This window comes from uncultured Holdemanella sp. (genome assembly GCF_958348295.1).
In the GTDB taxonomy this organism is placed as follows: domain Bacteria; phylum Bacillota_I; class Bacilli_A; order Erysipelotrichales; family Erysipelotrichaceae; genus Holdemanella.
In genome coordinates this window covers 1-57,671 of record NZ_CATVYQ010000003.1, presented here as the reverse complement: position 1 = coordinate 57,671, position 57,671 = coordinate 1, and the positions used below count along the sequence as shown (strand labels likewise).

Genomic DNA, 57,671 nt, shown 5'->3' with positions numbered 1-57,671 from the left:
GACAAATTCATCGTTTAATATGATTTTATTATTTTTATTTTCTGACTGTTTTAATGTTTCACGTGAAACATCAGAAATTTCAGATTTCTCTAAAGCCCCATTATTATCATCTTTTTGAGTGCTTTTCTCAATTATATCTGAGTCATCAGAAGTATCGTCATATGATGTTTCATAGTTTTCTTCTTCCTCTACCTCTTTAAAATCATTCTGATCTGAATCAATAATATGTGTTTTCGATTCATATGAATAACTTGAAATTTTTAATAAAGAGGCTTCTAAGTAGTCTAATGCGTTAGATGCGTATGTATATTTATTAAATGTATCCATTAATTCTTCCATGCATTTAATTCTGAAATTAATAGGTGCTAATTTAAAATATTTCCTAATCATATCTTTGTTCATATCCGATACTAGAGTTGAATTCTCAGAATAATCTAAAATCAGACTGTCCTTCAACATGTGAATAAAATCTGCAGTCAATCTTTTAATATCCATTCCCATATCTGAATATTTCTGAATATCTTTGACAAAACTATCTACATCTTTTTTATATACCGAATAAAATAAATGACCAATATCTTCAGATGTTACGACACCATAAATTTTACGAATATCATTCACATCAATATGAGATGAACAGTATGCAACACATTGATCCAATATTGACAGTGCATCACGCATACCTCCATCAGCTAATTGAGCAATCAAAGTTAATCCATTCTCATCAATTTCAATTCCTTCATTTTTACAAACAATAGATAATCTATATTTAATGTCATGCATACTCACTTTGTTGAAATCAAATCTTTGACAACGAGAAATAATCGTTGGTAAAACTTTATTTGGTTCTGTAGTTGCAAAAATAAAAATTACATGAGCAGGAGGTTCCTCGATTGTTTTTAATAATGCATTGAATGCTCCAGAAGTCATCATATGAACTTCATCAATAATATAAATTTTATATTTTCCCTGCATTGGAGCATACTTCACTTTATCAATCAGATTTCTTACTTCATCTACACCATTGTTGCTGGCAGCATCAATTTCAATAATATCTGGATGACTTCCATTTGCAGCCATTTTGCAGTTCTCACAAACTCCACAAGGAGCATCTTGGCTATTCGTACAATTTAATGTTTTAGCAAATATTTTTGCGATTGAAGTTTTACCTGTTCCTCTAGGACCACAGAATAAATAAGCATGAGCAATACGATTTTGTATGATCGCATTTTTCAATGTCTGAATTATATGTGTTTGACCAACAACTTCATCAAAATTTGTTGGTCTATATTTTCTATATAATGCTTGATATGCCATTCGTAAAATCCTTTCTATATGTTTTCCTGTATCTTATTTTATCATAGTTTTACTCATTTTATTTGATTGAAATAGGGAAGTACAATATATATGAAAAGCAGAAATCATTCCTACTTATGATTTCTGCTTCTTTTTCATATCTCTTTTCTTTTTAAAAAATTGTTTTAACAAATCTGAACATTCAGATTCAAGAATTCCTTTTCTATATTCAGGATGATGATTGAATTCAGATACTTCAAATAAATTTGTACACGTCCCCACACAGCCGCCTTTAGGATCTGATGCTCCATATACAACTTCTTTGATTCTAGATTGTATAATCGCACCTGCACACATAGGACACGGTTCTAAAGTTACATATAATATGCAATCCTCTAATCTCCATGTGTTTAATTTCTTACACGCTTTTTTAATTGCCATAATTTCTGCGTGCGCAATACTTTGTTGCAAAATCTCACGCTTGTTATATCCACGAGCTATGATTTTATCATCTTTTACAATCACACAACCAATAGGAACTTCATCATAACTTTCTGCTTTCTTAGCCTGTTTGATAGCTTCCTTCATCCATTTTACATCATCCATAAATTCTATTCCTTCCCATGTATATTATTATATATATAATTATAATGATTAAATTGTACAGGAAAGACTTTTTCTTTGAAAAAGTCACATGTCTAAATGACGTGCCCGGTTCGTTTCCAGTCGTCCAGTAACATTTCAATATCTACTCCACCTTTCTGAATCATTCGGTATCCCGATCCATTCAGTCTTTATCGATGGAGTTTTTATTGTATGCTTTGTTTATAAATACTTCAGAATTTCATCCATGATCTATGTACCTATCTTCCAGTAAGATATCATAAACTTCTGGTTCTGATTATTTATCTTATTTAATCCACAAATCCCATGCCTCTAGGATTGATGACATAGGCTGCACAATAATGTACACTCATTCCTTTAATCTTTGTATACTTTTCTTTTCCAATCTTACTCGTATTCTTTGGATCTACTTTGATTACATCCACTTCATTCATCAAACATTTTCTTTCTACTTTTTCTAATATCTTTTTATACGCAAAACTCGATAATGTTTTATTTTCCTTCTTTGGTCGATAGAGCATCCTTGTCTTCAACTACCAGACTCTTCTTCTCCGAAACCAATTTCTTAATATAAAAAAAACTACTACACATGATGGAGCTTACTTAAGGCTGCTTCGTTCCCGACCTGACCTGATTCATAAGATATCATTGTAGTAGCCAGTTAATTATATCAAATCCATTTTCAATTCGCAATAGAAAAAGCTGTCAAAGACAGCTTTTAAGATTAACCAATTTTCTTTTTACCACCCATGTAAGGTTGTAATACTTCTGGAATCAAGATTGATCCATCAGCTTGTAAATTATTTTCTAAGAATGCAATCAACATTCTAGGTGGAGCTACACAAGTGTTGTTTAATGTGTGTGCAAAATACTTCTCACCATTTTCACCCTTAACACGAATCTTTAAACGACGTGCTTGAGCATCTGTTAAGTTAGAGCAACTTCCAACTTCGAAGTATTTCTTTTGACGTGGAGACCACGCTTCAACATCCACTGATTTACATTTTAAATCTGCCAAATCACCTGAACAGCATTCCAATGTACGTACTGGAATATCCAACGTTCTGAAGAATTCTACAGTATTCATATACAATTTTTTAAACCATTCCATACTATCTTCTGGTTTACAAACAACAATCATTTCTTGTTTTTCAAATTGGTGAATACGATATACACCACGTTCTTCAATACCATGAGCACCTTTTTCTTTACGGAAACAAGGTGAGTATGAAGTGTAAGTATATGGAAGATTTTTTTCTTCAAGAATTGTATCTTTAAACTTACCAATCATAGAGTGTTCACTTGTACCAATCAAATACAAATCTTCACCCTCGATTTTATACATCATACCTTCCATTTCTGCAAATGACATTACTCCATCCACAACTGAACTACGAATCATATATGGTGGAATTACATAAGTAAATCCTTTTTTATCAATCATGAAATCACGAGCGTAATTTAAGATTGCTGAATGTAGACGAGCAATATCACCCATTAAATAATAGAATCCATTACCTGCTACACGACGTGCTGCATCTAAATCAATTCCACTTAAACGTTCCATAATTTCAGTGTGATAAGGAATTTCAAAATCAGGAACAACAGGTTCACCAAATTTTTCTAATTCAACGTTTTCACTATCGTCTTTTCCAATAGGAACACTATCGTCAATAATGTTTGGAATCTGCATCATTTTTTCTGTTACAGACTCTCTTAATTTAATTTCTTTTTCTTCTAAAGCTGTTAACTCATGAGCAATCTCTGCCATTTGTTGCTTAATTTCTTCAGCTTCTTCTTTTTTACCTTGCCCCATCAACTTACCGATTTCTTTAGAAATCTTTTTACGATTAGCACGTAAATCATCCGCATGTTGCTGTGTTTGACGAAGTTCTTTATCCTCCATCAATACTTCATTTACTAAAGGCAATTTGTAGTCTTGGAACTTTTTCTTAATGTTCTCTTTGACAATGTCCGGGTTTTCACGGACAAATTTCATATCTAACATGATATCCTCCTCTGCAAAAAAAAAGAGACACTCGCACCCATAAAGGGACGATGTCTCGCGTTGCCACCCTTTTTACCATATATATACATATATGATCTCTTAACATGATAACGGTATGTACCGGATCAAACTACTCTATTTCATTCAATCACTCAAAGGTGCTGTTCAATCAATCATACCAGTATTTTCACCAACCATACTGTCTCTAATTCATATATGAAATAATCTACTTATCCTTATCTTTGTTTTCACCACATTTATACCATTAAAACAAAGACAAAGTCAACCGCTTATTCTGTAAAATAGCCTCATCAAATCGGATTTATCATATGATTCTATTTATCTACAAATCATATTCAATATCACAATTATATATAGTATTAAAATATAAGAAATCCATCTATAATCCATTCCCATGAATATTAAAAACTGAATAAACAAAAGTAACCCTAATAGAGAAAAGAAGGCATAAATTCGTTTTGTTGAATTATCATAATACAAATAATATAAGCCAATTACTGCCATTGCAAAAATAGCGCCAATACATAAAGATCCTATAATGCTTCCATGACCAGAAATATAAACACATGCCGCAACAAAGATCATACATACCAAGGAAATTTTATCTGCTTTTCTATCTTGTCTAAAACTTTCCATTTTGTATACATCTAAATTGTGAATAATATTTGTGACTTCTTCATTCGAATAATTCAAACTCTTTTTACATGATATCAATTCAGCCACAGAAACGTGCAAAGATTCAGATAGGGCAGGTAACAATTGAATGTCTGGATATCCTATTCCACGTTCCCATCGGCTAACAGCTTTATCTGTGACATGCAGCTGTTGAGCTAATTCCATTTGCGTCATATTGTTTTCTTTTCTTAACTTACAGATAAACATTCCCATATCTTTTGCGTTCACATATATCACTTCTTTCTATAATAATTTATATTTATTCTATCAAATTGGCAATCAACGCGTCGTTTATATAATGTATTCGGGTTATTTTTATCTGATTTATCATATGAAAAAGGAGCAAAATCATAATTCTACTCCTTACATGCATTATTCTTCTGTATTTTCTTCGGATTCTACTTCAGGCTCTTCATGATCTACCAATGTCATACGCGTTACTTTCGCATCTCCATTTAAGTTGATCAATCTTACACCTTGTGTATTTCTTCCATAGATACCCACATTCTCTAAAGCTACACGAATCATAATACCATCACTGGCAACAATCATCGCATCTTCTTTACCAGTAACAGCGCGCATACACATTAGCTTACCAGTCTTTTCTGTGATATTAATTGTACTAACACCTTTTTTACCACGAGAAGTCAAACGATAGTCTTCAAACTTACTACGCTTACCATAACCATTTTCAGAAACAACAAGAACTGTATCTCCTTCACTTGATAGTGCAGCACCTACAACTTCACTGCCATCACAATTGAATCCTAATACACCACTTGCGCTACGTCCCATAATACGAACTTGATCTTCATTAAATCGAACAGCTTTACCATTTGATCCAGAAATGATTACTTCATCTTGTCCTGTAGTTAATTTCACAAAACGCAATTCATCATCTGGTTTCAAACTAATCGCAATCTTACCATTACGATTGATATTTTCAAATTCAGATACGGATGTACGTTTCACAATACCATTCTTTGTAACAAATAATAATGTTTCACTTTCATCATCTTTAGGAACTGCAACAAGAACGTTTACTTTTTCACCTTTTTCCAAAGTCATTAAATTAACAATTGGAATTCCCTTAGATGTTCTAGATCCACTAGGAACATTGTATCCTTTTAATCGATATACACGACCTTTATCTGTAAACAACAATAAGAAGTCATGTGTCGACATTGAAATCATTGTATCAATAGAATCCTCTTCATTTAACGTTAATGATTTGATTCCACGACCACCACGATTCTGAGCACGATATGTATCTACAAGCTGACGCTTAATATACCCTGACTCTGTTAATGTGATAATCACATCTTCTACTGGGATTAAATCTTCATCTTCCATATCAACAGAAGCATCACTAATTTCAGTTCTTCTCTCATCGCCATATTTCTGATCAATTTCATTTAGATCATCACGAATGATTTGAAGAACACGATCATGATTTGCTAAGATATCCTTCAAATCTTCAATCGTCAATAATAATTGTTGATATTCATTTTCAATCTTATCTCGTTCCAATCCAGATAATCTTCTTAACTGCATAGCTAAGATAGCTTTAGCTTGAATCATACTCAATCCAAACGCATCACATAAGTCTTGAGATAAGCCTGCTTCATCCTTTTTAGAACTACGAATCATATGAATAACTTCATCAATATGATCCATCGCAATACGCAAACCTTCTAAAATATGTGCACGATCTTGTGCTTTCTTTAACTCAAACTGTGTTTTTCTTACAACTACATCAACCTGATGATCAATATAATCATGAATAATATCTTTTAAAGGCAATTGTTTAGGACGACCATTTTCAAGTGCCAACATATTGATACCAAATGAAGTTTGAAGTGGTGTTAATCTAAACAACTGATTTAAGATTACTTCTTCCTGTGCATCCTTCTTTAACTCCATTACAATACGTATACCTTCACGGTTACTTTCATCATTTAAATAAGTAACACCTTGGATAGCTTTATCACGAATCAAAGAAGCCATCTTAGTAATTAAGTTTGCCTTATTGACTTGATAAGGAATTTCATAGAAAATGATTTGTTTCTTTCCATTTGATAATTCTTCAACACGATACTTCGAACGAATCATAATTGATCCTCGACCTGTTTCAAATGCTTGACGAATACCTTTACGGCCTAAAATGATGCCTCCAGTAGGGAAATCTGGTCCTTTAATTACTTCCATCAATTGAGGAACTGTAATATCTGGATCATCCATTACTGCAAAAATGGCTTGAATTGTTTCTGATAAGTTGTGAGGTGGAATATTTGTTGCCATACCAACCGCAATACCCACAGCACCATTGATTAATAAGTTGGGAATACGGCTAGGAAGCACAACCGGCTCATTTTCTTCACCATCATAGTTTGGAATAAAATCAACCGTATCCTTTTGAATATCTCGCATCATTTCCATAGAAATTTTAGACATACGAGCTTCCGTATAACGCATTGCCGCAGCTCCATCTCCATCTAGAGAACCAAAGTTTCCATGTCCATCCACTAGTGGATATCGATACGAGAAATCTTGGGCCATACGTACCATCGCATCATATACAGCCGTATCACCATGAGGGTGATACTTACCAATAACTTCACCAACAATACGAGCACTCTTCTTATGTGCTACACCAGAAGTAATTCCCAATTGATTCATCGCATGTAAAATACGACGATGAACAGGTTTCATACCATCACGAACATCTGGCAATGCACGTGAAACAATAACGGACATTGAATAATCTAGAAAGGCTGTACGCATTTCTTTGGATATTTCAACATCTTCTACATAGTCATATCGCTTATTTTCTTCTTCCATAAGGACCTCCTACTAGTAATCCAAATTAGCGTATACAGCATTTTCCTGAATATATTCACGACGAGGCTCTACATCCTCACCCATTAACATATCAAATACACTGTCCGCTTCCATCGCATCATCAATTGTGACACGTTTCAATACTCTATGATGTGGATCCATAGTTGTTTCCCACAACTGTTCTGCATCCATTTCACCTAAACCTTTATAACGCTGAACTTTATATCCATCTTTAAATTCTTCACGCAACTGATCCATTTCCTGTTCCTTATATGCATAGGCAATCTTCTTACCTTTTTGCACCTTGTATAAAGGCGGTTGAGCAATATATACATATCCACCTTCAATAACAGGCTTCATAAAACGATACAAGAAAGTCAACATCAATGTACAAATATGACTACCATCGACATCGGCATCGGTCATAATAACAATCTTGTGATAACGTAATTTTGATACATCTACATCTTCTTGAATGCCACATCCAAAAGCAGTGATCATACTACGAATTTCCTGGTTTTCAAAAATACGATGCGTTCTAGCTTTTTCAACATTTAAAATCTTACCACGCAAAGGTAAAATAGCTTGTGTTTTCGCGTCACGACCTTGTTTCGCGCTGCCTCCGGCAGAATCACCTTCGACGATATAGATTTCGCATTCACTTGCATCTTTACTTGAGCAATCTGTTAATTTTCCCGGTAAAGAACTAATACCATCCAACGCAGATTTACGACGTGTTAATTCACGAGCCTTTTTAGCTGCAATTCTAGCCTTACTTGCGATTTCAGCTTTTTCCACAATAGCCTTAGCTACATCTGGATTTTCTAAGAAGAAACGATTGATTTGTTCTCCCGCAATATTAGAAACAATCTTACGAACTTCACTATTTCCTAATTTTGTCTTCGTCTGTCCTTCATATTGAGGATCTGGATGCTTCACTGAAATAATCGCAACTAAACCTTCTTTAACATCATCCTGAGATAAAGTCTCATCCTTTTTGATCATATTATTGTTTTTCGCATATGTGTTGATACAACGAGTCAAAGCCATTCTAAAACCGTCTTCGTGATATCCACCTTCATGCGTATGAATATTGTTACAGAATGAATAAATACTTGATTGATATCCATCATTATATTGCAAGGCTACTTCTGCAAGAATTCCATCTTGCAATCCTTCTACATAAATAACTTTATCGCTTATTGTACTCTTATTCTTATTTAAGAATTGAACGTACTCAATAATTCCACCCTCATACTTATAGTCATTACTTTGACCATCCGGAGTTCTTTTATCTGTTAAAGTTAAACGAATATCTTTATTTAAGAATGCAAGCTGTCGCAAACGAGAATTTAATGTTTCATAATCATAAATAGTTGTATCTTTAAAAATCTGGGGATCTGCTTTAAAACGAACCAAAGTTCCTGTTTCTGTTGTTTCTCCAATGACTTTTAAGGGTTCAACCGCATGTCCACCATTTTCAAAACGAATAAAATAAATTTTACCATCTTGAAATACAGTAACCTCTAACCATTCACTCAACGCATTAACAACACTAGCACCAACACCATGCAAACCTCCAGAAACCTTATATGCGCCTCCACCAAACTTACCACCAGCATGTAAAACTGTCATAATGGTTTCAACTGCACTGATTCCTGTCTTTTCATGAATTCCAACTGGCATACCACGACCATTATCACGTACCGCAATAATGTTATCCGGTTCAATTGTTACATCGATTCGGTCCGCAAATCCAGCTAATGCCTCATCAATACCATTATCTACGATTTCCCAAACCAAATGGTGAAGTCCACGAGCCGAAGTCGAACCAATATACATTCCTGGTCTCAAACGAACCGCTTCTAACCCTTCCAACACTTGAATATCATCCGCAGTATACGAATGTTCTACTTGTGTAGCTTGTGATTCTAATTCTTCAAATTCAAGAATTTCTTTTTGTAATTCATCCTGACTCATTTGTAGACCTCCTTAATTCTCCCTTGTTCTATATCATAGAATCGTACTTCACGATTCCAATGCATATTCAATCGTTCTGTTGTTGTTATAAAAATCTGCATATCTCTTGGAAGCTTCTCAATTAATTGTCGCTTTCTGAGATCATCTAATTCACTAAAGACATCATCCAATAATAAAATTGGATATTGTCCACTTTTTTCATAAATAATTTGAGCTAACCCTAATTTTAATGCTAAAACAAAACTTCTTTTTTGTCCCTGACTTGCAACTTCACATACAGGCTTTCCGTTTAATTCAAACAAAATATCATCCCTATGAATTCCAATTAATGTTTGATGATACTTTTTTTCTTTTTCAAAAGCTTTTTCATATGCTTCTTTCATATGAACTTTCATATCTCCATCTAAAGAAATAAAAGTCATATATTTTGCTTCAATTTCTTCTTTTTCATTTGAAAAAAAGGGATACAATTCTCTCGCTTTTTTCATTAAAGAATGTATAAATTCATTTCTTTGTTTGATAATCACACTTTGAACATCAATCATCTGATCCAAATAAATATGAATCAAGCACTCATCTACTTTATTTTGTTTTAAAGCTTGATTTCTTTGTTTTAAAAGTTTTTGATAAGAAGATAAAGTAGATGTATAAGTTTTTGATAGTTTCATTAATTCCATATCAATAAATCGTCTTCGATTTTTTGGTGATGATGTAAATAATGACAAATCATCTGGACAAAACAAAATGGCATTTTCAATCCCAATAAAATCTGAATATTTTTTTACCGAATTTTGAAAACGAAACAAATGTTTTTTTTGATGATCTACAACAACTTTTAATTCTTCTTTTCTGTTGTTAGATTCTACTATTGCCTGTACACAAAATTCATTGCATCCATGCATAATCATACTATCCATTTGATTTGTGCGAAACGAACGCAAATGGCTTAAAAAATAAATTGCTTCAATTAAGTTTGTCTTTCCTTGTGCATTTTTTCCATATAAAAAATGAATGCATTTTGGTGTAAAAGAAAAAGACATGGTTTCATAATTACGGAAATGAAAACATGTCAGTTTTTCAACATTCATTTCACTTCTATCCTTATTCCATCAGTTTCCACAATATCCCCATGGTAGATTTTTTTTCCACGACGATTCTCATTCTCGCCGTTTACTAATACTTCCATGCTTGCTAAATATTCCTTGGCCTGTCCGCCACTATAGACAACATCACAAGCTTTTAGCAATTGTGCTAATGTAATATACTCATCCTTTAGTTCAAATTCCATGAAAATACCTCTTTTCGCACTTAAATTATATCATAAAACCACACAAATATCTATGCGTACAGATATACCGATATAAAAAGAAACCGTTTAAAACGAGTTTAAACGGCATTTTCTTTAATCATAACTACGAATTGGAACTAAAATCATTAAAACTGAAGCATCTTCTGGATTAGATACCTTGATTGGTTTCATAAATCCAGAAAATTCAATTAATACTTTCTCGCAACCCAATGCTTTGATTGCATCCAACATATATGTACCATTACATGTTAATGAAATTTCTTCTCCTTCATATTCACATTTTGTCAATACTTCATCTGAATTTCCAATTTCACTAGAATACGTTTTAATATGTGTTTCTGCAGAAGAACATTCTAATTTAATTAAATGTACTTTATCATTACGAATAAAGTTTGTACGATCAATCGTACCCGCAATTTCATATGAGTCAACCAACATTTTAGAAACACAACTCGTTGGAATAATTCTTTGTACATCTGGGAAGGTACCATCAATTAAACGAGTTTGAATAATTGTTTTACCAAATACAAATTGGGCTTTTTTAGAGTCTGCAAAAATATCAATAGTATCATCATCAGAAACTGAACGAACAACCTCAGTTAAAGATTTACTAGGAATAGTGATATTAAAATCCTGGCTTGAATTTAATTCGATTGTTTTTCTTGCTAAACGATAAGAATCTGTGCCAGAACAATACAACATATTACCTTGAGAATTGAAATTAACACCTGTTAGAACAGGACGTTGATCTTTATCACTGCACGCAAATGCAGTTTGAGAAACAATAGATTTTAAATCTGTTGCCTTTAATACAAAATGATGATTAGGCTGAGTAAAGTCAATATCAGGATATTCATTAGAACGAATACCATTTAAATTGAATTGACCATTATCACTTGAAATACGAACTAAAGAATAATCAATAACTTCGATTTCAATGTTTTTACAATCTAATTTTCGAACAATCTCTAATAAATACTTAGAATCAATAATAATAGATCCTTCTTCTTCAATATCTAAATTATTTAATTCTCCAGGTACAATAACTGTGCGAATTGATATATTTGAATCACTACCAGTTAAAATCATAGATCCATCTTTTAAATCTATACAAATACCTGATAATGCAGGTAATGGAGAAAAAACACTAATAGCTCTAGAAACTATAGATAGTTTGTCATAAAAATATTTTCGATCAATTAAAAAATGCATAAAATCCTCCTTTTATTAATATATATATATAAATTATAATATAAGGACCTGTATAAATGTGTAAAAATTGCACAGACCCTTTAAAATACATATTTTCCTTTATTTTTTTGTATGTGGATTCCATGAGGAATACAGTGTATAAATTAAGAATCTAAAGTACTACGTATTTTTTCGACTGCTGTTTTAAAAGCTTCATCTTTTTGAATTAGTTTTTTTGCACGTTCATAAGAACTAGAGATTGTAGTATGATCTCGACCACCTAATTCTTGACCAATAGATACATAAGATTTATGAAGCAAGTCTCTGGATAAATAAACACAAATATGACGTGCATTTGCGATAAATTTTTGACGACATTTTCCCTCTAAATCTTTATAAGAAAGGCCATAGAAGCGAGTAACAGCTTTTTTAATCTTTTTAATCGTTAATTCATCCGATTGCGATACAATAGGCTCTTTAATAAGCACTTTACGTGCAAAATCCATGTCAATTACATCTGGATTGAATAAAGTTGCATTAAAAATTAAGCGATTTAAAGTACCTTCTAGATTTCTGACGTCATTTGAATATTTACCAGCCAAATAATCAATAACATCTTCACTCATGTTTACACTTTCTTCACGTCCCTCGATTTTTTTCTTTAAAATTGCTTTACTTGTTTCAAATTCTGGTTTAGAAATACTGATTGTTAATCCGGAGACAAAGCGTGAAATTAAACGAGACTGAAGCCCACTGATTTCACTAGGATGCATATCACTCGTAATAATAATCTGTGTATTTTTTTGAATCAATTGGTTATACACAGTAAAAAAGATTTCTTGACTACTCGAGTGTTGTTGTAAGTTTTGAATATCATCAATCAAAAAATAATCACAATCTAAAAGCTGTTCTTTTACTCTTTCAACTGTATTGCCATGAATATTCTTTGTTTTCATAGCCTCAATCAATAAGGAAACTAAATCACCACTATACATGTAGATGACTTTACATTCTGGATGTTCCTTAGCTAAATAATTTCCCATCGCATGTAGTAAATGTGTTTTACCTAAGCCAGAATTACCATATAACATAAGTGGATTAAAAAGATGTGAAGTCGTTTGTGTACAACAAGCCAAGCATGCAGCATAAGCTTCAGCATTTGAATTTCCTTCAACAAAGTTTTCAAATGTATAAGAAGGATTAAATTTGTTTTCTAGTAAAACATTTGTTCTTTGTTTAACAACTTCCTCAGGCATCATCTTTTCCATTTCTTTTTGATGAATAAATTGAATTGTTAATGTATCGCCCCAAACCTCACTAAGTGTGGATTCAAAAAGTTCTTTTTCCTTTTGCTTCTTTAAAATACTAAAAGTAATAGTAGAACGATAAGCTACATAAGCTATATTATCCTCTATTTTAAATAGAGTGGTTTTAGATATCCATGAATTAAATGTATGACTATCAAAATAGTTGGATTCTTGAATTTTTTGTAAAGTTTCATTCCATATCGATGCATAAGACATGGTAGACATAGTAAAACCTCCTTGCAGTATTACTATTATACACGATTTTTACACTTATCCCCATTTATTATTTGTGGATATAAAATATCCCAATGTGGATAAATGTGCAAAAAAAATAAATAAAATTGGGATAACTCATGTTATATTCATATTATATACATATCAAATAGTTGTAAAATAAAGGCCATGGATGACTTTTCCATAGTTATACAATGTATAAAATAAGCTTGGTTTTATTCACTGTATAACTCGACACTTTATACTCATTTATAGATAAATAAGTATATACAATGAATATTACCAAATGTATGTATACAATTGATATGTGGAAAAATTAAGAAGATGCTATAATATAAAATACATGAGTTAATTAATCATGGAAAAAATGATTAAATATAATTGGATGATATTTAAAATATCTTGGAGGATAGAAAAAATATGCAGTATGAATTTAGAACAAACTTAAAACAAGAAGAATTTGATGGATTTGTAGAAAAGCATGAATATTGTAATTTACTACAAAGCTATAACTGGGCAAAAGTAAAAAATAACTGGGATCATCTTTATACAGGGGTGTATAAAAATAATGAATTAGTTGCAACCGGTTTAGTTTTGATAAAAAGATTGCCATTATCATTTTGTATGTATTATTTACCTAGAGGTCCTATTATGGATTATAAAGATAAAGAGCTTGTTCAATATTATTTTGACCAATTGAAAAAGGTAGCAAAAAAAGATCATTGCATCTTCATTAAATTTGATCCAGCTATTCACGTGAATGATTATGATTCAAAATCATATAATACAAATAGATATGAGGATACAGAAACATATTTAGATATATTTAAAAGTTGTAAAGCTATTCATCATGGATATACGATGAGCATAGCAGATACAGTACAACCACGTTTTCAATCCAATGTGTATGCATGTGAAAATGTAGAAGAAACTTTGCCAAAACACACAAAACGTTTAATTAAAGATGCAGATCGAAGAAATGTACAAATTATTCATGGGAATGTTGAATTATTAGACGAATTTAGTCGCTTGGTTGAGCTAACTGAGTCAAGAAAAGGGGTTGCGTTAAGAGATAAAGAATATTTTAAGACATTGTTAGAAAATTATCCTGAAGGGGGCGTTATATTCTTAGCTACATGTAATGTATATAAATTAAATGAAGATGCAAAAACAAAAAAATTGCAATTAGAAAAAGAAATTGCAGAAATACCAGAAAATGCGAAAAAGAAATTGCATCGTTTAGAAGATCAATTACGAAGTGTAGATAAAGATACAAAGGAATATAAAGAAATTTTTGATGAATTTGGTCAAGAAGATAAAGAAATTGCGATTGCAGGTATTTTAAGTATTCAATTTGGAAATACTTGTGAAATGTTGTATGCAGGAATGGATGAAAGATTCAAAAAATTTATGCCTCAATATAAAGAATATGTTGAAAACTTTAAATGGGCATTTGATAGAGGATGTTTATGGAGTAATATGGGTGGTGTAGAAGGATCTTTAGATGATGGATTGACAAAATTTAAAGATAACTTTAATCCAACTATAAATGAAATGATAGGAGAATTTGATATACCGGTTTATCCATTTATGTATCGTTTAACTCAAAAAGCGTATGAAATACTTAAAAGTAAGCATAAGTAATAATAATTTTATTGACAATCATTTTAATTTATGTTTATAATGTTTGAGCAATCTTATTTGAAAATTTAGAAGAAGAAAAAGACTGAGGGGTGTAATCAAGATGAAAAGAACATATCAGCCAAGTAAGAGAAAACACCAAAAAGTTCATGGCTTCCGTGCTCGTATGGCAACTGTTGGTGGACGTAACGTTCTTTCTAGAAGAAGAGCGAAAGGCAGAAAGGTTTTATCCGCATAGAAATCACCTGCTAGGTGATTTTTTTGTCTGGATAGGGAAATAACATGAAAAAAGAGTTTCGTGTATTAAAAAACTATGAGTTTTCTTCCATCATCCAGAATCGACAATTTGTTAAGTCGTCGTCATTCGTTTGTTATTTTCAAAAACGAAAATTAAATCACGCAAGAATTGGAATCAGTGTTGGTAAAAAATTAGGAAATGCGGTTTGCCGAAATAAAGTTAAAAGGCAGCTACGCAGTATTATTGATGAGATTTTTACTTTTGAAGAGGGATATGATCTTATTATTATAGTACGACCAGCCTATGTAAATAAATCGTTTGAAGAAAATAAAAATGAAATGAAAGAAAATCAAAATCGGATAAATAAAAGATTTTTGAAAAAGTAGAGGAATAAAAAATGAAACAATTTTTGCAGAAAAAAGCAAAATTGGTCTTTCTATGTATGTTGGTATTATTAACATGTACGGCTTGTGCAAATCCAAGAGGTAGAGATGGAAAAACATTAGCAGACCAAATTATTGCAAGTGAAGAAACAACAATTGATGCAAGTCAAATCAATTACAAAGACATTTCTGATAAAGAATTAAAGAAAGAAATTAAAAAGAATATTAAAGATGGACAATATACAATTCAACCAACAACTTTTAAAGAATCTATGTCAAAAGGATGGTTCGAAGGTTTAATTGTTTGGCCAATTGCACAAATTATCAACTTAATTTCAGCAAAAACAGATGCCGGTGTAGGTATTATTTTAACAACATTGTTAATTCAGATGCTTGTATTTTTATTTACACGTAAATCACAAATGTCTACACAAAGAATGCAGGAAATTCAACCTGAAATTCAAAAAATTCAAGATAAATATAAAGATAAAACAGATGAGCGTTCTAAAATGCAAATGGCTCAGGAAATGCAAAATCTTTACCAAAAATATGATATTCATCCATTTGGTTCAATGTTGATTACGTTTATCCAATTACCAATCATGATGGGTATGTATTATGCTACAATGCGTTCTGTAAGTGTTGTTAGTGGTAGCTTTATAGGTATTTCTTTAGCAGGAACTCCACTTGATGGATTTAAAGCATTTGATATCGCATATATTGCTATTTATGTATTGATGGTTATCTTCTATATTATTTCAATGAAATTACCTCAGTGGTTAAAGAAATGGCAAGATAAGAAAGATCACGTTAAAGTTAAAAAATATGCACAACCAGAAACGAATCCTATGGCTAATAGTATGAACATGTCAATATACTTCATGACAGCTATGATTTGTATTATGTATATTTCATGGCCAATGGCGATGTCATTTTACTGGTTAGTATCAAGTGTAATTCGTGTATGTCAATCATTGATTCTACACCAAGTTATGAACAAAAAGTAGGTAAAACATATGGAATTCACTAAATTTACTGGAAAGACTTTAGATGAAGCTTTAGCTGCTGCAAGCAGTGCTAAAGGATGTACAAAAGAAGAAATTCATTATGAAGTAACAGAAGAAAAAAATGGTTTTTTAGGAATTGGAAAAACAATTGAAATTGAGGCATATTGCCCAAAAGATATTGAAGATTTCATTAAATCATATATTCAAACATATTTTGATAACGCAGAATTAGATGGAACAGTAGAAATTGAAAATGATCATGGATTCTATCGTATTACTGTAAATACAAAGAATAATGCGATTATGATTGGTAAAGCAGGTAAGTCTTTACAAGCATTTAATCGTTTGGTAAAAGCTGCAGTAAGCGCAGCATTTAAAAAACGTATCGGACTTTTAATTGATGTGAATGGTTATAAAGAAGAAAGATACGAAAAGATTTGTAAAATGGCGGTACGTGTCGCAAAAGATGTACGTCGTACAAAAGTAGATGCCGTATTAGATCCAATGCCAGCCGATGAAAGAAAAGCAATTCACAATGCATTGGCAGGAATGAATGATATTTCTACTAAGAGTGAAGGTGAAGGCGAAGGACGTCGTTTACACATTTTATATACACCAGGAAAAGATGAAGAATAACGGGATTATCCCGTTATTTTTTGTAAAAAGGAGATTTTTATGAAAATTATTATCGGATTAGGGAATATTGGAAGAGAATACGAAAATACACGTCATAATGCTGGCTTTATGGCGATTGATATATTGGCAAAAATGCTAGAAATGGATTTTAATCAGGAAAAGTTTTCTGCTTATTTTGCAAAAAAGAAAATTGATGGAGAAGATATTATCTTATTAAAACCAACGACATATATGAATAATAGCGGTATCGCTCTAAGACAATGCATGGATTTCTATAAAGTGCCTTCTGAAGATATTCTTGTATTATATGATGATATGGATATGCCAGTAGGAAAGCTTCGCTTGCGCCAAAAAGGCAGTGCCGGAGGCCATAATGGAATCAAAAGTATAATTTCTCATATTGGTACGCAAGAATTTGATCGTATTCGCATAGGTATTGGAAAAGATAAAATGATTCCCGTTGTAGATTGGGTACTAGGCAAATTTCCTCAAGAACAACAAGACGATTTAAATCATGCTTTAGAACAAGCCGCAAAAGCAGCTAAATTTTCTATTAAACATTCTTTTAGTGACACAATGAATAGGTATAATAAAAAGTAGGTGATATTCTTGAAAGAGACAATATTAAATAAACTACAAGCTAATCCAGTTACTCAACAAATGGTTCAATTTGGAAATAATATAGGAAACTTATTACCAAATGAAGAAGCTTTATGTATGGCTAGTGCTTTTATGCAGGATAAACAAACACGAATTGTAGTCAAGAAAAATCGCTATGAAGCTCAACAACTTTATCAAAGATTGAAACCATTAATTGATGATACATTATTATTTGTGATGGAAGAATCTTTACGTGTACAAGCCATTGCTTCAAGTCCAGAAGATAAACAAGAACAACTCTATGTATTAACGCAGCTTGTGAAAGAAGATAAGCCACGTATTATTATATGTAATACGGCGGCCTTTTTGCGTTATTTACCAGATATTGAATTATTTAAAAGTCTTTGTTTCAAATTTGAAGTGGATCAAGAAATTACGATGGCTGAATTGAAACAAAAACTAAATCGTGCTGGTTATACAAAAGTCAATTATGTCGATCGCCCATGTACATATGCGAGTCGTGGAGGTATTGTAGATGTATATTGTCTAGAATATGAACATCCGATTCGTATTGAATTTTTTGATACTGTGATTGAATCTATTCGTTTATTTCATGAAGAAACGCAACGAACAATTGAAACTGTGGATTCAGTATTGATTAATCCAGCTACAGATTTATTATTTACAGATGATCAGATTGAATATCTACAAAAAGAAATTGATTCTGAATTAGAAAAACAACACGAAAAACTTATTCAAGATGATTATGATTTCTTATTGGATTATATTGAAAAAGATAAGATTTCCATAGAAAATTATGATATTGATCCACATTTATATATTTATTTTAGTTATTTAAAAGCGAATAAATTAACAGACTATGTAAAAGGACATATTATCTTTTCGAGTCAGGAAGAAGTAGAAAACGGATATAAAAAATTGAATGAAGAAACTATTTCTTTTATTCAAGAAATGGTAGAATCTCATCAATACTTACCTAAATATAGTATGTATCATGATTTATTCACATTCAAAAATGAATACAATATTCAGATGTTCCATGATTTTTTGGATTTTAAAAATCCAATTTTTTCAAAAATAGAGACATTAGAAAAATCAGATCAGCCATTGATTCAAATTTTAGAAAATCTAAAAGGAGAAAATATCTATATTTCTTTGGATGAAGAGCATACTAAAAAGGTGGAAGAAGCTTTAAAAGCGTATTCGATTCATAAAAATATCACATTTATAGAAGATAATTTTTATGAAGGATTTACATATGAAGATATTTCCGTTTATACACAACAGGAATTATTCCATCGTCCTAGTCAAATCAAGCGTTATCAGAAAACATTTAAACAAGGTCTGATCTTACAGAATATTCTTGAATTAGAACCAAACGATTATGTTGTGCATGAACAATATGGTATTGGTCAATATGTAGGAATCACAACGCGAAAAGTAAATGGAAAAACCTTAGATTATTTACATGTTTTATACAATGGAGGCGACGAATTATTTGTTCCATTATCACAGTTTCAGCTTGTAAGAAAATACGTGTCCAAAGAGGGTGTGGGCATTAAGCTATCTCAATTAGGATCAAATAAATGGAAAAAGACTAAGGAAAAGGTTTCTAAGAAGGTTGAAGAAATTGCAGTTCGATTAGTTGAGTTATATGCGAAGAGAAACGAAGATATTGGATTTGCGTTTAGTAAAGATGATGATCTACAAAAAGAATTTGAAGATGCCTTTGAATATGAGGCAACACCAGATCAAATAAGAGCAACCGAAGAAATCAAACGCGAAATGGAAAAACCAAAACCAATGGATCATCTACTTTGTGGAGATGTGGGATTTGGTAAGACAGAAGTAGCTATGCGTGCAGCATTCAAGGCGATTTCAAACAATAAACAAGTAGCTTTACTATGCCCAACTACAATTTTATCTATGCAACATTATCAGACATTTATGAAGCGCTTTGAAAATGTGGGAGCTAACATCAAAGTTGTGAATCGTTTTGTGTCAACAAAAGAAATTAGTCAGATTAAAAAAGAATTGGCGGAAGGGCAAGTTGACATTATTATTGGTACTCATAAATTATTGAATAAATCTTTCCAATATAAAAATTTAGGTTTATTAATTATTGATGAGGAACAGCGATTTGGGGTTGAACATAAAGAAAGAATTAAAGAAATGAAAAACGCAATCGACGTTCTATCTTTAAGTGCAACACCAATTCCTAGAACTTTACAGATGTCTTTGATTGGAGTGCGTACAATTTCACAATTAAATACACCACCATTGCATCGTCATCCGATTCAAACGTATGTAATGGAAAATCGAAAAAGTGTAGTGAAAGAAATTATACAAAGAGAATTATCACGTGGAGGACAAGTATTCTATTTATACAATCATGTTTCAAATATCTATTCTGTAGCTAAAAATATTCAAAATATGTTTCCTGATGCCAAAGTAGCCGTGGCACATGGGCGTATGGAAAAAAATGATATTGAACAAACTATGATTGATTTTGAACAAGAGAAATATCAAATTTTAGTATGTACGACAATTATTGAAACAGGACTTGATATTGCGAATGCGAATACGATGATCATTGATGATGCAGACCGCTTTGGATTATCCCAACTCTATCAGATTCGAGGGCGTGTGGGACGTCGTGAAAAAATCGCATATTGTTATTTATTGGTGCATCCACAAAAAGAATTAACGGAACAAGCACATAAAAGATTAAAAGCCATTAAAGAATTTACATCATTAGGCAGCGGCTATAAGGTAGCTATGCGAGATTTAACTATTCGTGGAGCCGGAGATATGTTAGGTCCTCAACAAGCAGGATTTATTGATGATGTTGGTTTGGATCTATATCTTGAAATGTTAGCAAATGCTATTAAGGAAAAACAAGGGAAACCAATCGAAGATAAGAAGAATGACAAAATAGCTCAAGTGCAGTTATCTGGATATATTCCTAAAAAATTCACAGATAATGATGGAGATAAACTAGAAATTTATCAACATATTAAGAAAACAGAAAATTTATCTGATTTGATTGAATATGAAAAGCGTATTGAAGATTTATTTGGACATATTCCTAATGAAGTGAAACAATTGTTTGAACAGAAAAAATTAGATTTCTTTGTGAATCGAGAAGGTGTAGAGTCTTTAAAAGAAACGGATGATGTTATTACCATCACAATGAGTGCAGAATGGTCAAAAAATTGTGATGGAGTTAAATTATTTGGAACCATTAATGAAATTAGTCGAAAAATCAATTTGAAATTAGAAAATGGAAAAATTAAAATTATGATTTCAAAACGAATAAAGAAACATATTGAATTAATGATGCAAGTTATTGAGAAATTAGAAGGAGAATTTTGATGCGATTAGATAAATATTTAAAAACAGCGCGTATTTTAAAAAGAAGAGAAGCAGCTAAAGAACTGGCATTACAAGGCCGTATCTGGGTCAATAATCGTGTAGCTAAACCAAGTACAGAATTAAAAATTGGTGATACAATTCGTATTCGCTTTGGTGCAAGACTTCTTGAGATTCGTGTATTAGATATTCAAAAACAAGTTTCTAAACAAAATGCTCAATTGTTGTTTGAAATTATTCATGAAGAAAGAATTGAAGATGAACAAGCTTAACGTCGTTTGTGGAGCCCTTATCATTGATGGAAAAGTCATGATTGCACAAAGAAACTATGGTTCTAGTAAAGGATTCTTCGAATTTCCTGGTGGAAAAGTGGAAGAAAATGAGACAAAAGAAAATGCTTTGATACGTGAATGGAAAGAAGAGTGTGGTATTGATATTTACAATGTTCAATATTTAGCTAACAGTATTGATTATCAAGATGGATATGAAATTTATTTGACTTGTTTTACATGTACTTCTGATGAAAAACCAATAAAATTAAGTGTGCATTCAGAATATATTTGGACTACTCCAGATCATATATATGACTATAACTTCTTTAAATCTGATAAAATGCTAGTAGAAGCATTAAAGGAGGTGTGGCCATGTTTAATAAAACAAATGAAACCAAAGTATTAAGAGATCCAGTTCATGGATATATTCATGTGAAATATCAAGTGATATGGGATTGTATCAATGCAAAAGAATTTCAAAGATTACATCGTATTCATCAGTTGGGTGGAGATTTTCAAATCTATCATACGGCAGAGCACTCGCGTTTTTCACATAGTCTAGGGGTATATGAAATCACAAGAAGAATGTGTGAAGAAGTGGATTCAATTACAGCTTCTTTAAGCGAATATGAAAAGGTTCAAGTTTTATGTGCTGCCTTGTTGCATGACTTAGGCCATGGTCCTTTTTCACATTTTTTTGAAAAACTTCATAAGAAGCACCATGAACAAATGACTTGTGATTTGATTTTAGATTCAGAAACGGAAATTCATAAGGCATTAATTAAAGAGGATGAATCTTTGCCACAAAACATTGTATCGATTTTAACGCATAAACACTCGAAATCTATGATGTATCAAATGATTAGTTCACAATTGGACGCGGATCGAATGGATTATCTTTTAAGAGATGCTTATGAAACAGGAACAAGTTATGGTAATTTTGATTTAGAAAGAATTTTGCGCACTTTACGAGTTAAAAATGATTCTTTATGTGTAAAAATGAGTGGTATGCATAGCATTGAAGATTACATTATGGCAAGATATCATATGTATTGGCAAGTTTACTTACATCCAGATGCCAAATCATATGAAATTATGATTCAGCAATTTTTCAAACGCTACGCAAAAATAAGAAATATCGATGTATTTGAACCATTAATGAATGGAGAACTATCTAACGATGATTTTTATTTAATGGATGAACATCGTATGTTCTATGGTTTTCAACAAGCTTTAAAGAGTGAAGATAAGATTTTAAAAGATTTTGCGAATCGCATTTTAAATCGCCATTTATTCGAATGGGTTGAAGATCCAGACCACCAACAAATTCAAGATATTAAATATAAACTTATAGAATATGGATATGATTTAGAATATTACTATTATGAAGCAATATCTCATTCGAAGGCTTATTTACCTTATACAGAAAATGATGAAAATCAAATCATTTGGATGTTAGATTTTAAAAATGAATTGGTGCCTTTATCTGATTGTTCACAGATTGTTAAGGCGTTATTAAAAATGAAAAATCAAACAAATAAGCAAATTTATTTTCCAAAAGAAATACTTTAAAAACTACGGTAACACATCACGTGTTACCGTTTTCACTTGTGAAAAAAGGGCTGAATTGTTAAAAAAACAGATGTTATTTAATTTAAAATGTAATATTTTAATTAAAAACTTATGTTTTTTAATGAATTTTCTTGCAAAAAAATCAGAGTGTGATATTATGCACTAGCTATGACAAATCAGGTACATTTATTTGATAAAATTTCGAATCAAACATTATATAAAGGAGAAGCCACAATAGACTTTTGTGCTAACGAAGGACTTCTAGTTTCCTTTAATAATGAAACACATCGATTTGAGTGGAAAATATGGAAAAAAGGATTGGTTATTCGCAGTGAATCGGAGGTAATTGTGAATTTGACACTTCGATTAGATAACCATACAAAAGGACATATTGAAACAGAGTTTGGACAGATAGATTTGGATTGTCATACGAGTCATTATAATGTAGATGAAAATCGTGTAGAAGTAAAATACAGTCTTATACAAGGAAATGAAGAACAAAAATTTCACTTTGTACTATATATAAATAAGGAGGAAACATATGCAGTCAATTGAAGTTGAATTAAAACAAGCCATTCAAAATGCAGTCAAAAAGTCATTTGATTTAGATTTAGATGTACAAAACATTGTTGTTGAAACACCAAAAAATAAAGATCATGGTGATTTTTCAAGTAATGTTGCGATGCAGTTAACTCGCCAATTACATCAAAATCCAAGAATGATTGCGCAAAGTCTTTTAGATTCATTTTCGTTAGAAATGGTTTCTAATGTTGAAATTGCAGGACCTGGTTTTTTGAACTTTACTTTATCTAAGGATCGTTTTAGTACAGTTATTTCAGATGTATTAGCACAAAAAGAAAATTATGGACAACAACCAGCTAATGGCATCAAAGTGGATTTGGAATATGTTAGTGCCAACCCAACAGGATCATTACACTTAGGACATGCTCGAGGAGCTGCTTGGGGAGATAGTTGTGCACGTATCATGAAAAAAGCAGGATATGATGTAACTCGTGAATATTATGTGAATGATGCAGGTAACCAGATTACAAACTTAGCATTATCCTTAAATGCTCGTTATCGTCAGGCCCAAGGAATTCCAACAGAAATTGGTCAAGATGGTTACATGGGTAAAGATGTTGAAGAAAAAGGATATGAATTGGCGAAAGAATATCCTGAAACATACTTAGAACCTACAGAAGAAAATTTGAAATTCTTTAAAAAAGAAGGAATCAAGTTTGAACTAGATAAAATTAGAAAAGATTTAGATCGCTATCGTGTACATTTTGATGTTTGGTCAAGTGAACAAAGTATTCGTGATGCAGGAAAGGTTGAAGCTGCAATCAATGAGTTAAACGAAAAAGGTTACGTATATGAAAAAGATGGGGCTTTATGGTTTGAAACAACAAAATTTGGAGATGATAAAGATCGTGTTTTAAGAAAACAAGATGGTTCATTAACTTATTTAGTTCCAGATATTGCTTATCATAATGATAAATGTCAACGTGGATTTGATATGTTAGTTGACTTCTTTGGAGCTGATCACCACGGATATATTCCTCGTTTAAAAGCAAGTATGACAGCTTTAGGAAATGATGCAGATAAACTACATGTTGATATTATTCAGATGGTTCGTTTAGTATCAAATGGTGAAGAAATGAAGATGTCAAAACGTTTAGGAAATGCGACAACAATTAATGAGTTATGTGACAAAGTTGGTGTCGATGCAGCTCGTTATTTCTTCGTTCAACGTGCATTAGATTCTCATTTGGATTTTGATATTGAATTAGCAACTAAAAAATCAAATGAAAATCCAGTCTACTATGCCCAATATGCACATGCACGTATGTGTTCTATTCAAAAACAAGCACAGGATATTGAATTGGCAACAACATTTGAGGATTTAACAAATGAAAAAGAAATTGAATTGATGAAATCTTTACAAGAATTCAATAAGGTTATTGTTGAAACAGCTCAATCTCGTCAAGTTCATAAAATGTGTCACTATATTCAAAATTTAGCTAGTAAATTCCACAGTTTCTATAATGTATGTAAAGTTGTAGATCGTGATAATTTGGAATTAAGTTCACAACGTCTTGCTCTAGTAAAGGCAACACAAATTGTTTTAGTTAATGCATTAGATTGTATTGGTGTTGAAGCAGTTGAATCAATGTAAGTATTAAGAGGAGTTTTATTGTATTATGAAAAAGTCTATGATTGAAGTAGCATATCAAGTATTGACCAACAACAAGGGAGCTATGCCTTTTGTTGATCTTTGGAAAGATGTAAGTCAGGAAATGGGTTTTACTCAAACACAATTTGAAGATAATATCGCTCAATTCTATACAGATTTATCTTTAGATGGACGTTTCTTAAATATGTCACAAAATACTTGGGATTTACGTTCACGTCATACGTATTCAGAAAGTGTTATGGATACAGATTCTATCGCAATCGATGAAGACGATGAAGATGAAGATGATTCAGAATTGATTGAAGATGAATTAGACGAAGTCGAAAAAGAAATGGAAGAAAACGAATAAAATGCACCCTTTTCATAATAAATTCACATTGAATTGTTAAAATTAAAATGGAAAGGAGAAGGAATGCAAGAAAATCTGCATCATGCAGATTTTTTTTCTATGAAAAATATGATAACCTAAAGGTTGTTAAGGAGAAGTTTATATGTTTAAAAGCATTTCATATGTTATAAAAGAGAATTTTTCAAACTTTTATCGTATTTTCTGTATTGCCAAATATGAATTATTATCAGATATGCGAGATTCTAAATTTGGTATTTTTTGGAATTTTGCCTCTCCAGCTATCCAAGTATTCACATATTGGCTAGTTTTTGGTATTGCATGGGGGCGAAAAGCTCAGACATACAGAGGTATTACGGTAGAGTATTTACCATGGCTAGTTGTAGCATTTAGTGTGTGGTGGTATATCCGTCCATGTATTGTAGATGGTTGTTCTGCCGTATTTTCTAAGACAAATGTCATCACAAGAATGAAATTCCCTGTTTCTGTTTTGCCGGCAACAGTTTGCTTAAAAGAATTGTTTAATCACTTTGTGATGTTGATTATCACATTTGTTACATTGATTTTAAGTGGATGGTATCCAAATCTAAATTGGTTATGGATTATTTATTATATGTTCTGTGCATTTATGCTTGGAGAAGCTATTTCACTCGTATTATCTGTACTTACAATGTTATGGCGTGATGTTAAGAAATTTATTTCTTCTATCATGCGTATGTTGATGTACTTTTCTCCTATTTTATGGGATTGTCATTTTAAACCGGATGTTCCATTCGCAAGTATTTTAAATAAGCTTGTAAAGGTAAATCCAATCTATTATATTATTCAAGGTTATAGAGATGCGGTGTTCTATGGAAGAAATGTTTTTGACCACCCTGCAATTACACTTTATTTCTGGTGTCTAGTCTTTTTGATTTTTGCACTAGGATGCTTTTTGATGTATACCTTCAAAAAGAAATTCATTGATATGATTTAAGGAGATTTATATGTCTAAAGAAGAATATGCTGTTGAAGTCGAAAATATTTCAAAAATTTATACTTTGAGAAATAAAAACAATCAATATAAAACAGATAAGAAAGAATTTTATGCATTAAAAGACGTATCGTTTAAAGTTAAAAAAGGAGATGTTGTCGGCATTTTAGGAACGAATGGTTCTGGTAAATCTACACTATCTTTATTATTGTCTGGAATTTCTGAAATCAATAGTGGTACGATGAAAATTAATGGAGAACAAGCATTAATTGCTATTAATACAGGGTTGAATCAACAATTGACAGGACTTGAAAATATTAACGTCAAAGGCGCATTGATGGGGCTTAGAAAAAAGAGAATTCAAGAAATCACAAATGATGTTATTGATTTTGCAGAGTTAGGAGATTTCTTATATCAGCCCGTAAAAAAATATTCATCAGGTATGAAATCTCGTTTAGGATTTTCTATCTCACTAGCATTAAATCCAGATATTTTTATTGTTGATGAAGCATTAAGTGTGGGTGATAAAGGATTTGCAAAAAAATGCATGAAGCGTATGATGAAACTAAGAGATGAAGAAGGAAAAACAATCTTCTTTATTTCCCATTCATTAAGTCAGGTTCGTGAATTCTGCAAGACAGGAATGTGGATCGAAGGTGGTCAGCTTGTTGAAATGGGAGACATTAATAAAGTTTGTGATGATTATTCGATTTATGTAGATAAGCTAGAGGCAATGAGTAAAAAAGAAAAGAAAAAATTCTTGGATGAGAAATTTGAAAAGCGATTATTACCTAAAAAAGAAAAGAAAGGTATCGCAAAATTATTCGGTTAATAAAGGAGTTTATGGACTCCTTTTCAATTTATCAAAAATAGTTTACAATTACAGTGTTTATATAGGGAGGTTTATACTCATGAAAACAGTAATAACATATGGAACTTTTGATTTATTTCATGTAGGTCATTTAAATTTATTACGCCGTGCAAAAGAATTAGGGGATTATTTGATTGTTGCGGTAAGTAGTGATGAGTTTAATTTGGGTAAAAATAAAGTGTGTAAAATTAAAGACACAGATCGTATGAAAATTGTAGAAGCAATTAAATATGTAGACAAGGTGATTCCAGAAACTAGTTGGGAACAAAAAATTGAAGATGTAAAGAAATACAATGTAGATGTGTTTGTTATGGGCGATGATTGGAAGGGAAAATTTGATTTCTTAAAGGATTATTGTGAAGTTGTATATTTACCGAGAACGGAAGGTATTAGTACAACACAATTAAAAGAGGAATTGAAGGGTTAATATGCATACTATTAGTATTATCCTTCCTTTTTTTAAGTACAAACATTATTTTAAAGAATGTCTACAAAATTTAGCACAAAGCACATTTAAAGATTTTGAATTGATTGTCGTTTTAGATCATCCAACTGAAGACATCGATGATTTATTAGAACAATATAATTCTATTTTTGATATGGAAGTATACACATTACCTGAAGGAGTAACAGGAGTAGCGACATGTCGAAATGTTGGTATTCAAGAAGCTAAAGGAGCTTATCTTTACTTTTTAGATAGTGATGACTATGTTTTAGAAGATACTTTACAAAATATGATTAAAGCAATTGATCATGATGTAGATATGGTTTATGGAACAATCAATCATACTTGGAATAACAAGGCAAATTATCTTCATAAGATAGAAAATAAAGAAGTGGATGAAGAAGATTTGGAAGAAAAAGAACAAAAATGCTTAAATCGACTTTCAGATTTTATTTCATTTGCATCATATGAAAAAGATACACAACAAGCTCAAGCTATTTTTTATACAATGGACAATCGAAAAGGAATTCGTACATTTACTGTTTTAGGTAATTTATATAACCGTGATTTTGTTGTTCGTAATAACTTAAAGTTTAATGAGAACTTTAGATACTATTGCGATATGACATTCATGTGTCCATTATTAGAAAAACTTTCATCAGCATTACAAGTAGAAGATGCTATCTATGTTAAACGTAAACATAATGATCCTATCAATGAACCTGCATTGAGTCAGGAAGAAAATGAGAATCGTTTTAACGAAAGATGTGAAGCAATTGAATATACTCGTACACTTCTAAGAGAAGATGGCGTTGTGCGTTACTGTTTAGATCGTAAGATTGTATCTTACTTTGTATCTAAAATGTCTAAACGAATCCGTCGCAGCCAAGATGATCTATGGCGTACTGAATATTTCGAACGAATCGCAAAAACTATCGATGGTATTCGTCCAGAAGTTATGAATCGATATAAGCGTAATTCTAAAAAAATGGTAGCTTTTCTTCAAAATCGTGATTTAAAAGGTGTCCAAAGTTGTGTTCGAAGAAAATTAGGAATTAAAAAGTTTTTTAGAATCTTTAAAAATAAGAATGTTTTATTTAAACTTGCTTACTATCATGTTTATTCTAAGAAACCAATTCAAGAAAACACAATTTTATTTGAAACATTTATGGCTAAAAATTACTCAGACAGCCCTAAATATATATATGAATATATTGCCAAGAATTATCCAGGCAAATATAAATGTGTATGGGCATTGAATGATGGGCATGAAGTTCCTTATGGGGCAGAAGTTGTAAAGCGTTTCTCTTTTAAATATGCGTATTATTTAGCTGTTAGTAAATATTTTGTATTTAATGTTAGACAACCATTATGGTATCGCAAAAGAGAAGGACAAGTATTTGTTGAAACTTGGCATGGTACACCATTAAAACGCCTTGTATTCGATCAAGAAGAAGTAACTTCGGCATCTCCAAAATATAAGCAGCAATTCTATCGACAAAGACAAGAATGGGACTATTTAGTAAGTGCCAATCCGTTTAGTACGAAAACATTTAGAAGCTGTTTTATGTATGAAGGTAAGATGCTTGAATATGGATATCCAAGAAATGACATTTTATATTGGCCAAACAAAGATCAAATTGCCAAAGACTTAAGAAAAAAACTTGGTATTCCAGAAGATAAGAAAACGATTTTATATGCTCCGACATGGCGTGATGATGAGCATTATGGAAAAGGGGAATATAAATTCACATTGGCTCTAGATTTAAAGTTAATGATGGAAAAATTATCGGATGAATATGTTGTTTTATTAAGAACACACCACTATATCGCAGATAACATTGATACAACAGGTCTTGAAGGCTTTGTATATAATTTAAGCAAATATGATGATATCAGTGAAATCTATTTGATTAGTGATATTTGTATCACGGATTACTCAAGTGTATTCTTTGACTTTGCGAACTTGAAACGACCAGTGCTTTTCTATACATATGATATTGAAAAATATAAGAACCAGTTACGCGGATTCTATATTGATATGAATACAGAAGTACCAGGTCCACTATTATATACAAGTGAAGAAGTTGTGAACGCAATTTTAAATATTAATCAAATCAATGAAGAATATAAGGAACGTTATGAAGAATTCTATAAACGTTTCTGTTGTTATGACGATGGAAATGCATCAAAGCATATTGTAGAAGAAGTATTTAAATAAAAAAAGGAGGGGGTAGCCATGCTTATAAAACTTTTAAGACCGATTAAAAAGTTTGCAGGAAAGTGTATTCGTTTGGCATATAAATTAACGTATCGACTATTTAAAGTGGATGAAAAACTTGTTATATTTATATCTTTTCATGGTCGTGGCTATTCAGATAATCCTAAAGCTATTTATGAACAGATGAAACAAGATCCAAGATTTGATGGATATCGTTTTATTTGGTTTATCAAGAATCACAAAGACAAAAAATTGCATATTGAGGGAGCTGAAATAAAAGAATATTTCAGCATTCCTTATTTCTATTATTTATCGAAGGCAAAATTATGGGTAGTGAACTGCAAATTACCTACATATATTTTTAAAAAGGAAAATCAAGTTTATTTACAGACTTGGCATGGAACACCATTAAAACGATTAGCTCATGATATTGATGTGAGTGAAGATACTACATTTTATCGTTCAGGTGTTAGTTATGAGCAGATGTGTCATTCATACGATGTAGATGTCGCAAGATACAATTATATGATTAGTCCAAATGCATTTTGTACTCGTGTGTTTCAAACATCTTTTCAAATCAATAGAGAAAGATTGATTGAAACAGGATATCCTAGAAATGATTTTATTTCAAATGCCACAAAAGAAGAATGCAATGCGATAAAAAATAAATATCAGTTGCCTATGGATAAAAAAATTGTATTGTATGCACCGACATGGAGAGATAATTCCTATGTTTCTGCAGGATATACTTTTGAATTAAAGGCAAACTTTAGAAAATGGAAAGAAGTTTTAGGTAAAGATACAATCGTTGTATTTAAACCACACTATTTAATTATTAATACATTTAAAGACAATCCAGAATTAGATGGATTCTTGTATTCCATTCCTGCTCAAGCAGAAATCAATGAATTGTATGTGATTAGTGATGTATTGATTACGGATTATTCAAGTGTATTCTTTGATTATGCAATATTGAAAAGACCTATCTATTTCTATATGTATGATTTAAAAGAATATGCGACAGATTTAAGAGGATTCTATTTAGATATTCACAAGGATATTCCTGGTGAAATTTATATGGATGAAGAATCCATGTTGCATGATATTAAAAATGAAGTGTATGACTATTCTAAATTGAATGAGTTTAATCAATATTTTAATAATCATGAAGATGGAAATGCATCTAAAAGAGTAGTAGATATCTTATATAAGGCGGTGCAATAAAATGGGATTCAGTAAGATAATCTTAAATATCGCTTTGAAAATCGTAGATATTTTAACTTTTTATATTTACCCAAAAAAGAATCGAATTACTTTCATTAGTTTAACTCAAAGTGTATTGTTAGGTGATTTTCAACTCATCGATAAGCAATTACGTCACGAGAATAAGTATGATATTCATTATATATTATTAAAGTTTGAAAAAAATCTATGGGGTGATTTTAAATATTTCTTGAATTGTTTAAAACAGTTAGTTGAAATAAAAAAATCAAGTCTTGTGATTTTAAACGACAACAACTATGTGATTAGTCATATGAAACCAACCAATGTCAAAGTACTACAAGTTTGGCATGCGTGTGGAGCCGTGAAAAAATTTGGTAATCAAATCAAAAGGCAATATCCTATACGAAATTATGACTATGTTTTATGTGGCGCGGAATATTGGAAAGAACCTTATTCCAAAGCTTTTAATGTAGAAAAAGATCAAGTTTTAGTAACGGGAATGCCAAGAATTGATACTTTATTAAATAGAAATGAAAGAGATGAGTTCTTTTTGAAATATCCAGAATTGAAGGATAAAAAGCTATGTTTATATGCACCTACTTTTAGAGGAAATATCATTGATGGTTTTAAAATCCAGTCTTTTGATTTCACAAAAATAAAGGATTATGTTGTTCTATATAAATTTCATCCATTACTTGGAGATATTCAGTGCAAGGGTGGAATCAATATGAATAAGGAAGATTTATATACATTGATGCAAGTTAGTGATTGTTTGATATCAGATTATTCGAGTGTAATATTCGATTACTCTTTGTTAAATAAACCAATGATCAGCTATATTCCGGATATTGATGAATACAAACAAAATATAGGATTGAACATAGACTTTAATGATTTTCCTGGTCCGATATGTACAGATGAGAATCAATTGATAGAAGCCTTGAAATTTGAAGATTATGATTATGATAAATTATCTTATTTTCAAATGAAGTATATGGTATATACAGATGGTAAAAATACAAGTCGAGTTGTAGAAACTATTGATCGAATTATGAAAGAGGTATAACGCCTCTTTTTATTTACAATTTAAATGTAAATAATTTACAAAAATACTTGAAACAAAATGTAAATTATAGTATTATGTTGCCAACGCATTGATATGGAAGAGTAATTCACTACGTTTTAGCCTAGAGAGATATTGTTTGGTGGAAAATATCGTAAAGCTAGAGAATGAAAATCACCATGGAGTGGCTATAGCGATAATGTAGTTATAGACGTGAGTCTTACGATATAAAGACTAGATGTGATGGCATCGATGAGGGCATTCATTAGAATGAATTAGAGTGGTACCGCGGAAGAATAAGATTATTACCTTTCGTCTCTGAAGTTGATTATAAGGCAACAAGAGACGGAAGGTTTTTTGTTGCAGAAAGAGGAGAATTTGATTATGAAGAAGAATGAAAACACAAAAATGAATCGTTCCTGGATGGCAGCATTTTCAGTGGCAACCACTGCATTTGCAGCACACGCAGGCGGAGGATTTGCGACAGGAAATCAGGAAAACACATGGTTTGTTAGTTTAGGGTGGCCAGCTATTGTTGGGGTTGCCGTTGCAATGTTACTTTTAGCTATGACAATTCGTGAAGGTCAGATTATGATGAATTCACGAGGATTAAAAACGTATAAGGAATTATTTGAATGTTTATATCATCCGTTTGATAAAGTAGAACTGTTATTTGAGTTGTTCTTTAATATCATGGTTTTAATGGTTGTCGCATCATGTATTTCTGGAGCAGCCAGTGCATTAACACAATACTTTGGATTGAATTATTATCTAGGAACATTTGTGATTGGATTAGTGGTATTATTCTTAACAATTTTTGGAGTCGACTTAATTCGTAGAGCAAGTACATATATGGGTATTGTCATTTTAGTATTAGCTGTTTCTATCTATACAGTTGGTTTATTAAATGGACATAACCTATTAGATGTTATGCGTGTTGATTTTTCAGTACATGGATGGACTCAACTTCCAAAAGCAGTTTGGAACGGTGTTACTTATTCAGCTTTCCAATGGGTTACAGTACCTGCTATCTTAGTTTGTGGAACAAGTGTATTAAAGACAAAACAAGATTGTGATCGTTCAATGGCATTAACATTCACATTGAATATGTTAGGATTAGGTCTTGCGGTATTGATGTTACTTTGTTGGCAACACTATTATCTAACACAGCCAAACGGAACAACTCTACCAACATTAACAACATTAAAATCATTTGGAGCAAACTGGCTTGTAGCACTATATGGATTGGTATTATTCTTATGTTTGATTTCAAGTGCAGTTTGTGTCATCTTTGGATTTGTGAATCGTTTTGAAAATGTGAAATTCCTTCAAAATGTAGAAAATGTACCAGTTCGAAGAGCTTTAGTTTCTGCTTTTATCATGGTCGTTTCTATGGGAATTTCTTTTGTTGGACTAACTAATGTTGTTAAATACGGATATGGATATTGTGGATATCTAGGTATCGCCATCATCATCGTTCCATTGTTGACAGTAGGATTCTATAAGAATCGTAAATTCATGAAAGAAAATTCTCAAGACGCAAAAGTATCTTTTGAAGAAGTATATGAAGAAAATTAGACGGGAAGTTAATTTCCCGTCTTTATTTCTTCCATTTTCTCATCAAGTGTCTTACAAATCTTAGCACACTCTAATAATTCTTTATCAATTTCATCTAAACGTTCTTTTGATAAGTTTTTCTTATAGCGAATCTTGTGTTCTAGACTTGCCCAAAAATCCATCGCAATTGTCCTAAATTGCACTTCTACCTTGACCCACTTTTTCTCATCCGATAAAAAGATGGGGATTTCTACAATTAAATGAAGACTTCGGTACCCATTTTCTTTAGGACTTTCAATATAATCCTTTTTTTCAATCAAGCGCACATCATCTTGGCTAAGAAAAGAGTTGGCTAAAGAATAAATATCTTCTGTAAAAGAGCATACAACTCGAACACCGGCAATATCGAACAGATTCTTTTCAATGTTTGGAATCGTAAGTGATAAATTTTTCTTTTGAAGTTTTTTAAGAATACTAGATTGCGATTTGATACGCGTATGAATCGATTCAATGGGATTACGATCATAGAATAGGGAGAATTGTTCATTAAGAACTTTAAATTTAGTTTCCACTTCCATTAACGCGCAATTATAATAGGTCATCATTTGACGATAGGGAAGAGTACTTTCTTCTACAAAATCTGTGAATGCATCAACTAATTTTAAATTTGGCATAATTACTCCTTAAATGTTACTTCGATATTATAATCATCTGTATCTGGGATAATGGAAATAATCTGTTTAATACTTTTCTTTGTATTTTCTTGAGCCGTTTTCATTAATCCCTTTTTCTTGGCTTCAGATAAAGCCTTCTCTTTTTGTTCAACCGCAAAAGCTTTATAGTCACTCACACTGATTGGATTAAATATATTTTTTGTTTCATCATAAACTTCAATACTTGATTCATCAATTGAATTTGAAATAACAGTAGGTTTATTGACAGTCACATGAATTGTAGAGTCACTGATTTCTATATTTGCCTTAGATAAATCTGTACCCAATTGAATTTCTCCTTCAAATGTTAGTATGAAGTATTTGTTTGTCAAAGGGATAGACCATCCATTTAGATTTAATGAATTTTCGAATTTTCCTACTTTCGTATAATGATATTTTGTCGTTACCAAATCACTCGCCTGCTCAATTCGATTCTGAATCAATGTCGATGTGATTTCTGGTTCTGTTTGTTTATTCGCAAAGAATATACCACTAATAAAGGCAATTAAGATAAATATAAGAATGAATAAAATCTTTTTAAAGTTTTTCATAAGTGACCTCCTCTTTAAAATTGTATCATAAATGAATAAAGTAAATAAACCGACATGCATAGTGTCAAATTATTGCGTATAGTAAAAATACGACGGAAACGAATATATGATATAATGGTTAGCGTGGAGGGTTTTCATGACTAAATTAGAATTTCAGAAGGCTTGTTTAGAAGCTGGCATCCAAATAAATGAAGAACAAATGAATCAATTTGAAAAATACATGCAACTTCTTATTGAATGGAATGAGAAGATGAACTTAACGGCAATCACACAGGAAGAAGAAGTATGGGAGAAACATTTTTATGATTCAATCATGCCATTTTCAAATATTGAATTTGAAACAATGTGTGATATTGGCTCAGGTGCAGGATTTCCTGGAATTCCTGTAAAGATTGCGTTTCCACATGTGCATATGACTTTGGTGGAGCCTTTACAAAAGCGTTGTCGTTTTTTAAATGAAGTGAAAACTCAATTAAACTTAGAAAATCTAGATATATTGAATGTTCGAGCCGAAGATTTGGCAAAAGAAAAGCGTGAATGTTTTGATGTGGTTAGTGCGCGTGCGGTTGCCAAACTATCGATTTTATTAGAACTTTGTGTTCCTTTTGTGAAAATGAATCATACAATGGTGGCACTAAAAGGAAAAAACGGGCATGAAGAATTATTAAATGCTAAAAAAGCAATTGAAACATTAGGTGTTGAATTGGTTGATGAAGAAAAATTCATGATTGAAGAGGATGCAACACGTATTAATTTATATTTTAAAAAGGTAAAGCATACGCCTAATAAATATCCTAGAGCGTATGGGCAAATCAAGAAAAAACCTTTGGAGGGTTGAATATGGGAAAAGTAATAGCAATTTCAAATCAAAAAGGTGGAGTTGGTAAAACGACTACATCTATAAATCTGGCAAGTGGACTTGCTCATGTAGGTAAAAAAGTATTGTTGATTGATTTCGATTCACAGGGAAATGCAACACAAGGTTTAAATGCGAATCAAAATAATTCACAGGCAACGATTCATTCTGTTTTGATGGAAGGTGTTCCAATTCAGCAGACGATAGTGCCAAAAATGAATCCTAGAATTGATATTGTACCGGCTAACATTAATTTAGCGGGTGCCGACTTGGATATGGATAAAATGGAATATGGTAAGGAAGAATTGTTGAAAAAGGCAATTGCACCCATTCGTGATCAATATGATTATATTATTATTGATTGCCCACCATCACTTGGCTTATTAAATACAAACGCATTGACAGCGGCAGATAGCATTTTAATTCCCGTTCAGTGCGAATATTATGCATTGGAAGGTGTAACACAATTATTGATTACAATTCGTCTTGTACAAAGAACAAGTAATCGTAACTTGAAAATCGAAGGAATTTTATTAACGATGTTTGATATTCGTACAAGGTTAAGTGTTGAAGTTTCTCAAGATGTTCGGCAAACATTTGGAAAGCTTGTATATCAAAATTCAATTCCTAGAAATGTAAAATTGTCAGAAGCGCCTAGTCGTGGTATATCGATTTTTGAATATGATCCAAAAAGTACAGGTGCAAAGGCATATGCTGGTTTAACTGAAGAAGTGCTAAAACGTAATTCGAAGGAGGCATAACTTATGGATAATAAAAATAATGCTCGTTTAGGAAAAGGCTTGTCTAGTATCTTTGGGCAAGATGTTTCTAAGGTATTAGATGATATTCAAAATGGAGATATGGAAGTCGAAAGTCAGCAACAATCAAAAATTCCTGTCGATGAAATTCGTCCAAACCCATATCAGCCTCGTAAAGTATTTAATGATGAAGCTTTAAAAGAATTAAGTTCATCTATTAAGCAACACGGTGTATTTACGCCTATCCTAGTAAAAAAAGGCATTCAAGGATATGATTTAATTGCAGGAGAAAGAAGACTTAGAGCTACAAAACTTGCCGGATTAGAAGATATTCCAGCTATCATTGTTGATTTTAATGATCAGGAAATGATGGAAATTGCGTTGTTAGAAAATATTCAACGTGAAGATTTAAATGTAATTGAAGAGGCAAAAGCCTACGAAAAACTAATCCAACGATTAGGCTATACACAAGAGCAGTTAGCTCATCGTGTAGGAAAATCACGTGAGCATATCACAAATTTGTTGCGTCTATTAAAACTTCCTGAAGATGTACAGGAATATGTCGTAAATAAACAATTAAGTATGGGGCATGTGCGTGCTCTATTAGGTCTTAAAACAGAATCTAGCATGCGCAAAGTTGCTAAACAAGCTATTGATCAAGGTTTATCTGTGCGTAAAGTAGAACAGATTGTAAAGGATACAAATAACAAGAAACCAACAGAAAAACCAAAAGAAGATATTTATGTGAAGGCCGCAAAAGAAAAGCTTCAAGAATATTTTCAAACATCTGTATCTATTAGTAAAAATTCAATTTCTATTCATTATGAAAATAAAGAAGACTTAAATCGAGTACTAGAATTATTGAATCTAGTCGAAGAAGAGTAAGTCTTCTTTTTTTGACATATGTATTATTTTTTGTATAATATTCATTATTCATGGAGTTGTAGTAAAAAAATAGCGCCAGGACTAGAAACTAGTTGACGAGGACCAGACTTATCGAAAGATTCGGCGGGTAGTCTGGAGGTTGATACAACCTTTAACGATGGACAAAACCAATGTGTGAATATTGAACAAAGCCATTTAGTATCCTCCATGAAAATAATATAATAGGAGGATTTTTTATAATGTGTGGAATCACAGCTTACGCAGGTAAAGAGAATGCTTTACCGTTTTTATTGCAGGGTTTGGAAAAATTGGAGTATCGTGGATACGACTCTGCTGGAGTGACATTAGTTTCAAGTCATCATTTAGAAACGTATAAGGCGAAAGGACGATTAATCAATTTAGAAAAGCTATTATCCGAAAAAGAACATTCTGAACATACAGGAATTGGACATACACGTTGGGCAACACATGGAATTCCAAGTAATATGAATTCACACCCACATACAAATGAGAGTGAAACAATTTCAATTGTGCATAATGGAATTATCGAAAATTATGCATCCATTAAAGAATGTTTATTAGAACAAGGATATAAGTTTCAATCACAGACAGATAGTGAAGTAATCGTTCATATGTTAGATTATTATTATCAAGGCGATATGATGTATGCTTTAAAAAAATGTGTACAGTATCTTCAAGGAAGTTTTGCGCTATGTGTAGTTTGTACAGATTATCCAGACTGCGTCTTTGTCGCAAAGAAAGAAAGTCCAATGATTGTTGGAAAAACGGATACAGCTGCTTTTTGTGCAAGTGATATTCCAGCTGTATTAGATTACACAAAGGATATTTGTGCTTTAGAAGATGATCAAATGGCTATTTTGAAACCAGGAAGTATTGAATTATATGATTTCTTTGGAGATCCAGTATCTATGAAATGGACACACATTTCGTATGATGCGTGTGCAGCTCAAAAAGGTGGATATGATACTTTTATGCAAAAGGAAATGCATGAACAGCCATATGTAATCAAAGAAACATTAAGAGCTCATATTGAAAATGATTTGGCAATGCCAGAATTATCTGGTTTAGATGCTTCAAAAATCAATCAAATTTACTTTGTTGCATGTGGAACAGCGTATCATGCTAGTTTGTATGCACAATATATCTTGCGTACTTGGGTGGATTTACCAATTTATTGTATTAGTGCAAGTGAGTTTAGATATGGAAATTATCGAATTAATGAAAACACTTTATGCATCTTTGTTTCACAATCTGGAGAAACAGCAGATACTTTAGCAGCATTAAAACTTTCAAAAGAAAATAAAGCACAAACACTATCTGTGACAAATGTCTTAGGTTCTAGTTTGGCTCGTTTATCAGATTTTGTGCTATATACTTGCGCAGGACCAGAAATTGCGGTCGCAAGTACGAAGGCATATACAACACAACTTGTATTATTGATGTGTCTATGCTTAAAACTTGCATCTTTATTAAATGGTGATGTAGAAAATAAAAATTCTTTGCTTAATCAATTAAAACAAATGCCAGAAGTGGTAGAAAAAATGCTTCAACAAGAAGATAAAATGGCAGAATTCGCAAAACTACTTACTGATCAAAAAGATGCTTACTTTATTGGGCGACAATTGGATTATTTAAGTGTTCTTGAAGGGGCCTTAAAGTTAAAAGAAGTATCATATGTACATGCCGATGCATATATGGCCGGAGAATTAAAACATGGACCAATTGCATTAATTGAAAAAGATACAGTAGTGATTGCGTTAGCTACGCAGCCTAGTGTTGCACAAAAGACGATTTCGAATATTCTAGAAACAGTAGCTCGTGGAGCTAAAGTAATTTTAATTGCATCTCAAAATCAGAATACAGAAGGCTTTGAGTATGTAATTCGTATTCCAGATGTGAATCCACTATTGAGTTGTATTCCAGCAACTGTCTTGTTGCAGGAATTAGCTTACTATGTCGCAAAAGAAAAAGGTTGCGATGTTGATAAACCTCGTAACCTTGCGAAAAGTGTAACTGTAGAATAATTATTCTTTGATTTCTGTAACAATATAATGAATGGTTTGATTTAAACCATGTTCAGATAAATATTTTAATAAATGATGGATGAGGGCGTCTGTTTCCGGGTGAATCAGAATTTTACCTTGTCCATTTTCATAATATTCAAGTGCACTCGAATCCGTGTATTTTTCTTTTTGATAGATCATACTTGCAGCAACTCTGTCACAAAACATTTCAATGACATAATTGGTTGGCATTTTACACGCATATATGCCATTTACGCCAAAATCAAGCCAATATTCCCAATGATGTTTGTTTCTTCCTTTATGATGCAACCAACCTAATGAATAGCCTTTTTCTTCTTTTTCTGCATCGATAGGAGAGCGAAATCCTTGATAATAATGAAAACCTGTTTTCAATTCGATATAGGAATATTTACTTAAATCATGAAGTAATCCTTGTTTATATAAATGACAGCGAAAACATAAGTATGTAACTTTTACTTTGTGTTTATTGATTGTGTGTAAATGGGCTAATGCTTTATTCATAAATTCACTTCTTTCTTGCCTATTTTAGCATAAAATAAGAAAGTCATTCTAGTGTTGGCATCTAGAATGGTTCTTTTTGTTTATTATTATTTTTTTTAGGAGAGAGATATGAATATTGGTTTATTTTCTTTATTCATTGCCTTATCTTTAAGGCACTTATAGAATAACATTCCTTGTTGTCATAATTTTAGTATAACTTTGGTGAATGTTGTGAAATCAGATTGAATTATGTGAAATTGTAAAGCAAACCCTTTTCAAGAATTAGAGGAGTTTTCTTTATGTAATATGAATTATAAATTGTAGATTCTATATTTTAAAAGTTATATATAGACAAAAAATGGAATTGTATTTTCATGGTTTACATAAAAATCTATCATCTATAGACAAATGTTTGTAGAAAAAACACGAAAACTCGAGTGTAAGCGAATACAATGAAAAATACTTGATATAAAGACAAAATGATGTGTTATGTTCATGAAAAATATACATTAATGTAAAAATGTATGTAAATTTCTTTCTTAAACCCTTGAAAACATGTTTCTAACATAGTATAATTTCATCACACACATAGTGAGCAGACTATAGGAGGAAAGAGAAATGAATAAACAAAGAATTGTTGCTGGTTTAGCATCTGTAGCAATGGCTTCTACTTTGGTAGCATGTTCAGGCGGATCTAGCAGTGACGCAAAAACATTAACAGTATCTGTAAACCAAAGTTTAACTGGACAGTTTACACCTCAATATGCATCAAGTGCTTATGATCAATATGTAGTAAACTTATGCTACGAATCAATGCTAAAGTACAATGCTGATAACGAATTGGAGCCAGAATTGGCTAAAGATTTACCAGAAGTAAGTGCAGATGGTTTAACATTAACTTACAAATTGGAAAAAGGACACAAATTCAGTGATGGAACTGAAGTAACTTCAAAAGACGTTAAATTTACATTCGCAACATTAGCTGACCCAAGCTATGCTGGTCCTAATGGTGGTGGATTGGAAAACCTAGTAGGATATAAAGAATATAATAGCGGAGCTGCTAAAGAATTAACTGGTATTGAAACTCCAGATGATTACACAGTGGTATTCCACTTAGTATCACCTCAAATCGATGCAATTGCAAAATTTGGTGGAATGGGAATCACTAGTGCAGATCACTACTCAAAATACAAACAAGGTAAAGTAAAAGTTGTTGAAAAGAACCAAGAAGAATCATGTGGTTCTGGTGCTTACCAAATAAAGAGCTATGATAAAGCAAGTGGAGCTTCATTTGTTCGTAATGAAGAATTCAAACGTGAAAAGGGACAATACCAAGTAGATCAAATCATTATTAAGAAAACAGATGTAACTACAGAAGTTTCTGAATTGAAAAAAGGAACAGTTGATTTAATTCCAGATGTAATTGAAACAAATAAAGTAAGTGAAGCTAGTCAAGATAAAAACCTGGCATTCAACGACTACTCTCGTAGTGCTGTTGGTTTCGTAGCTATGAACGCTAACAATGGAGCTACAGCTGACAAAGCTGTACGTCAAGCATTGATGTATGCGACAGATCGTCAAGGATTCTGTGATTCTTACTTCGGATGGGATAAAAAAGCAAGTGACGAAGTTAAAAAAGTTAAAGGTGGATATGTACCAGCTGCATACTGGAGTCCAGCATCAGTAAACTGTGGTGCCGTTGTTCGTAATGAAGAAACAATCGATGGATTAAATACATATGCATTTGACATGGATAAAGCAAACCAAGTATTAGATGAAGCTGGTTGGGTTCGTGGTGCTGATGGAATCCGTGAAAAAGATGGACAAAAATTAGAAATTAAATTCTTATTGTCAGAAGGTAACTCAGTACTTGAAACTTTAATTCCTATGGTTAAGAAAACTTGGAGCGATTTAGGTGTTGACTTAAAACAAACTACAGTTGACTTCTCTACATTATTAAGCAACATTCAAGATGAAAGCCACGATAGCGAATGGAATATGTGTTTCTTAGCTACTAGCTTTACAGATAACCAAGATGCTGGAGCTAATGATTCATATACAAATAATCCAAATAACATGGCTGTAAATAACTACTCTCGTATCAATGATCAAGCATTGGTTGACCAATTGACAAAAGCTCGTGCTGAGTCAAATGCAGAAAAATCAAAAGCAGAATATGTTGAAGCTATGAAGATGGCTGCTGATGATGCAGGATACATGCCAGTTTACTCAGGTATGCAATTCAACCTTTACAATAAGAGAGTTGACTTGACTGGAACAGGAACATTACGTAACTGGTCTCAATCAATGGATACTATTACTGTAAAATAAATTTAAAAATTGCACAAAGATGTGTTAAAATAGTGGATGTTAAAGGACAAATGTTCATTAACAGAAACGCTGCAACGTTAAATAGTCTGCATGAAAAATTCGTGGATTGTTTATAAAATTAAGGGCAAGCCGTATTGACTTGCTCTTATATGCATTTAGTGGATAGAAAGGATCGATAACTATGCTAAAGTATGTATTTAAAAGAATTTTAGCGATGATTCCTGTCCTTTTCATCATTTCAATCGTTATTTTCGGTACTGTAAAGGCGATGCCAGGTGATGAGGTAACAGCTTATTTTGGAGCCGGTTCAAAGGTTACACAAGAGCAACGTGATCACGTTCGTGAGTTGTTAGGATTGGATAAATCGTTACCTGAACAATATGTACGTTGGGTTGGACGTATGTGTACAGGAGATTTAGGATCAAGTATTACTCTTAAAAAACCAGTTGGAACTATTATTGGTGACTATGTATGGAATACATTCTATTTGAATGTTGTTTCTTTAATAGTGGCTTTAATTTTTGCAATTCCAGTTGGAATAAAGCAAGCCGTAAAGAAAGGTTCAGTGTTTGATAACTTCTGGACAGTATTTTCATTGTTAGGAATAAGTGTTCCAACATTCTTCTTTGCCTTAGTATTAATTTTCTTCATTGGTTTGAACATCCCAGGCATGCCAATCAATGGAATGCGTGACACAATGCTTTCAAGCTTTGGTTACTCAAGTATTTTCCAAGAAATTGGAGATATCGCATTACACTCAATTTTACCTGTAATCGTATTGGCGTTTAGTTCATTTGCGTCATTCTCACGTTATGTACGTAACTCTATGGTTGAAGTCATCAACATGGATTATGTTCGTACTGCACGTTCAAAGGGTCTAAAAGAAAAGACTGTTATTTACAAACATGCATTTAAAAATGCCCAAATTCCTTTAGTAACATTACTAGGATTATACATTCCATCATTATTCTCAGGAGCCGTAATTTTGGAATCTGTATTTATCTGGCCAGGAATTGGTAAAGTATTAATTGATGCAATCAACCAACGTGATAACTCTTTAGTTATGGCTTGTTTGATGTTTAGTGCCTTATTGATGTTGTTAGGTAACTTATTGTCTGACATTTGTTATACATTAGTTGACCCACGTATCAAGGTTGATGAATAGGAGGGAACTATAGATGGCTAAAAAAGATGCTGTAGTATTAGAATCTGGTGAAAAAATTGAATCTATAGGTCCTTGGACCATCGCATGGCGTAAGTTTAGACAAAACCGTGTTGCCATGGCAGGTTTGATTATTTTTATTTTAATTGTTATTGCTGTTATTGTTATTCCACCAATGCTTGGATATAGCGTAAATGACTATGATTTATCAAATCCTAACTTAGCTCCAGGAGGAGAACATTTATTAGGAACAGATAAACAAGGTCGTGACTGCTTATTCCGTTTATTCTTAGGTGGACGTATCTCAATCATGGTTGGTGTTATTGCTGCTGTTATTACTGTAATTTTAGGATGTACAATTGGCGGTATTTCTGGATATTATGGTGGAAAATTGGATAACTTATTAATGCGTTTTGCTGAAATCGTTTATTCATTACCATTTACACCAATGATCATTGCGGTTGCCGCAACAATGTTGTGGGTTCCACAAAGTCAAAAAATGTACACTGTATCATTATTGATTGGTTTATTATCATGGCCAGGACTTGCTCGTTTAGTTCGTGGACAAATTTTAACTTTACGTGAACAAGAATTTATGCAAGCTTGTGAAGCTTTAGGTATTTCAGATTTCTCAAAAATCTTTAAACACTTACTTCCAAATGTTATTTCTTTGGTAATCGTAAATGCTACACTTCAAATGGCGAGTGCTATCTTGACTGAGGCTGGTTTATCATTCTTAGGTATGGGTGTTACGGCACCAACTCCTTCTTGGGGTAACTTAATGAACTTGGCACGTGATTCTTACGTGTTCCAAAACTATCCTTGGGAATGGATCCCTGCAGGTTTAATGTGTTTATTAACTGTAATCTCTATCAACTTAATTGGTGAAGGTTTACGTGATGCATTCGACCCTAAAGAATTACAGTAGTAAGGAGGATACACAATGTCTGTAAATAAAAAAGTAATTAAAGTGGAAGACCTTCGTGTATACTTCCATACAAAAAAAGGTGATTCAAAAGCAGTTGATGGAAACCACTTTACAATGTATGAAAATGAAACACTTGCGATCGTAGGTGAATCAGGTTGTGGTAAATCCGTAACTGCCATGTCTATTTTAGGCTTAGTCAGTGAACCAGGAGAAATTATGCCTGGATCAAAAATCGTATATATGGGAAATGTAGATCGTGATGAAGATGGTTTGAACTTAGCTACAGCTACAGATGAACAAATTCGTCATATTCGTGGTAACGAAATTTCTATGATTTTCCAGGAACCAATGTCAAGTTTGAACCCAGTTATTACAGTTGGGGATCAAATTATGGAAAACATTTTAACGCACGAAGAAGTTTCTAAAGAAGAAGCTAAACAACGTGCAATTGATTTGTTGGCAGAAGTAGGTATTTCTCGTCCAGAAAAAGTTGTTGATAACTATCCATTCCAATTATCAGGTGGTATGTGTCAGCGTGTTATGATTGCGATGGCTTTATCTTGTCATCCAAAATTATTGATTGCTGATGAACCTACAACAGCTCTAGATGTAACAATTCAGGCTCAGATTCTTTCTTTAATGAACAAATTAAAGAATGAAACAGGTACATCTATTATGTTGATTACACATGATTTAGGTGTAGTTGCTCAGGTAGCTGATAACGTTAACGTTATGTATGCAGGTAAAGTTGTTGAAACAGCTCCAGTAGAAGAACTATTCAACAATCCTAAACACCCATATACTATTGGATTAATGAATTCAATGCCTTCACTTGCTGAAGAAGGTAAACGTTTAAATACAATTGAAGGTAGCGTACCTAACCCATTGTATTTACCAAAAGGATGCTACTTTGCAGATCGTTGTCCATATGTAACAGATCGTTGTAAAGAAGGTCAACCAACAGATACAAAAATTAAATCACGTCACCACGTATGGTGCTTCAAAGTTGAAGAAGAAATGAAACAGGAGGGATAGTCATGGCAGAAAAAAGAAAAATTCTTGAAGTTAAAAACCTTAAAAAATACTTCCCTCTAAAAAAAGGAAAATATAAAGAAGGCGACCCATGTGTTAAGGCTGTAGATGATATTACTTTCGATTTATATGAAGGTGAAACATTAGGTCTAGTAGGTGAATCAGGATGTGGTAAATCTACTTTAGGGCGTACAATCATTCGTCTTTATGAACCAACAAGTGGAGAGGTAATCTTCGAAGGTGAAGATGTAGCGAAAAAGTCTCGTAAAGAAATGCGTGCTTTACGTGAAGAAATGCAGTTCATTTTCCAAGATCCATATTCTTCATTGAATCCACGTATGACTGTATTTAACATTTTGGCAGAACCATTGATTGCTCACGGAAAGTTCAAACGTGGTCCAGAACTAGAAGCATATGTTAAAGATCTAATGGATCGTTGTGGTTTGCCAAGTTATTATTGCTATCGTTATCCTCACCAATTCTCAGGTGGACAAAGACAACGTATTGGTATCGCACGTTCTTTGGCATTAGATCCAAGTTTCATTATTTGTGATGAACCAGTAAGTGCATTGGACGTTTCTATCCAGTCACAGATCATCAACTTAATGAAAGATATGCAAGAAGAAAAGAACATTTCTTATATCTTCATTTCACATGACTTGTCTGTTGTAAAACACATTTCTGATCGTGTAGGTGTAATGTATTTAGGTAGTATGATGGAACTTGCAGATAAGAATGAAATCTATTCAAACCCTCAACACCCTTATACAAGAGCGTTGATTGGTGCAATTCCTTTACCTGACCCTACAAAACGTAAAGAAATGAAAGTTATTCAAGGTGAAATTCCAAGTAACGTAAACATTCCTAAGGGATGTAAGTTCAACCCTCGTTGCCCATTTGCGAAAGACATTTGTCGTGAACAAGAACCAGCAACAAAAGAGGTTAAGCCAAATCACTTCGTTAAGTGTCACTTTGGAGGTGAATTCTAATGTCTAAGCGCCCATCAATGCGTGAGATGTTAGAAAAAAAAGATAAACAAAAAGGTAAAGAAGATCGTCTTGAAAAAGGGGATTTTCTAGCCTTATTAATTGCTGCTAGTAGTACATTCTGGCCAATTTTATTAGGTGCGATTGTTATTTTAGCGCTATTAATTTTTGGTTGGAATGCCATCTTTGCATAATACGAGAAGCTTTCGGCTTCTCTATTTTTTTAGGAGAAGAATATGAAATTTACAGATTATAAATATGAACATATGGATATTGAAGCTTTGCAGGAACAATTAAAGGCGATTTGTTCAAAATTACAGAATGCAGCTTCTTATGAAGAATTCAAAAATGCATTTATTGAATTAAATGATGTTAATAAATATATCAACACAAATCAGACTCTTGTTGATATACGTCACACAGTGGATACAAGAGATGAATATTACACACAAGAAAATGATTTCTTAAATGAAATGCTTCCCGTGTTGAAGGAAGATATCGTCAATTGTAATAAAGCAGTTATGGCTAGTTCTTTTGTTTCTGATTTAAGAAAAGAAGTGCCAGAAACATATTTCTTACAAAGAGAAATGGAAGAAAAATCATTTGATCCAATTATCATTCCAGAAATGCAAGAAGAAAATAAATTAGCTTCTAAATACCAAGCAATCATTGCGAGCGCACAAATTGAGTTTGATGGTGAAACATATACGCTTGCTGCATTAGAAGTAAAGACAAATGATAAAGATAGAGATACTCGTAAACGTGCAATGCAAGCATATTGGGGATGGTATGATGAACATGCGCAAGAAATTGGTGAAGTCTATGATCAATTAGTACAAGTTCGTACGCGTATGGCTAAGAAATTAGGATATAAAAACTATATTGAACTTGGTTACTATCGTATGATGCGTTTTGATTATAATAAGGAAGATGTTGAAAACTATCGTAAACAAGTATTAGAAGATGTTGTTCCTTTAGATAATGAATTATATGCTCGTCAACAAAAACGTTTAGGCTATGATACTTTGCATGCTTGGGATGAAAAGTTTGAATTTACTTCAGGAAACCCAACGCCTAAATATGATCGTGCAGAACTAGTGAAACGTGCATTAAAGATGTATCAGGAATTGGATCCTAAAACAGGTGAATTCTTTAAATTTATGACAGATAGAGAATTGTTGGATCTAGATTCAAAACCTGGTAAAGCAGCTGGTGGATATTGTACATTTATTCCAAATTATCAATCTCCATTTATTTTCGCAAACTTCAATCACACGAGTCATGATGCAGAAGTATTAACGCATGAAGCAGGTCATGCCTTCCAGGTATACTCAAGCAAAAATATTTTCCCAATCGATTGTGTATGGCCTACATATGAGTCTTGTGAAATTCACTCTATGTCAATGGAATTCTTTACATATCCATGGATGAAATTTTTCTTTGAAGAAGATGTTGATAAATATTATTTCAATCACTTATCAGGAGCTGTTAAGTTCTTGCCTTATGGAGTTTTAGTGGATCATTTCCAACATGAAGTATATGAAAAGCCAGAAATGTCTATTGAAGAAAGATTAGCTACTTGGAGAAAGTTGGAAAAACAATACTTGCCTCATAAAAACTATGAAGGAATTGATATTCTAGAAAAAGGTGGATGGTGGATGCGTCAGCTTCACATTTTCATGGATCCATTCTATTATATTGATTACACATTAGCTCAAGTATGTGCATTACAGTTCTGGGCTCGTATTCAGAAGAAAGATGAAAGGGCTTTTGAAGACTACAAACATATTTGTAAGATTGGTGGAACATTGCCATTTAGAAAAATTGTAAAGGAAGCTGGATTAAAGGTTCCTTTTGAATCAGGTTGTTTAAAAGATACAGTACAATTAGTTCGTGAATGGTTTGAAAAAGCAGATGATTCACAATTTTAAAAAATAGCTTGCGAATTGAAAAAAGGCTTGCTATAATTGTATAGCACTTACTTTGGGTCGATATGACTTAAGGCGGAAGGAGGATACATCGATATGAAACAAGGAATTCATCCTAATTATCATAAAGTTAAATGTATCTGTACATCTTGTGGTGCAGAATTCGAAACAGGTAGTACAATCAAAGGTGATGAATTACGTGTAGATACTTGCAGTAACTGCCACCCATTCTTCACAGGTCGTCAACGTTTCGCTGCTGCTCAGGGACGTATTGAGAAATTTAACAAGAAATATGGTTTGAAGTAGTAATATAATGACAGTGTCAGAAATGGCACTGTTTTTTTATTTTGGTTATAAAAAAATCGTTATTAAAAATTAAATATCCTTTAAAATAGATGTTTCAAGCTTGCTTGGCTATATTAAAATGATCAAATGTATACAAGAAATAACTGTGGTATTTGAAAACTTCTATTGCTACGTTTATAATAAAGACAATAAATTAAAAATAGTGAGGTGTATTAAAGTGAAAAGAGCTAAAAGAATGGATGTATTTCAATCTTCTATATTCACAGAATTGAAAAATATGAAGCTGGATTATACACAAAGAACAGGTAATGAAACAATTGATTTTTCAGTTGGATCGCCAAATATTGCGCCTGAACCATCTATTATGAAGGTACTGCAAGAATCAATTATGGTTCCAGAAAACTATAAGTATGCGATCAATGAATTACCTGAAATGAAATCAGCAATCCACGATTGGTATAAAAATCGTTATCACGTAGAACTTGCGAATGATGAAATGATTTGTTTACAAGGTTCTCAAGAAGCTTTAAGCACTTTATTCTTAGCAATGTGTGATCCAGGTGATATTGTATTGGTTCCAGATCCATATTATCCAATCTTTAGTGATGGACCAAAAATTGCAGGGGCTAAAGTTGAATATATGCCTTTGTTGCAAGAGAATAACTATGTCATTCAATTGGATAAAATTGATGAAGAAATTGCGAAAAAAGCGAAGATGATGATTGTATCTTATCCAAACAATCCAACTTGCGCTATAGCACCAGATTCATTCTATGAAGAGTTGATTCAGTTTGCGAAGAAATATGATATTGTAGTTTTACACGATAATGCATATAGTGAACTTGTATTTGATGGTAAAGTAGGAAAGAGTTTCTTATCTTTTGAAGGAGCTAAAGAAATAGGAATTGAATTGAATTCTTTCTCGAAAACATATGGAATGGCCGGTGCAAGACTTGGTGTGTGTGTTGGTAATAAAGAAGTGATTGATTGTTACAATACTCTTAAATCAAATATGGATTATGGAATCTTCTTACCTATACAATATGCAGGCATTGAAGCACTAAGACATGGAGGCGCAAGCATTCACTCAACTTGTCAGGCTTATCAAGATCGAAGAGATGTTCTATGTGAAGCATTTGATGAAGTAGGATGGCATATTGATAAGAGTCCTGCAACAATGTTCGCATGGGCAAGAATTCCAGATCAATATGAAGATTCATATGCCTTCACAAAAGATTTGATGGAAAAAACAGGCGTTGTCGTTACACCTGGCCAGGCTTTTGGCGTTCATGGTACTAGATATGTGCGTTTAGCTCTTGTTCAAGATATTGAGGATATCCAAAAAGCGGCAGAAAGAATAAAAAAATCTGAAATTTTTAAGTAAAGTGCAAAAATTTGCACTTTTTTTTCGTATAAGAGTATATGAAGTGTAATCGATGTCAAAATGAAGATCCTAAATTATTTGCGTATGATCATGGAGTTTATTATTGTCGTAAATGCATTGATTTTTCTAGGTTGGAGGTTAATGAAAAAATAAATCCGGTTAAATTGAAGCATAGAACGTGGAAGGGTAAACCTAAACTGGATTATGAACTCACTGCTTCGCAAAAATGTGCAAGTCACGAAGTACATCAACATTTAAGTAAAGGAAAAGACGTAATACTTTACGCCAGTACAGGTGCCAGGCAAAACAGAAATTTGTTTTGAAAGTATCTGTGGATATTTAGCACAAGGAAAAAAAGTAGGGTTTGCGATCAGTCGCAGACAAGTAGTACTTGAAATTGCTGGAAGGCTAAGAAAAGCGTTTCCTGAATTAAGTGTATGTGAAGTGGCTCAAGGATATACCCAAGTCACAGATGCAGACCTTATTGTATGTACTACACACCAGTTGTATCGTTATCCATATGCCTTTGATTTATTAATTTTAGATGAGTTAGATGCCTTTCCTTTTGTGGGCAATGAAGTGCTTCAGGCCATAGCTAATCAGGCTTGTATTGGTCAAAAATTGTTATTGAGTGCAACACCAGACAAAGAGAGTATGAAACTTGTGAAACAAAAGAAAATAGAGCTTGTGTGTTTATTTGAAAGGCCACATAAACATCCGTTGATTGTGCCTAAAGTGATACAGGTATCTATTTTAATTCAAGTATGGATTGTAATTTATTTGTGCATAAAATTCCAAAAAGAGGGAAAACAAACATTGGTTTTTGTCCCTCGAAAAAATGATGGAAAGTGGATGAAGATAATTCTAAATTTATTTGTGAAGACAGATTTTATTCATTCTTCTACACAAAATAAAGATGAAATTTTAGATTGCTTTCGCAATAAAGAATTGAGTGCACTAGTTTGTACCACACTATTAGAAAGAGGAATCACGATTCCAAGCGTTCAAGTTGTTGTTTTTAAAGGAGATCATTCAGTCTTTACCACGGCCAGTCTTATTCAGATTTTTGGGCGTGTGGGACGAAGTTTTAAAGATCCAGAGGGAAAGGGTGTGTGTTTATGTCAAGCTTCAAGCGAATCTATCAAAGATTGTGTGAGTCAAATTACGAAGATGAACGATACTGTTTATGCTGCCACAAAAAAATGAGTGAAATTCGCAATTTTGAGATTTTCTTTTATAATGATCTTTTGATATGTCCGGATTGTTCAAAAAATTTCAAGCTACATAAACAAATCTATAATATAGATGGTATCCCTTTATATGTTCTCTATGAGTATGATGAGTTTTTAGAGAGGTTGTTTTTTCAGTATAAGGAACAAAGGGATGTTGTATTAAAAGATGTTTTTTTGTGTGAACACTTATATTTAAAGAAGATCTTTAAAAAATATTGTGTCTGTACTTTATGCAGTAGTGATGCAAAGCGCATGGAAAGAGGGTTTGAAGCAACAGTTGATATATATTCTACTTTGGATATCTTTGTGCATTCACCATTTTATAAGAAAGAAGATATAAAACAATCTTCAAAATCAAAAGCAGAAAGAGCACATATCAAAGAGATATTGGCTTTAAAAGAATTGTATCCTTTACCAAAAAAGAAAATATTGCTTGTGGATGATGTTTGTACGACAGGAAATACTTTAAGTGCTGCACAAAGCTTGATTCATCCCGACTGTATGTTTGTATTGGCGGCTCATCCATTATGGATTTTGGCAAATAAAGAAAACATAGTGGTCAAATCAAAAGGGTTTTGGTAAAATAGTTTCAAAGGGGCGATAGAAACTATGGACAAGAGAAGAAAGAATGAGAATGATGAAATTTCTCAATTATTAGATTCGTTTCAAATGGATGAAGAAGATACATTGGAACAAAAAATGGATCAATTCACAAAAAATCAAACTCGTAGTCGAGTAAATAAACATAAACCTCAACCAGAGATTTCGTTCCAGTCAAAAGAAGCGGAACCATCTCTAGGTGATACGCTTGTGGTAGGTTCGAAAGATTTGAACGAACCTAAAGAAGAAGATTTATCTGCAACTCGTACGGTCATGTGGAATGCGGATGATTTAAAGAAAGAAGCGGATTCCACAAATCAAACTGTTGTGATTGATGATGATGAGATTCAATCATTACTAGAAGAAGGAAAAGGACCTCAATTAAAAAGGGAGGTTGTAAACAAGAAAAAAAATACAAATAAGAAGGTATCTAAAAAGAATAACTCTAAGACAGGTTTGTATATTGGTTTAGGAGTTGTAGGTGTTTTATTAATTTCTTTATTGATATTTGGTGGTATCAAACTAGTAACTAGTGGATTATCGGGTTCGGATGAAAAAACGGAAGAAATCCAAAAGAAAAATTATCAGGAATTGTTAGATTTTGCGAATAGCTACAATTCATTATCTTCTAGTGAGAAGAAAGAAATTGTTGATCTTGAGAGTAAATATAATAGTTTAACTCGTAAACAAAGAGAAAAAATTGATGAGATTTTAGAGAAAGCTACGGGTAAAAACTTTAATGAATTACTTGCGAAGGCAAATAAGAAAACAAATTCTAAAAAGAAAAACAACAATACGGAGATTGCAGAAAAGAAAGCTGAATTAAAACAGAAAATCAGTGATTTAAAGAAGCAGCTTACTAAGGCGGAAGCAGATTTGTTAAGTGCTCAAAAATCACAGGAGGCTGCACAAAGCGAAGTGGATTCTTTAAAATCAAAAGTTGATTCTGCCAATTCTTCATTGTCGGATGCACAAAATGCTGTGAGTAGTGCTCAATCAGCATATGATAGTGCTAGTAGTGATTTACAGGCATGTGAAAATCGTCGCTCTGAATTAGAGAAAATTCCAAATGATCAGTTAACACAGGATCAGTATTCTGAATTACAAAAACTTTATTCAGAACATCAAGGTTTAGTAAACCAAGTTAATTCTACAAAATCAGATTTAGATAACGCGAAAGCTACTTTGTCAGCAGCACAAAAGAATTCAAACGTATCCTCTTTACAGAATAAATTGAATTCAGCTCAGAGTAAATTGGATAGTGCAAATTCAGATGTTACAGATGCACAATCAAAAGTGGATTCAATAAATTCACAAATAGATGGCTATCAAAGACAATTGGATGATTTAGATTAGGCAATACAATTATTTGTATTGTCTTTTTCTATTGTAACCTTTTAAAGTGTTGCGATTTTTGTTAGAATAGATGAGGAAAGTCAGGTGAAAATATGCGTAATGCGATTGTTCTGGCGGCTGGAAAAGGAACTCGAATGAAATCTGATCGTAGCAAGGTAATGCATACGATTATTGATCGTTCAATGTTGGCTTATATCATTGATGCTTTAAGAGCTGTATCTGTACAAAGAATTGTTGTGATTGTTGGATATCAAGCGGAAAGTATCAAAGAAGCTTTTCCAGATGTTGAATTTGCTTTGCAGCAACCCCAATTAGGTACTGGTCATGCGGTTATGCAGGCTACACAATTAAAGGATGAAGATGGAGACACATTGATTATCAATGGTGATGGTCCTTGTATTCAACCTGAGACTTTGGAAAAACTATTCCAAACAAATCAAGATGCATCATTAACTCTATTGACTTCTGTATTGGATGATGGAGCTCATTATGGTCGTATTGTTCGTGATGAAAATGGTCATGTTCAAGCGATTGTAGAGGCAAAAGATTGTACAGAAGAACAGAAGAAAATCTGTGAAATCAATGCGGGTATGTATTGTTTCAAAAATAGAGATTTATTTGATAATCTTGATAAACTAACAACAAATAATGCTCAAAATGAATATTATTTAACCGACTTAGTTAAGATTTTGGCAAACCAAGGTAAAGTTGTTAAGGGATTGGTTGTTGAAGACCGTGATGAAGTCATGGGAATTAACGATTGTGTAGAATTAAATAAGGCGTATGAATGGATGCGAAATCGAATCAACAATAACTGGATGAAAGAAGGAGTACAAATTGTAGATCCTAAGCGTACGGTTATTGGAAAAGATGTAAAAATTGGACATGATGTCATTATTCATCCAAATGTTGAAATTCTAGGTAAAACAGAAATTAAAGATTTCGTTGAGATTTTACCGGGTTCTTATTTGAATAATTCAATAATTGAAAATCATGCAGTAGTAGATTCAAGTAAAGTCGTCGATTCTTGCATAAGTGAGGGAACTGTTGTGGGACCTATGTCTTATGTAAGCAATAATAAAACTATAAAATAACCTGATAGGGTATGAGAAAGGATAAATCATGAAAAACACTGTTGTATTTGCTTTATCATCAAGCGTTGGTTTAGCAGAAGATATTTGTAAGGAATTAGGATTAGAATTAGGAAAATGTGAAGTTAAACATTTTGCGGATGGAGAAATTTTAGTTGAATTAGGTGAATCTGTTCGTGGAAAACACGTATATTTTGTACAAAGTACAAGTAAACCTGTAAACGCAAATTTAATGGAAATTCTAATTGGTATTGATGCATGTAAACGTGCTAGTGCTGCTAGTATTACTGCAATCATTCCATATTTTGGATATGCACGTCAGGATCGTAAGGCAAAACCTCGTCAACCAATTACTTCTAAATTAGTAGCTAGTTTATTAGAAAGAGCCGGAGCTGATCGTGTTGTAACAGTTGATTTACATGCTACTCAGATTCAAGGATTCTTTGATATTCCAGCAGATGATATTACTGCCAATGGATTGATTGCTGATTACTTCAAACATAAGGAAGGATTAGGAGAAATCGTTGTAGTATCTCCTGACCACGGTGGAGCTGTACGTGCTCGTAACTTAGCAAATGCATTAGGTGCACCTATCGCAATCATCGACAAACGTCGTCCAAAACCAAATGTAGCTGAAGCTATGAACTTAATTGGTGACGTTGATGGAAAGACTGCAATTATCATTGATGATATGGTAGATACAGCTGGAACATTAACTGCTGGTATCAAAATGTTAAAAGATAAAGGTGCAAAAGCTGTATATGCTTCATGTTCACATGGTATCCTTTCAGGTCCTGCTATTGAGCGTTTAAAAGCTGCTGAATTAGCTGGATTTGTTTGTACAAATACAATTGATCAAACAGAGCACCAAAAAGATTATCCAGAAATGACTGTTCTTTCAATGGCACCATTATTAGCTGGATTAATTCATGCGGTTGAAGAAAATTCTTCATTATCAGAAGTATTAGCACACGCATTTGATGACTAATATGGAAACATTGTTTATTGGGTATCCACCTTGCTCCACTTGTAAAAAAGCATATAAGACTTTGCAAGACTTAGGTATTGAGGCCACATACAGAAATATTAAAGAAGAAAATCCAACAAAAGAAGAAATTCAGAGTTGGATCGATCGAGGCGTAGAATTAAAAAAATTGTTCAATACGAGTGGTATGTTGTATCGTGAATTGAATGTAAAAGAAAAGCGACAAACATATACAGAAGAGCAATTGATAGATTTGCTTGCATCAAATGGTATGTTAGTTAAAAGACCTATTGTAATTCAGGGCGATACTATCATTATAGGAAACAAAGTTTCAGAATACGAAAACTTACAAAAATAGACCTGTCAGAAATTGACAGGTCTTTCTCTATTTAAAAATGGAATTGAAATTCTCTTCAATTTGTTTGCATGTACTTACATCATCAAGTTGTTTAATTTCACAAATTTTCTTGGCAACATATTCCACATACATAGGTTCATTTTCTTTTCCTCTATAAGGAACAGGCGTTAAATAAGGGGAATCTGTTTCTGTGATGATTCTATCGATTGGACAAACTTCAATACATTCAGGGGCGTGTCTAGCATTTTTAAAAGTGATAGGTCCCGCAAAAGAAATCATAGAATTCATTTTTAAACATTCCATCATTGTTTCTTTACTTCCACTAAAACAGTGGAAAATGATTTTTGTCTTTGCGTATTGTTTTAAAATGTCCATGCAATCTTTTGTAGATTCACGCATATGAATAGAAATAGGAAGATTGTGTTCATTTGCGATTTGAATCTGCTTAATGAATAATTCTTTTTGTAAATCATTAAAACTTGTATCCCAATAGTAATCTAAGCCAATTTCACCTAAACAATCTAAATATGGAGCTTGATTTATTAAATATTGAATATCTTTTTCCTTTATTTCTTTAGCATCACTTGGAAACCAACCAAAAGCTATTTTAAAGAACGGATATTCTTCTTTTAATTTTTTTGCACGATCTAATTCTTCGGGGCTTGTGCACATAATCATGCAAGAAGTAACGTTTTTAATTTTAATATTTTCAATAATTTCATCGATTCGACTATATAGACGATCACAAGTAATGTGACAATGACTATCTGTATACATAAATAACCTTCTTTCTTAAAATAGTATATAATTGTGTTAAAAGAGGTGCAATATGAAAGTTGGTATAGAATTAAATGTGAGCGACAAAGAGTTTTATGATGTGATGATGAAATCATTACAGGAAGAATTGAATAATGTTGCAAAGAAAAAACTAGAATTAAAAGAAGGGTTGAAATATAAGAAAAAATCAACACAAAGAAAAGGAGTTGGATCAGAAATTACAGTGCATATTAAAAGATTGGTTCCAAATGAATTATATGTGGCAACTTTTAATACAGCTATTGATCATACAACAATTTCATATAAGATTGAAGTTTTAAGTGAATCAAAAATTAAAGTAACATACGAGGAAATATATGAGAATATATCTTCACAGAATGTTCCTGCATGGAGACAAAAGATGGCTGAGAAACAATCGGCTAAAAAAGCTAAAAAGATGTTTAAAGAAATCGAAATATTTATTTTAAATGAAAGAAACAAATAATGCAGATTATTCCATAAAAGAGACCAGGTTTTCCATCTAGGTTTCTTTTTTTATATATCTGCGTTATAAATTTGGTGTAGAAAAGCTTTAACCCAACAAAAGAAGGAGGGATTGGATATGAAAAAGTTAGGTTATTTAGCAGGAGCATCATTATTGTTTGTTCCAATGCCTCTGTATGCAGCAGGAATTGGTTCTAGCAATCAAGTGTTTACTCACACTGGCTGGTTCTCAGTTATTTGTATGGCAACAATCGGTGTAGGAGTAGCTATTTGTTCAAAACATCAAAAATAATATAGAAGG

The 57,671-nt window shown here is 32.4% G+C and carries 57 protein-coding genes, 1 other RNA gene and 2 other annotated features (1 of these 60 running past the window's edge); of the genes, 42 read left to right on the top strand and 16 right to left on the bottom strand.

Translation table 11 applies throughout. The features are described from left to right. The 12 genes from dnaX to dnaA form a co-directional block, all read right to left on the bottom strand. Nucleotides 1-1,317 carry the 5' portion of a DNA polymerase III subunit gamma/tau gene (gene dnaX / locus Q3907_RS01190; RefSeq protein WP_301896836.1) on the bottom strand. Its footprint begins 447 nt before the window's first position, so the window shows 1,317 of its 1,764 coding nt (coding positions 1-1,317); it begins with the start codon at nucleotides 1,315-1,317; its stop codon lies off the left edge, out of view. Nucleotides 1,318-1,431: 114 nt separating this feature from the next. Next, nucleotides 1,432-1,902 carry a tRNA adenosine(34) deaminase TadA gene (tadA, locus tag Q3907_RS01185; RefSeq protein ID WP_295645293.1) on the bottom strand — a complete coding sequence of 157 codons (471 nt, stop codon included), beginning with the start codon at nucleotides 1,900-1,902 and terminating at the stop codon, nucleotides 1,432-1,434. Between the two features lie 308 nt (nucleotides 1,903-2,210). Next, nucleotides 2,211-2,441 (bottom strand): hypothetical protein, encoded by a 231-nt coding sequence (locus Q3907_RS01180; RefSeq protein WP_301896835.1) that lies wholly within the window; start codon nucleotides 2,439-2,441, stop codon nucleotides 2,211-2,213. Between the two features lie 53 nt (nucleotides 2,442-2,494). Beyond that, nucleotides 2,495-2,580, bottom strand: an RNA gene (gene ffs / locus Q3907_RS01175) — signal recognition particle sRNA small type. Between the two features lie 64 nt (nucleotides 2,581-2,644). After that, nucleotides 2,645-3,928 (bottom strand): serine--tRNA ligase, encoded by a 1,284-nt coding sequence (gene serS / locus Q3907_RS01170; RefSeq protein WP_295561889.1) that lies wholly within the window; start codon nucleotides 3,926-3,928, stop codon nucleotides 2,645-2,647. A 40-nt stretch (nucleotides 3,929-3,968) separates the two neighbouring features. Then, nucleotides 3,969-4,180 (bottom strand) — a binding site (T-box leader). 87 nt (nucleotides 4,181-4,267) lie between these two features. Continuing rightward, complete coding sequence (locus tag Q3907_RS01165) at nucleotides 4,268-4,852, bottom strand: helix-turn-helix domain-containing protein (protein WP_301896834.1); 585 nt, start codon at nucleotides 4,850-4,852, stop codon at nucleotides 4,268-4,270. A 144-nt stretch (nucleotides 4,853-4,996) separates the two neighbouring features. After that, nucleotides 4,997-7,465: a DNA gyrase subunit A gene (gene gyrA, locus Q3907_RS01160; RefSeq protein WP_301896832.1), complete on the bottom strand. Its 2,469-nt coding sequence runs from the start codon at nucleotides 7,463-7,465 to the stop codon at nucleotides 4,997-4,999. A 12-nt stretch (nucleotides 7,466-7,477) separates the two neighbouring features. Beyond that, entirely contained in the window at nucleotides 7,478-9,445 is a 1,968-nt protein-coding gene (gene gyrB / locus Q3907_RS01155) for a DNA topoisomerase (ATP-hydrolyzing) subunit B (protein ID WP_301896830.1), read from the bottom strand. Next, the gene (recF, locus tag Q3907_RS01150; RefSeq protein WP_301896829.1) at nucleotides 9,442-10,533 is read right to left on the bottom strand and encodes a DNA replication/repair protein RecF; all 1,092 of its coding nucleotides are present in this window, start codon (nucleotides 10,531-10,533) and stop codon (nucleotides 9,442-9,444) included. Before recF ends, gyrB begins: the two co-directional genes overlap by 4 nt. Then, a complete protein-coding gene (yaaA, locus tag Q3907_RS01145) occupies nucleotides 10,530-10,733 on the bottom strand; it encodes a S4 domain-containing protein YaaA (RefSeq protein ID WP_295561884.1) in 204 nt (67 codons plus the stop codon). The genes recF and yaaA overlap by 4 nt, the downstream gene beginning before the upstream one ends. Nucleotides 10,734-10,847: 114 nt before the next feature. Continuing rightward, nucleotides 10,848-11,966: a DNA polymerase III subunit beta gene (gene dnaN / locus Q3907_RS01140; RefSeq protein WP_301896824.1), complete on the bottom strand. Its 1,119-nt coding sequence runs from the start codon at nucleotides 11,964-11,966 to the stop codon at nucleotides 10,848-10,850. 143 nt (nucleotides 11,967-12,109) lie between these two features. Then, entirely contained in the window at nucleotides 12,110-13,477 is a 1,368-nt protein-coding gene (gene dnaA / locus Q3907_RS01135) for a chromosomal replication initiator protein DnaA (RefSeq protein ID WP_295646456.1), read from the bottom strand. Between the two features lie 429 nt (nucleotides 13,478-13,906). Between dnaA and Q3907_RS01130 the strand changes: the two genes are divergently transcribed. The 20 genes from Q3907_RS01130 to Q3907_RS01035 all read left to right on the top strand — a co-directional run bounded on the left by Q3907_RS01130 (nucleotide 13,907) and on the right by Q3907_RS01035 (nucleotide 34,143). Then, entirely contained in the window at nucleotides 13,907-15,130 is a 1,224-nt protein-coding gene (locus tag Q3907_RS01130; RefSeq protein WP_295563161.1) for a peptidoglycan bridge formation glycyltransferase FemA/FemB family protein, read from the top strand. A 100-nt stretch (nucleotides 15,131-15,230) separates the two neighbouring features. Next, entirely contained in the window at nucleotides 15,231-15,365 is a 135-nt protein-coding gene (rpmH, locus tag Q3907_RS01125; RefSeq protein WP_003865695.1) for a 50S ribosomal protein L34, read from the top strand. 44 nt (nucleotides 15,366-15,409) lie between these two features. Then, on the top strand, nucleotides 15,410-15,751 hold the full coding sequence (gene rnpA, locus Q3907_RS01120) for a ribonuclease P protein component (RefSeq protein ID WP_295646453.1): 342 nt from the start codon (nucleotides 15,410-15,412) through the stop codon (nucleotides 15,749-15,751). Nucleotides 15,752-15,762: 11 nt separating this feature from the next. Next, a complete protein-coding gene (locus Q3907_RS01115) occupies nucleotides 15,763-16,755 on the top strand; it encodes a YidC/Oxa1 family membrane protein insertase (RefSeq protein WP_301896822.1) in 993 nt (330 codons plus the stop codon). A gap of 9 nt (nucleotides 16,756-16,764) precedes the next feature. Next, a complete protein-coding gene (locus Q3907_RS01110; protein ID WP_301896821.1) occupies nucleotides 16,765-17,391 on the top strand; it encodes a R3H domain-containing nucleic acid-binding protein in 627 nt (208 codons plus the stop codon). A 39-nt stretch (nucleotides 17,392-17,430) separates the two neighbouring features. Beyond that, nucleotides 17,431-17,991: an aminoacyl-tRNA hydrolase gene (gene pth / locus Q3907_RS01105; protein WP_301896820.1), complete on the top strand. Its 561-nt coding sequence runs from the start codon at nucleotides 17,431-17,433 to the stop codon at nucleotides 17,989-17,991. Next, nucleotides 17,992-21,387 (top strand): transcription-repair coupling factor, encoded by a 3,396-nt coding sequence (gene mfd, locus Q3907_RS01100; RefSeq protein WP_301896819.1) that lies wholly within the window; start codon nucleotides 17,992-17,994, stop codon nucleotides 21,385-21,387. It abuts the gene before it with no gap. Continuing rightward, a complete protein-coding gene (locus Q3907_RS01095; RefSeq protein WP_256268016.1) occupies nucleotides 21,387-21,656 on the top strand; it encodes an RNA-binding S4 domain-containing protein in 270 nt (89 codons plus the stop codon). Before mfd ends, Q3907_RS01095 begins: the two co-directional genes overlap by 1 nt. Beyond that, entirely contained in the window at nucleotides 21,643-22,062 is a 420-nt protein-coding gene (locus tag Q3907_RS01090; RefSeq protein WP_295563149.1) for a (deoxy)nucleoside triphosphate pyrophosphohydrolase, read from the top strand. Before Q3907_RS01095 ends, Q3907_RS01090 begins: the two co-directional genes overlap by 14 nt. Further along, entirely contained in the window at nucleotides 22,029-23,228 is a 1,200-nt protein-coding gene (locus tag Q3907_RS01085; protein WP_301896816.1) for an HD domain-containing protein, read from the top strand. The genes Q3907_RS01090 and Q3907_RS01085 overlap by 34 nt, the downstream gene beginning before the upstream one ends. Nucleotides 23,229-23,396: 168 nt before the next feature. Beyond that, nucleotides 23,397-23,783: a DUF1934 family protein gene (locus Q3907_RS01080; RefSeq protein ID WP_301896814.1), complete on the top strand. Its 387-nt coding sequence runs from the start codon at nucleotides 23,397-23,399 to the stop codon at nucleotides 23,781-23,783. After that, a complete protein-coding gene (gene argS, locus Q3907_RS01075; RefSeq protein ID WP_301896812.1) occupies nucleotides 23,770-25,404 on the top strand; it encodes an arginine--tRNA ligase in 1,635 nt (544 codons plus the stop codon). The genes Q3907_RS01080 and argS overlap by 14 nt, the downstream gene beginning before the upstream one ends. A 25-nt stretch (nucleotides 25,405-25,429) precedes the next feature. Further along, complete coding sequence (gene rpoE, locus Q3907_RS01070; RefSeq protein WP_295563142.1) at nucleotides 25,430-25,771, top strand: DNA-directed RNA polymerase subunit delta; 342 nt, start codon at nucleotides 25,430-25,432, stop codon at nucleotides 25,769-25,771. Nucleotides 25,772-25,913: 142 nt separating this feature from the next. Further along, nucleotides 25,914-26,744 (top strand): ABC transporter permease, encoded by an 831-nt coding sequence (locus tag Q3907_RS01065; protein WP_295563140.1) that lies wholly within the window; start codon nucleotides 25,914-25,916, stop codon nucleotides 26,742-26,744. A gap of 10 nt (nucleotides 26,745-26,754) precedes the next feature. After that, nucleotides 26,755-27,573 carry an ABC transporter ATP-binding protein gene (locus tag Q3907_RS01060; RefSeq protein ID WP_295563138.1) on the top strand — a complete coding sequence of 273 codons (819 nt, stop codon included), beginning with the start codon at nucleotides 26,755-26,757 and terminating at the stop codon, nucleotides 27,571-27,573. A gap of 79 nt (nucleotides 27,574-27,652) precedes the next feature. Beyond that, nucleotides 27,653-28,039 carry a glycerol-3-phosphate cytidylyltransferase gene (tagD, locus tag Q3907_RS01055; RefSeq protein WP_040466417.1) on the top strand — a complete coding sequence of 129 codons (387 nt, stop codon included), beginning with the start codon at nucleotides 27,653-27,655 and terminating at the stop codon, nucleotides 28,037-28,039. 1 nt (nucleotide 28,040) lies between these two features. Then, nucleotides 28,041-30,278: a bifunctional glycosyltransferase family 2 protein/CDP-glycerol:glycerophosphate glycerophosphotransferase gene (locus Q3907_RS01050; protein WP_301896811.1), complete on the top strand. Its 2,238-nt coding sequence runs from the start codon at nucleotides 28,041-28,043 to the stop codon at nucleotides 30,276-30,278. A gap of 18 nt (nucleotides 30,279-30,296) precedes the next feature. Then, nucleotides 30,297-31,502: a CDP-glycerol glycerophosphotransferase family protein gene (locus tag Q3907_RS01045; protein ID WP_301896810.1), complete on the top strand. Its 1,206-nt coding sequence runs from the start codon at nucleotides 30,297-30,299 to the stop codon at nucleotides 31,500-31,502. A gap of 1 nt (nucleotide 31,503) precedes the next feature. Then, nucleotides 31,504-32,568 (top strand): CDP-glycerol glycerophosphotransferase family protein, encoded by a 1,065-nt coding sequence (locus tag Q3907_RS01040; protein WP_301896809.1) that lies wholly within the window; start codon nucleotides 31,504-31,506, stop codon nucleotides 32,566-32,568. A gap of 79 nt (nucleotides 32,569-32,647) precedes the next feature. After that, nucleotides 32,648-32,888, top strand: a binding site (T-box leader). A 61-nt stretch (nucleotides 32,889-32,949) separates the two neighbouring features. Continuing rightward, complete coding sequence (locus tag Q3907_RS01035; RefSeq protein ID WP_295643601.1) at nucleotides 32,950-34,143, top strand: hypothetical protein; 1,194 nt, start codon at nucleotides 32,950-32,952, stop codon at nucleotides 34,141-34,143. A gap of 8 nt (nucleotides 34,144-34,151) precedes the next feature. Here the strand turns inward: Q3907_RS01035 and Q3907_RS01030 are convergent, their stop codons facing one another. Together Q3907_RS01030 and Q3907_RS01025 are read right to left on the bottom strand one after the other, a co-directional pair. Beyond that, nucleotides 34,152-34,796 carry a GTP pyrophosphokinase family protein gene (locus tag Q3907_RS01030; protein WP_301896807.1) on the bottom strand — a complete coding sequence of 215 codons (645 nt, stop codon included), beginning with the start codon at nucleotides 34,794-34,796 and terminating at the stop codon, nucleotides 34,152-34,154. A gap of 2 nt (nucleotides 34,797-34,798) precedes the next feature. Then, nucleotides 34,799-35,386, bottom strand: coding sequence for a DUF4230 domain-containing protein (locus tag Q3907_RS01025; RefSeq protein ID WP_295563131.1), 588 nt, complete (start codon nucleotides 35,384-35,386; stop codon nucleotides 34,799-34,801). A gap of 136 nt (nucleotides 35,387-35,522) precedes the next feature. Between Q3907_RS01025 and rsmG the strand changes: the two genes are divergently transcribed. The 4 genes from rsmG to glmS all read left to right on the top strand — a co-directional run bounded on the left by rsmG (nucleotide 35,523) and on the right by glmS (nucleotide 39,930). Beyond that, nucleotides 35,523-36,224, top strand: coding sequence for a 16S rRNA (guanine(527)-N(7))-methyltransferase RsmG (gene rsmG / locus Q3907_RS01020; RefSeq protein WP_295563130.1), 702 nt, complete (start codon nucleotides 35,523-35,525; stop codon nucleotides 36,222-36,224). 2 nt (nucleotides 36,225-36,226) lie between these two features. Then, nucleotides 36,227-37,003: a ParA family protein gene (locus tag Q3907_RS01015; protein ID WP_301896805.1), complete on the top strand. Its 777-nt coding sequence runs from the start codon at nucleotides 36,227-36,229 to the stop codon at nucleotides 37,001-37,003. 3 nt (nucleotides 37,004-37,006) lie between these two features. Then, the gene (locus Q3907_RS01010; protein WP_301896804.1) at nucleotides 37,007-37,885 is read left to right on the top strand and encodes a ParB/RepB/Spo0J family partition protein; all 879 of its coding nucleotides are present in this window, start codon (nucleotides 37,007-37,009) and stop codon (nucleotides 37,883-37,885) included. 239 nt (nucleotides 37,886-38,124) lie between these two features. Further along, on the top strand, nucleotides 38,125-39,930 hold the full coding sequence (gene glmS / locus Q3907_RS01005; RefSeq protein ID WP_301896802.1) for a glutamine--fructose-6-phosphate transaminase (isomerizing): 1,806 nt from the start codon (nucleotides 38,125-38,127) through the stop codon (nucleotides 39,928-39,930). On the opposite strand, the gene Q3907_RS01000 is transcribed toward glmS, so the two are convergent. Beyond that, complete coding sequence (locus Q3907_RS01000; protein WP_301896801.1) at nucleotides 39,931-40,452, bottom strand: DUF5662 family protein; 522 nt, start codon at nucleotides 40,450-40,452, stop codon at nucleotides 39,931-39,933. A 597-nt stretch (nucleotides 40,453-41,049) separates the two neighbouring features. Between Q3907_RS01000 and Q3907_RS00995 the strand changes: the two genes are divergently transcribed. From Q3907_RS00995 to Q3907_RS00920, 16 genes are all read left to right on the top strand, one after another. Continuing rightward, a complete protein-coding gene (locus Q3907_RS00995; protein WP_301896800.1) occupies nucleotides 41,050-42,762 on the top strand; it encodes an ABC transporter substrate-binding protein in 1,713 nt (570 codons plus the stop codon). A gap of 181 nt (nucleotides 42,763-42,943) precedes the next feature. After that, nucleotides 42,944-43,927 carry an ABC transporter permease gene (locus Q3907_RS00990; RefSeq protein WP_003865731.1) on the top strand — a complete coding sequence of 328 codons (984 nt, stop codon included), beginning with the start codon at nucleotides 42,944-42,946 and terminating at the stop codon, nucleotides 43,925-43,927. Between the two features lie 13 nt (nucleotides 43,928-43,940). Beyond that, entirely contained in the window at nucleotides 43,941-44,852 is a 912-nt protein-coding gene (gene opp4C / locus Q3907_RS00985; RefSeq protein WP_227991887.1) for an oligopeptide ABC transporter permease, read from the top strand. Between the two features lie 15 nt (nucleotides 44,853-44,867). Further along, nucleotides 44,868-45,887, top strand: coding sequence for an ABC transporter ATP-binding protein (locus Q3907_RS00980; protein ID WP_301896797.1), 1,020 nt, complete (start codon nucleotides 44,868-44,870; stop codon nucleotides 45,885-45,887). 2 nt (nucleotides 45,888-45,889) lie between these two features. Then, nucleotides 45,890-46,873: an ABC transporter ATP-binding protein gene (locus tag Q3907_RS00975; protein WP_295563116.1), complete on the top strand. Its 984-nt coding sequence runs from the start codon at nucleotides 45,890-45,892 to the stop codon at nucleotides 46,871-46,873. Beyond that, on the top strand, nucleotides 46,873-47,064 hold the full coding sequence (locus tag Q3907_RS00970; protein ID WP_003865735.1) for a hypothetical protein: 192 nt from the start codon (nucleotides 46,873-46,875) through the stop codon (nucleotides 47,062-47,064). The genes Q3907_RS00975 and Q3907_RS00970 overlap by 1 nt, the downstream gene beginning before the upstream one ends. 42 nt (nucleotides 47,065-47,106) lie before the next feature. Beyond that, a complete protein-coding gene (locus Q3907_RS00965) occupies nucleotides 47,107-48,801 on the top strand; it encodes a M3 family oligoendopeptidase (RefSeq protein ID WP_301896795.1) in 1,695 nt (564 codons plus the stop codon). Nucleotides 48,802-48,894: 93 nt separating this feature from the next. Next, on the top strand, nucleotides 48,895-49,104 hold the full coding sequence (gene rpmE / locus Q3907_RS00960; RefSeq protein WP_003865737.1) for a 50S ribosomal protein L31: 210 nt from the start codon (nucleotides 48,895-48,897) through the stop codon (nucleotides 49,102-49,104). A 217-nt stretch (nucleotides 49,105-49,321) separates the two neighbouring features. Continuing rightward, nucleotides 49,322-50,488, top strand: a complete 1,167-nt coding sequence (locus tag Q3907_RS00955) for an aminotransferase class I/II-fold pyridoxal phosphate-dependent enzyme (protein WP_295643572.1) — start codon at nucleotides 49,322-49,324, stop codon at nucleotides 50,486-50,488. A gap of 38 nt (nucleotides 50,489-50,526) precedes the next feature. Further along, the gene (locus Q3907_RS00950) at nucleotides 50,527-50,811 is read left to right on the top strand and encodes a hypothetical protein (protein WP_295643569.1); all 285 of its coding nucleotides are present in this window, start codon (nucleotides 50,527-50,529) and stop codon (nucleotides 50,809-50,811) included. Further along, nucleotides 50,783-51,694, top strand: coding sequence for a helicase-related protein (locus Q3907_RS00945; protein ID WP_301896791.1), 912 nt, complete (start codon nucleotides 50,783-50,785; stop codon nucleotides 51,692-51,694). Before Q3907_RS00950 ends, Q3907_RS00945 begins: the two co-directional genes overlap by 29 nt. Then, nucleotides 51,691-52,302, top strand: coding sequence for a ComF family protein (locus Q3907_RS00940; RefSeq protein WP_295643563.1), 612 nt, complete (start codon nucleotides 51,691-51,693; stop codon nucleotides 52,300-52,302). Before Q3907_RS00945 ends, Q3907_RS00940 begins: the two co-directional genes overlap by 4 nt. A 27-nt stretch (nucleotides 52,303-52,329) precedes the next feature. Next, nucleotides 52,330-53,676, top strand: coding sequence for a hypothetical protein (locus tag Q3907_RS00935; RefSeq protein WP_301896790.1), 1,347 nt, complete (start codon nucleotides 52,330-52,332; stop codon nucleotides 53,674-53,676). Between the two features lie 92 nt (nucleotides 53,677-53,768). Next, nucleotides 53,769-54,770 carry a bifunctional N-acetylglucosamine-1-phosphate uridyltransferase/glucosamine-1-phosphate acetyltransferase gene (locus Q3907_RS00930; protein WP_301896789.1) on the top strand — a complete coding sequence of 334 codons (1,002 nt, stop codon included), beginning with the start codon at nucleotides 53,769-53,771 and terminating at the stop codon, nucleotides 54,768-54,770. A 28-nt stretch (nucleotides 54,771-54,798) separates the two neighbouring features. Beyond that, a complete protein-coding gene (locus Q3907_RS00925) occupies nucleotides 54,799-55,755 on the top strand; it encodes a ribose-phosphate pyrophosphokinase (protein WP_295643555.1) in 957 nt (318 codons plus the stop codon). Next, the gene (locus Q3907_RS00920; RefSeq protein WP_301896848.1) at nucleotides 55,748-56,110 is read left to right on the top strand and encodes a Spx/MgsR family RNA polymerase-binding regulatory protein; all 363 of its coding nucleotides are present in this window, start codon (nucleotides 55,748-55,750) and stop codon (nucleotides 56,108-56,110) included. Before Q3907_RS00925 ends, Q3907_RS00920 begins: the two co-directional genes overlap by 8 nt. A gap of 27 nt (nucleotides 56,111-56,137) precedes the next feature. Here Q3907_RS00920 and Q3907_RS00915 read toward each other — a convergent pair whose 3' ends face one another. Then, nucleotides 56,138-56,887, bottom strand: a complete 750-nt coding sequence (locus Q3907_RS00915; RefSeq protein ID WP_295643550.1) for a TatD family hydrolase — start codon at nucleotides 56,885-56,887, stop codon at nucleotides 56,138-56,140. Between the two features lie 52 nt (nucleotides 56,888-56,939). Between Q3907_RS00915 and Q3907_RS00910 the strand changes: the two genes are divergently transcribed. After that, nucleotides 56,940-57,371, top strand: a complete 432-nt coding sequence (locus Q3907_RS00910) for a DUF3284 domain-containing protein (protein ID WP_301896788.1) — start codon at nucleotides 56,940-56,942, stop codon at nucleotides 57,369-57,371. Between the two features lie 117 nt (nucleotides 57,372-57,488). Then, nucleotides 57,489-57,662: a hypothetical protein gene (locus Q3907_RS00905; protein ID WP_154556314.1), complete on the top strand. Its 174-nt coding sequence runs from the start codon at nucleotides 57,489-57,491 to the stop codon at nucleotides 57,660-57,662. Nucleotides 57,663-57,671 lie beyond the last annotated feature (9 nt).

Bases quoted from the DNA above. Each gene is read 5' to 3' on its own strand.
- tadA (WP_295645293.1), bottom strand. From the start codon at position 1,902: ATGGATGATGTAAAATGGATGAAGGAAGCTATCAAACAGGCTAAGAAA.
- Q3907_RS00920 (WP_301896848.1), top strand. From the start codon at position 55,748: ATGACTAATATGGAAACATTGTTTATTGGGTATCCACCTTGCTCCACT.
- Q3907_RS01090 (WP_295563149.1), top strand. From the start codon at position 21,643: ATGAACAAGCTTAACGTCGTTTGTGGAGCCCTTATCATTGATGGAAAA.
- Q3907_RS00950 (WP_295643569.1), top strand. From the start codon at position 50,527: ATGAAGTGTAATCGATGTCAAAATGAAGATCCTAAATTATTTGCGTAT.
- Q3907_RS00915 (WP_295643550.1), bottom strand. From the start codon at position 56,887: ATGTATACAGATAGTCATTGTCACATTACTTGTGATCGTCTATATAGT.
- Q3907_RS01110 (WP_301896821.1), top strand. From the start codon at position 16,765: ATGGAATTCACTAAATTTACTGGAAAGACTTTAGATGAAGCTTTAGCT.
- Q3907_RS00910 (WP_301896788.1), top strand. From the start codon at position 56,940: ATGAAAGTTGGTATAGAATTAAATGTGAGCGACAAAGAGTTTTATGAT.
- rpmH (WP_003865695.1), top strand. From the start codon at position 15,231: ATGAAAAGAACATATCAGCCAAGTAAGAGAAAACACCAAAAAGTTCAT.
- Q3907_RS01060 (WP_295563138.1), top strand. From the start codon at position 26,755: ATGTCTAAAGAAGAATATGCTGTTGAAGTCGAAAATATTTCAAAAATT.
- gyrB (WP_301896830.1), bottom strand. From the start codon at position 9,445: ATGAGTCAGGATGAATTACAAAAAGAAATTCTTGAATTTGAAGAATTA.
- Q3907_RS00930 (WP_301896789.1), top strand. From the start codon at position 53,769: ATGCGTAATGCGATTGTTCTGGCGGCTGGAAAAGGAACTCGAATGAAA.
- Q3907_RS01025 (WP_295563131.1), bottom strand. From the start codon at position 35,386: ATGAAAAACTTTAAAAAGATTTTATTCATTCTTATATTTATCTTAATT.
- Q3907_RS01095 (WP_256268016.1), top strand. From the start codon at position 21,387: ATGCGATTAGATAAATATTTAAAAACAGCGCGTATTTTAAAAAGAAGA.
- Q3907_RS00965 (WP_301896795.1), top strand. From the start codon at position 47,107: ATGAAATTTACAGATTATAAATATGAACATATGGATATTGAAGCTTTG.
- Q3907_RS01085 (WP_301896816.1), top strand. From the start codon at position 22,029: ATGTTTAATAAAACAAATGAAACCAAAGTATTAAGAGATCCAGTTCAT.
- Q3907_RS01030 (WP_301896807.1), bottom strand. From the start codon at position 34,796: ATGCCAAATTTAAAATTAGTTGATGCATTCACAGATTTTGTAGAAGAA.
- Q3907_RS00905 (WP_154556314.1), top strand. From the start codon at position 57,489: ATGAAAAAGTTAGGTTATTTAGCAGGAGCATCATTATTGTTTGTTCCA.
- opp4C (WP_227991887.1), top strand. From the start codon at position 43,941: ATGGCTAAAAAAGATGCTGTAGTATTAGAATCTGGTGAAAAAATTGAA.
- Q3907_RS00925 (WP_295643555.1), top strand. From the start codon at position 54,799: ATGAAAAACACTGTTGTATTTGCTTTATCATCAAGCGTTGGTTTAGCA.
- dnaA (WP_295646456.1), bottom strand. From the start codon at position 13,477: ATGTCTACCATGTCTTATGCATCGATATGGAATGAAACTTTACAAAAA.
- Q3907_RS01065 (WP_295563140.1), top strand. From the start codon at position 25,914: ATGTTTAAAAGCATTTCATATGTTATAAAAGAGAATTTTTCAAACTTT.
- argS (WP_301896812.1), top strand. From the start codon at position 23,770: ATGCAGTCAATTGAAGTTGAATTAAAACAAGCCATTCAAAATGCAGTC.
- gyrA (WP_301896832.1), bottom strand. From the start codon at position 7,465: ATGGAAGAAGAAAATAAGCGATATGACTATGTAGAAGATGTTGAAATA.
- Q3907_RS00980 (WP_301896797.1), top strand. From the start codon at position 44,868: ATGTCTGTAAATAAAAAAGTAATTAAAGTGGAAGACCTTCGTGTATAC.
- Q3907_RS00975 (WP_295563116.1), top strand. From the start codon at position 45,890: ATGGCAGAAAAAAGAAAAATTCTTGAAGTTAAAAACCTTAAAAAATAC.
- Q3907_RS01035 (WP_295643601.1), top strand. From the start codon at position 32,950: ATGAAGAAGAATGAAAACACAAAAATGAATCGTTCCTGGATGGCAGCA.
- Q3907_RS01050 (WP_301896811.1), top strand. From the start codon at position 28,041: ATGCATACTATTAGTATTATCCTTCCTTTTTTTAAGTACAAACATTAT.
- Q3907_RS01180 (WP_301896835.1), bottom strand. From the start codon at position 2,441: ATGCTCTATCGACCAAAGAAGGAAAATAAAACATTATCGAGTTTTGCG.
- yaaA (WP_295561884.1), bottom strand. From the start codon at position 10,733: ATGGAATTTGAACTAAAGGATGAGTATATTACATTAGCACAATTGCTA.
- glmS (WP_301896802.1), top strand. From the start codon at position 38,125: ATGTGTGGAATCACAGCTTACGCAGGTAAAGAGAATGCTTTACCGTTT.
- tagD (WP_040466417.1), top strand. From the start codon at position 27,653: ATGAAAACAGTAATAACATATGGAACTTTTGATTTATTTCATGTAGGT.
- Q3907_RS00935 (WP_301896790.1), top strand. From the start codon at position 52,330: ATGGACAAGAGAAGAAAGAATGAGAATGATGAAATTTCTCAATTATTA.
- Q3907_RS01130 (WP_295563161.1), top strand. From the start codon at position 13,907: ATGCAGTATGAATTTAGAACAAACTTAAAACAAGAAGAATTTGATGGA.
- rpmE (WP_003865737.1), top strand. From the start codon at position 48,895: ATGAAACAAGGAATTCATCCTAATTATCATAAAGTTAAATGTATCTGT.
- Q3907_RS00995 (WP_301896800.1), top strand. From the start codon at position 41,050: ATGAATAAACAAAGAATTGTTGCTGGTTTAGCATCTGTAGCAATGGCT.
- Q3907_RS01045 (WP_301896810.1), top strand. From the start codon at position 30,297: ATGCTTATAAAACTTTTAAGACCGATTAAAAAGTTTGCAGGAAAGTGT.
- dnaN (WP_301896824.1), bottom strand. From the start codon at position 11,966: ATGCATTTTTTAATTGATCGAAAATATTTTTATGACAAACTATCTATA.
- Q3907_RS00970 (WP_003865735.1), top strand. From the start codon at position 46,873: ATGTCTAAGCGCCCATCAATGCGTGAGATGTTAGAAAAAAAAGATAAA.
- Q3907_RS01040 (WP_301896809.1), top strand. From the start codon at position 31,504: ATGGGATTCAGTAAGATAATCTTAAATATCGCTTTGAAAATCGTAGAT.
- Q3907_RS01000 (WP_301896801.1), bottom strand. From the start codon at position 40,452: ATGAATAAAGCATTAGCCCATTTACACACAATCAATAAACACAAAGTA.
- rnpA (WP_295646453.1), top strand. From the start codon at position 15,410: ATGAAAAAAGAGTTTCGTGTATTAAAAAACTATGAGTTTTCTTCCATC.
- Q3907_RS00940 (WP_295643563.1), top strand. From the start codon at position 51,691: ATGAGTGAAATTCGCAATTTTGAGATTTTCTTTTATAATGATCTTTTG.
- rpoE (WP_295563142.1), top strand. From the start codon at position 25,430: ATGAAAAAGTCTATGATTGAAGTAGCATATCAAGTATTGACCAACAAC.
- Q3907_RS01010 (WP_301896804.1), top strand. From the start codon at position 37,007: ATGGATAATAAAAATAATGCTCGTTTAGGAAAAGGCTTGTCTAGTATC.
- Q3907_RS01115 (WP_301896822.1), top strand. From the start codon at position 15,763: ATGAAACAATTTTTGCAGAAAAAAGCAAAATTGGTCTTTCTATGTATG.
- rsmG (WP_295563130.1), top strand. From the start codon at position 35,523: ATGACTAAATTAGAATTTCAGAAGGCTTGTTTAGAAGCTGGCATCCAA.
- pth (WP_301896820.1), top strand. From the start codon at position 17,431: ATGAAAATTATTATCGGATTAGGGAATATTGGAAGAGAATACGAAAAT.
- Q3907_RS00990 (WP_003865731.1), top strand. From the start codon at position 42,944: ATGCTAAAGTATGTATTTAAAAGAATTTTAGCGATGATTCCTGTCCTT.
- Q3907_RS01080 (WP_301896814.1), top strand. From the start codon at position 23,397: ATGACAAATCAGGTACATTTATTTGATAAAATTTCGAATCAAACATTA.
- Q3907_RS01015 (WP_301896805.1), top strand. From the start codon at position 36,227: ATGGGAAAAGTAATAGCAATTTCAAATCAAAAAGGTGGAGTTGGTAAA.
- serS (WP_295561889.1), bottom strand. From the start codon at position 3,928: ATGTTAGATATGAAATTTGTCCGTGAAAACCCGGACATTGTCAAAGAG.
- recF (WP_301896829.1), bottom strand. From the start codon at position 10,533: ATGAATGTTGAAAAACTGACATGTTTTCATTTCCGTAATTATGAAACC.